Here is a 56,330-nt window from a genome sequence, read left to right on the forward strand (position 1 = left end):
GCTGTCATACCAATTCTCGACACGGAAGCGCGCGCGCAGGGCATCGATGATCGAGCCCCTGGCCGCTTCCGCCGCACCTGGGCGGAAGGTGCCAGACCGCGAAAAATCGCGGGCCAGAATTTGAAGTCCGGGGCGCCAGCTGTGGCAGGCAGGAATCGGTTCGGCTTGGGCCGCGATCGCTACCATCGAGTCGGGGTCGAAGTCCGCCATGGCGGATGTGGCTATCCGCTGACACCGAAACGAGAAACGCACGATTGGACTAGTCTAAATTGCAGGGTAAGGAAGCGCCAATAATGTCCGATTCCAGCGCCGACGTCCGTTTTGGGGACCACTTCATGCTCGCGGCAGCTCTTCTCGGCGGATAGAGGGATCTCCCGAGGGGAGACTATTCGCTTGCCCAACAATTACCCATTTTATTTTTCCGGTCGCACTGCGCCCGTAACCGGCGGGATGGGAGGCATCGGCCTTCGCATCGCGCAATCCAGCGAGGACTGCCGCAGTTCTCCATCGCTAAGATCGGCAACCTCGCTCAACGCATAACGTCATTTCTCCATTTCTTATATGGAATCGATCGAGCCGGCAAAGCTCTGCCATATAGCTGCGTTGAACATCATCCGAACGGAGTGGAAATCGCTGACTTCGGGGTCGGAATCCTCATGGGACGAAAAATGACTGCGGTGTGATCCGTCCTGATGCGCAGCCGGAGCCTGGCGAGGAAGAGTGGCAGTGCCAGAAGTGGTTGGTCGAATATCCCTTAATGCGAGACGGTGAGGAACTCGCTTTCGTCGATCCGAGCCAGGCCGATGCTGTCCCCATTTGGGGACTGAAGAGGCTGAACTAGGCTGTAAAGTGCAGGCACAAGCAAATCAGACAAGGAGGGCAGGTGCATACTCTTACCCATCTCGAGCGCCTTGAAAGCGACAGCATCCAAATCTTCCGCGAGGTCGTGACCAGCGCCGAGAAGCCCGTACTGCTTTACAGCGTCGGCAAGGACAGCGCGGTGATGCTGCATTTGGCGCGCAAGGCCTTCTATCCGTCGCCGCCGCCCTTTCCGATGCTGCATGTCGACACGACCTGGAAGTTCAAGGCGATGTACGAGCTGCGTGATCAGATGGCGCGCGAGAGCGGCATGGAGTTGCTCGTCTACCAGAACCCCGAGGCAAAGGCGCGGGGGATCAATCCGTTTGACCACGGCTCACTGCACACCGACATGTGGAAGACCGAGGGGTTGAAGCAGGCGCTGGATCTCTATGGTTTCGATGCGGCGTTCGGCGGCGCGCGGCGCGACGAGGAGAAGAGCCGGGCGAAGGAGCGGATTTTTTCGTTTCGATCGGCCAATCACCGCTGGGATCCGAAAAATCAGCGCCCCGAGCTTTGGAATCTCTACAATGCCCGCAAGGCCAAGGGCGAGAGCATGCGAGTGTTCCCGATCTCGAACTGGACCGAGCTCGACATCTGGCAATATATCCATCTTGAGAACATCCCGATCGTTCCGCTCTATTTCTCCGCGTCGCGTCCGACGGTAGAGCGCGACGGAATGATCCTGATGGTCGACGACGAACGCTTCCCGCTCAGGCCGGGCGAGACGCCCGTCGAGCGTTCGATCCGCTTCCGCACGCTCGGCTGCTACCCGCTCACTGGCGCGGTCGAGAGCGAGGCGGCCACACTGCCGGAGGTGATCCAGGAGATGTTGCTGACCACCACGTCCGAGCGGCAAGGCCGGGCGATCGACCACGATCAGGCCGCAAGCATGGAAAAGAAAAAGCAGGAGGGGTATTTCTGATGGCCACCTTCACCCCGGCCCCGGACAGCTCGTATAAGGCGCAGGACCTGATCGCCGACGATATCGACGCCTATCTGGTCCAGCATCAACACAAGTCGCTCCTGCGCTTCATTACCTGCGGATCGGTCGACGATGGCAAGTCGACCCTGATCGGGCGGCTGCTCTACGATTCGAAGATGATCTTCGAGGATCAGCTGGCCGCGCTCGAGGCCGACAGCAAGCGTATGGGAACGCAGGGGCAGGAGATAGACTTCGCCCTCCTCGTTGACGGACTCGCCGCAGAGCGTGAACAGGGCATCACCATCGACGTCGCCTATCGCTTCTTTTCGACAGACAAGCGAAAGTTCATCGTCGCCGATTGCCCAGGGCACGAGCAATATACGCGCAACATGGTCACCGGTGCCTCGACGGCGGACCTTGCCGTTATCCTGATCGACGCGCGCAAGGGCGTGCTCATCCAGACGCGGCGGCACAGCTATCTCGCCAAGCTGCTGGGCATCCGCAACATCGTGCTGGCGGTCAACAAGATGGATCTGATCGACTACGATCGCGCGAAATATGATGCCATCGTCGCCGACTATAGTGTGTTCGCTGCGAGCATCGGTATCACCGATTTCGTGCCCATGCCGATTTCCGGCTTCAAGGGCGACAATATCACAGCCAATTCGCCGAACACGCCCTGGTATGAGGGCTTGCCGCTGATGACGCATCTGGAGACCGTCGCCCTCGACAATGAGGCCGACCAGGCAAAGCCGCTGCGGATGCCGGTGCAGTGGGTCAACCGCCCCAATCTCGACTTCCGTGGATTCTCCGGCCTGATCGCAAGCGGAACGGTCAGGCCCGGCGACGCGGTGCGGGTGCTGCCGTCGGGCAAGACCTCCAGCATCACGCGTATCGTGACGCTCGGTGGCGATCTCGACGAAGCCGTCGCGGGCCAGTCGGTCACGCTGACCTTCGCCGACGAAGTCGATTGCTCGCGCGGCGATGTGATTTCGGTGAGCGACGCGCCACCCGAGGTGTCGGATCAGTTCGAGGCGACCATCGTGTGGATGGACGACCAGGAGATGCTGCCCGGCCGCTCTTATTGGCTCAAGCTCGCGACCCAGACCGTCACCGCGACGATCAATGCGCCGAAGTACCAGGTCAACGTCAACACGATGGAGCATCTGGCGGCTAAGACGCTTGATCTTAACGCCATCGGCGTCGTCAATCTGTCGACAGACAAGCCCATCGTGTTCGAGCCCTATGAAGCCAATCGGTCGCTTGGCGGGTTCATTCTGATCGACAAAATGACCAACGCCACCGTTGGCGCAGGCATGATCCATTTTTCGCTTCGCCGTGCACAGAACGTGCATTGGCAGGCGACCGACGTCAGCAGGGAAATCCATGCGCGCCTCAAGAACCAGAAGCCGGCAGTGCTCTGGTTCACGGGTCTGTCGGGTGCCGGCAAATCGACGATCGCCAACCTGGTCGAGAAGAAGCTGGTGCGGATGAACCGCCACACCTTCCTGCTTGATGGCGATAATGTTCGTCATGGCCTGAACAAGGATCTCGGCTTCACCGATGCCGACCGGGTCGAGAACATCCGCCGCGTCGGCGAAGTCGCCAAGTTGATGACCGATGCGGGTCTGATCGTGATCACCGCGTTCATCTCGCCTTTCCGCGCCGAACGACGGCTCGTGCGGGAGATGATCGCCGATGGCGAGTTCATCGAGGTGCACATCGATACCAGTCTCGCCGACGCTGAGGCGCGCGACGTGAAGGGCCTCTACAAGAAGGCCCGTAGCGGACAGCTCAAGAACTTCACCGGTATCGATTCTCCCTATGAACCGCCCGAGAGACCGGAGATTCACATCGATACGGCGACAATGAGCGCCGAAGAGGCCGCTGACTTCATTATCGAAAGGCTTATCCCATGAGCATGGCGGATACCGAGCTCGCCCGTCATATCGCCGATACGGCCGGCAAGATATTGCTGACGCTCCAGCAATCTGGCCTGTTCGAGGGCAAGGCGCTGGGCAAGGCGGGGGACCGGACCGCCAATGCATTCATCATCGAGGCGCTGAAGACCAACCGTCCCGACGATGCGATCCTCTCCGAAGAGGAGAAGGACAACCCCGACCGGCTATCCGCAAGCCGCGTCTGGATTGTCGATCCGCTCGACGGCACCCGCGAATATGGCGAGCAGCGCGATGACTGGGCGGTCCATATCGCGCTTGCGATCGATGGCGAGCCGGTGATCGGCGCCGTCGCGCTGCCGGGCGTGCCGCTGACTCTGTGCTCGGGCCAGCCCCAGCCAATTCCGGACAATCCGGGCAGGCTGCGGATGCTCGTCAGCCGCACCCGTCCTGCCAGCGAAGCGGTAGCCGTCGCCGAAGCACTGGGTGCGGACCTGGTGCCGATGGGCTCGGCAGGCGCGAAGGCGATGGCGGTAGTGCGCGGCGACGCCGACATCTACTTCCACACCGGCGGCCAATATGAGTGGGACAATTGCGCTCCCGCCGCCGTCGCCCTTGCCGCAGGGCTGCATGTCAGCCGCGCCGACGGACGGGCACTCGCCTATAATAGGTCTGATCCATATCTGCCTGACCTGCTAATCTGCCGAAAACAACATGCCGAGAAGGTGTTGGCGTTGATTTCGACGGCCGGCGCTTCTGAGCAGCAGGCGCCAACCTGATGTCCGCAGTCCCAAATGCGTTCTTTTCAGGATCGACCCGCTGATTATCGTCCCGTCAGCTGTTCGCCGATGAACGTCGACATCTCCGCTATCGCCTGTCCCGCAACGCTGTCGAAGAAGACGTCCATCGTCGCGAAGCCGTGGATCATGCCGGCATAGCGGCTYGTGCGGACGTCGACGCCCGCCGCGGCCATGCGGCGCCCGTAATGCTCCGCCTGCTCGGTCAATATGTCGTGTTCGGCCGTGATGATCAGCGCCGGCGGCAGCCCTGCGAGGCGGGACGCGAGCAGGGGCGCGAAGTCGGGGTGGTTGCGCGCGGTGCGAGCCGGATCATATTGATCGTAGAACCAGGCGATCTCCGCACGGTTCAGGAACGGTGGCACGAAACGGCGCAGCGAAGCTGCGTCGCTGTCGTCGGTGCAGGGATAGACCAGCACCTGCGCGGCGAGCGGGCAATTTCCTGCCTCGACCAGCTTGCGCGTGACCACCGCCGCCAGATTGCCGCCGGCGCTGTCGCCCGCCAGGATCAGCGGCACCTCTCGACCGGCCATTGCGGCGCGGCGATTGGCAAGCCAATGGGTTGCGGCCAGGACATCGTTGACCGGCGTCGGAAACGGATGCTCCGGAGCAAGCCGATAGTCGAGCGACACGACCGCGCAGCCGCTTTGGTTGGCAAGGCGGCGGGAAAAGCCGTCGTACCCGTCCGAACTGCCCAGCACGAAGCCCCCGCCATGCACCCACACGACGAGGCCGGGCGCCTTTGTGGACGGGCGGTAGAGCTTGGCGCCGATCTGACTGTCGCCGACCGACACCACCAGTTCCTCGACATGTTCGACCGGCTCAACCTCCAGCGTCAGCGCCAACGCCTGGGCGGCCGCGTCGAGGGCCGCGCGGGTCTGTGCGGCCGGGCGGGTGGTGAGGCCTTGCCACGCCGGGTTCTGAGCGAAAAGGTCCGCAACACGCTCGGCGAGGGGATGAAGCGGGCCGCTCGGCATATGGGGGCCAGGCACATCGTGGTTCATCTCGGTTTCACCCCCGCGTTCGAAACCTCTCCCGTGGCTGCAAACGAGCGGCTCGCCGGCCGCCTTGGAGCCGCCCCGGCCCGATCTCCTTATCTCGTCAGGCGCGATCCTTGGCAACTCTCTCCCGAGTTCCGTCAAGGCGCCACCCGGCCAAGGCGATCGTCCTTCCGTCCGCCCGATAGGGCATGGTTCGCGGCATTGAACGTCGCCGTGCACACAGATGGGATGTGCACTGAAACACGCTCCGTCCTATGTGCCTGAAAACATTTGGCAGTCCCTGTCGTCGCGGCTAGGCAGACGGCGATGATGGCGGTGCGACAGACTTCCGAACGTCAGGCGGAGCGCCGCTTTGCGCGCACCGTCCTGCTGCTCGTCATGCTGGGCTTCGCTGCGGTCATGCTCGCGGGGATGATGGCCACGCTCGCCATGCTCCGCGGGGAGGACCGGGCTGTCTCCATCAATCATGCCCATCGGGTCGAGCGCGAAGTGGACGGCATCCGCTTGTCGCTCGAGCAGATGCGCAGCGCCCGGCGCGGCTTCCTGCTGGAACTGCCCGTCGATCCGAACGCGAGCTATGACAAAGCATCGGCGCGGCTGTTTGGCGCCATCGAACGGGTGGGCCGGCTGACCGTGGATAACCCGGTCCAGCAGGATAATATCGGCCGGCTTTCGGCGATGGCGGGTACGCTCGACCAGCTGTTCCGGCGGTCGATGAGCCCGAGCTCGCTGCGCGCGGCAGCGTCCGAGCAGGAACGCCAGCGGCTCGCCAGCAAGGTGGAGGCGCTGGCGAACCGGATGCTGGCCGAGGAGCAGCGTCTGCTGGCGAAGCGCAACGCGGAACGCGCCCGGGCGGTCGGGAGCTTTTACGCGGTGCTCGCCGTAACGGCCCTGCTGCTTGCGCTGGTCGGCGCCGGCTCGATCTGGGTGATCCGCCGCTATACCGGCGAGCTGCTCGTCTCGCGCGATGCCCTGCAGTCGCTCAACGAAAACCTCGAAGGCGCCGTGGCCGAGCGTACCACCGATCTGCAGCGTGCCAATGAAGAGATCCAGCGCTTTGCCTATATCGTCAGTCATGATCTGCGCGCACCGCTGGTCAACGTGATGGGGTTCACCGCCGAACTCGAGGCGGCGATCGAGCCGCTCGACGCGCTGATCGCAAGGGTCGATGCCGAGGCGCCCGCGCTGGTCGACGACGAGGCCCGCCGCACCGTTCGCGAGGACCTGCCCGAGGCGATCGGTTTCATCCGGGCATCGACCGAGAAGATGGACCGGCTGATCAACGCGATCCTGCGGCTGTCGCGCCAGGGCCGCCGTACCATCGCGCCCGAACCGATCGATCTGGACCAGCTTGTGACGGGCGTTGTCGATACGCTGCGCCATCGCATCGACGAGTTGGGCGTGACCGTCGCCATCGCTGGCGACATGCCGCAACTCGTCAGCGATAGGCTCGCCGTCGAACAGATCCTGTCGAACATGGTCGAGAATGCCGTCAAATATCTCAAGCCAGGTCGCCCCGGCGATATCGCCATCGCCGCCCGCGCTCATCATGGCCGCGTGCTGATCGCCGTCTCCGACAATGGGCGGGGCATCGATCGGCGCGACCATGAGCGCATCTTCGATCTGTTTCGCCGCTCGGGCGCGCAGGACCAGCCCGGCGAGGGCATCGGGCTGGCCCATGTCCGCGCACTGGCCTATCGTTTGGGCGGCACCATCACGGTGGAGTCCGAACTGGACGCGGGCGCGACTTTCACCCTCAACCTGCCCGCCCGGTTCGTCGACGAGAAAAGCGGCACGACGTGAGAAAGGCATTATCATGAACGCCCCGCTGGCGGTGAACATCGTCATGATCGAGGACGACGAGGGCCATGCCCGCCTGATCGAGAAGAATATCCGGCGCGCCGGCATCTCCAACCCGGTCCATCATTTCCTCGACGGCACCAGCGCGCTGCGCTTCCTCTATGAGGATGCGCGCGGCCCCGTCCGCAACGGCCCGGCGCTGATACTGCTCGATCTCAATCTGCCCGACATGAGTGGCATCGACATCCTGGCGAGGATCAAGGGCGAGGGCAGTCCCCTGCGCCGCGCGCCGGTGGTGGTGCTGACCACGACGGATGACAAGCTGGAAATCCAGCGCTGCTATGATCTGGGCTGCAACGTCTACATCACCAAGCCGGTCAACTACGAGAATTTTGCTACGGCTATCCGTCAGCTCGGCCTGTTCCTGTCGGTGATTCAGGTGCCGGACGTCGAAGAATCCTGATGCCCGAAACGCCCGCAATCCTCTATATCGACGACGATGAGGGCATGCGCCGGCTGACGGCGCGGGCGCTGAAGCGGCTCGGCTATCGCGTCGCCCTCGCGGGCAGCGGCGCCGAGGGTGTCGAGATGGCGGCGGCCGAGCATTTCGATCTGGTCGCGGTCGATCATTATATGCCGGGTCAGGACGGGCTCCAGACATTGTCGGCGCTAAAGGCGCTGCCCGAGCCGCCGCCGGTAATCTTCGTAACTGGATCCGACGACAGCCAGCTCGCCGTGGCCGCGTTGAAGGCCGGTGCGATCGACTATGTCGTAAAGACTGTGAACGAAGATTATTTCAACCTGCTCGGCCAGGCGGTTGCGCAGGCGCTCGCAACGGTCAGCCTGAGGCGTGAAAAGGATGAGGCGGAGGCGCAGCTGCGCGAGAGCAATGCGCGGCTGCAGATGCTGCTCAAGGAGGTCAACCACCGCGTCGCCAACAGCCTGCAGCTGGTCTCCGCCTTCGTAAACATGCAGTCCCGCGTCCTGGATCCCCGCGAAACGGCTGCACGCGCCGCGCTCGACGATACGCAGCGGCGCATCGCGGCCATCGCGCAGGTTCACAAGCGGCTCTACACCTCGGCCTCGGTGGAGGCCGTCGACATGGCCGAATATCTCGCGTCGCTAGTGGAGGAACTGGGCGAGACCTGGTCCACGCCCACCGCGCCACGCGATATCCGGCTCGAGGCCGAGCCACTCAAACTGGAGACCGACAAGGCTGTCGCGCTGGGCATCATCGTCACCGAACTGGTGACCAATGCCTGCAAATACGCCTATGCCGATGGCTGCTCCGGTGAGGTCCGCGTAATCCTGTCAGGCGCGGGCCAGGCGGGATTTTGCCTGCGGGTAGAAGATGACGGTGTCGGCATGCCGACATCGGGCACGGCGCAAGGAACCGGCTTGGGCACCAAGCTCATCAACGCCATGGCGCAATCGGTGAAGGCCTCAATCGAATTCGAACCTGCCGAACGCGGCGTCCACGCAGTCGTTATGGGCTCGTAATATCCGGAATATCAACCGGCTGGACGAACGTCGTGGAACATTCTTAACCATCTTCCGGCACAGCCGCTTGACCGACTCGGCAGTGCATGTTTGTTGCGCCGCAGCGTAAATCTGGGGGTTGAGGTGTTTGCTTTCCTTGCTTTGGTCTATGGCTTCCTGGCGTCGTTCATCCTGGCATGCCTGGGGCGTAACCGGCGCGAGCAGCGTCCCGACGCACCGATTCTCGCCTTTGCCAGCCGTGGCCTGATGGCCGCTTCGGCGACCGGAGCCTGCCTCGCGCTGAGCGCTGCGGCTTGGGGTTCGCTGGTCCATTAAAGCAGTTGTCGAGCGGGTCCGCTTTCGGCTATCAGGCCGCCTCCGGCGCGGGCGTAGCATAGTGGTAATGCTCTAGCCTTCCAAGCTAGCTAGGAGGGTTCGATTCCCTTCGCCCGCTCCAAAACAGGATATCTTGCCGCCCCCGCGCATACCGCACCGCCTGTCCGGCTTCCGGAAAGCTGAGGATCGTCGCGACATAACAGCTCATTGCTCTGCCTTCTCGACCCGCACCAGCATTGCGCCTTCCGAGACTTGCCCGCCGACGCTGGCCTTGAGTTCGGCCACGACACCATCGAACGGTGCAAGCATCGCCTGCTCCATCTTCATCGCTTCGAGCACCAGCAGTTTCTGCCCTTTGGTCACGGTTTCGCCCTGGCTGACCTCGATCGCGATGACCTTGCCGGGCATCGGCGCAAGCAGGCTGCCATCGGAGACGGCACCGCCTCCGCCCGCATGATCGGCGCGAGGCGCCTCGAACGGCCATGCCTCGCCGTCGAGGAACAGCAGCCGCTCGCCGCCGACCAGAATGTCTCGTGCGCGGAGCGGGCCATTGTCGATATCGACGAGATAGGCGTGGCCGGCGATCTCGACCTCAACGCGCCGGTCGGGCGCTGCATTGGGCCGGAAGCCGGGCAGTGCGCTCCACACATCGCCCGATGTCGGGAGCAGGGCCCGCGCGGCGGCCTGCTGGACGAGATCGGATGGCTCGGCTGCTGGAACCAGTCGTTCGGCATGACGCTCGATGAAGCCGGTGTCGATGTTGCCCGCCACGAAGTCCGGATCGGAAGCTGCGCGTGCGAGGAAGGCGGCGTTGGTCCGAACCGGCCACACCTCCACGCGCCGCGCCGCCGCCGCCAGCTTGGCAGCGGCAGCGGGACGGCTGGGCGCTGCTACGATCAGCTTGGCGATCATCGGGTCGTAATAGGGCGAAACCGCGCCCCCTTCCTCTACGCCGCTGTCGACGCGGATGCCGCGCGGCAGCTTCAGCCGGTCGAGTTTTCCCGTCGACGGCAGGAATCCGTTCGACGGATTTTCAGCGTAAAGCCGTGCTTCCATGGCCCAGCCGCTGATCGACAGCTGCTCCTGGCGCTTCGGCAGGGGTTCACCGCTCGCGATGCGCAGCTGCCACTCGACCAGGTCCTGCCCGGTGATCGCCTCGGTCACCGGATGTTCGACCTGCAGCCGGGTGTTCATCTCCATGAACCAGATACGGTCGGGGCGCAGGCCTTCGGACGCATCCGCGATGAACTCGATCGTGCCCGCGCCGATATAATCGACCGCCTTCGCCGCCTTAACCGCCGCCTCGCAGACCGCGGCGCGGGTGGTCTCGTCCATGCCGGGGGCCGGGGCTTCCTCGATCACCTTCTGGTGCCGGCGCTGGAGCGAGCAGTCGCGTTCGAACAGGTGGACGACGTTGCCATGGCTGTCGCCGAACACCTGCACCTCGATGTGGCGCGGGCCGAGGATATATTTTTCGATCAGCACGCGATCATCGCCGAACGATGCGGCGGCTTCGCGCCGACATGAGAGCAGCGCGTCGGCAAATTGCTGCTTGGCATCGACCTTGCGCATGCCCTTGCCGCCGCCGCCGGCGACCGCCTTGATGAGCACCGGATAGCCGATGGCGTCGGCCTCCGCCTGGAGGCGTGCCGGATCCTGGTCATCGCCCATATAGCCGGGCGTTACCGGCACGCCCGCGGCGATCATCAGTGTCTTGGCGGCATCCTTCAGCCCCATTGCGCGGATAGAGACCGGGGGCGCGCCGACCCACACAAGACCAGCCCCCTGGGCGGCTTCGGCAAAATCGGCATTTTCGGAGAGAAAGCCATAGCCCGGATGGATCGCCTCGGCGCCGGTGGCGCTGGCGGCTGCGAGGATCTTCTCCTGCACCAGATAGGATTCGCGCGCGGGGGCTGGGCCGATGCAGACCGCTTCGTCCGCTTCGCGCACGAAGGGCATGGCCGCATCCACATCCGAGTGCACCGCGACGGTGCGGATGCCGAGCTTGCGCGCAGTGCGGATGATCCGCCGGGCGATCTCGCCGCGATTGGCGATGAGAAGCGAGCGGATCATGGCCTGCTCCCAATTACCACGTCACCCCGGCGAAGGCTGGGGGCCATGTCTGTTGCCATCGGCGATCCCGTTTCATGTGAAGAGAGACATGGATGCCAGGCTTCGCTGGCATGACGATGATCGGGCTCGTCGTTCATCGTCACATCCTGAATAGGCCGAACGTCGCCCGCTCCGGGATCGGCGCGTTCAGCGTGGCGGCGAAGGCGAGACCAAGGACGTCGCGGGTCTGGGCCGGGTCGATGATCCCGTCATCCCATAGCCGCGCCGTGGCGTAGTAGGGATTGCCTTCATCCTCATATTTTTGGCGGATCGGCGCCTTGAAGGCTTCGGCCTCCTCGGTCGTCCAGCGCTCCGCATCGCGGTGCACCGTCGCCAGCACCGCGGCGGCCTGTTCGCCGCCCATCACGCTGATGCGGCTGTTAGGCCAGCTGAACAGGAAGCGCGGTTGATAGGCGCGCCCGCACATGCCGTAGTTGCCCGCGCCGAAGCTGCCGCCGATCAGCACGGTGATCTTGGGAACCGAGGCGGTCGCCACGGCGGTGACCAGCTTTGCGCCGTTCTTGGCGATCCCCTCGGCTTCATATTTGCCGCCGACCATGAAGCCGGAGATGTTTTGCAGGAACAGCAGCGGCACCCGGCGCTGGCAAGCGAGCTCGATGAAATGCGCGCCCTTGAGCGCGCTCTCGGAAAACAGCACGCCATTATTGGCGAGAATCGCGACCGGCATGCCCCAGATATGCGCGAAGCCGCAGACCAGCGTGGTGCCGTAGAGCGGCTTGAACTCGTGCAGTTCCGATCCGTCGACGAGGCGAGCGATCACCTCATGCACATCATAGGGTGCGCGGACGTCGGACGGCACGATGCCGTACAGCTCGGCTGGGTCATGGCGCGGCGGCCGCGGCTCGGCGCGGTTCACGATGGCGGGCGAGGGCGGCTGCAGCGTCGCGACGATGTCTCGCACGATCAGCAGCGCATGTTCGTCATTCTCGGCGACATGATCGACCACGCCGGACTTGCGCCCGTGGGTGTCCGCGCCGCCGAGTTCCTCCGCCGAAATGATCTCGCCGGTCGCCGCCTTCACCAGCGGTGGGCCGGCGAGGAAGATCGTGCCCTGGTTGCGCACGATAACGGTCTCGTCGGACATCGCCGGCACATAGGCCCCGCCTGCGGTACAGCTGCCCATGACGCAGGCAATCTGCGGGATGCCCTCTGCCGACATCTGCGCCTGGTTGAAGAAGATCCGGCCGAAATGATCGCGATCGGGGAAGACCTCGGCCTGGTGGGGCAGGTTGGCGCCGCCGCTGTCGACCAGATAGATGCAGGGCAGCCGGTTCTCGCGCGCGATCTCCTGCGCGCGAAGGTGCTTCTTCACCGTCATCGGAAAATAGGCGCCGCCCTTCACCGTCGGGTCGTTTGCGACGATCATGCATTCACGGCCGTGGACCCGGCCGATGCCGCCGATCACGCCCGCCCCGGGCGGGCCGCCCTGATCGTCATACATGCCGTTGGCGGCGAGCTGGCCGATCTCGAGAAATGGCGAGCCCGGATCGAGCAGGCGGTGGATGCGATCGCGCGGCAGCAGCTTGCCACGCGCGACGTGCCGCTCGCGATGCTGTGCCGAACCGCCGAGCGCGGCGCTGGCGACGCGGGCGCGCAGCTCATCGGCCAGCGCGCGATTATGCGCTGCGTTTGCAGCGAAGCTTTCGGAGGCGGGATCGACGAGTGTGGTGAGTCTGGTCATTGAAGCAGTCCGTCATGCCAGCGGAGGCTGGCATCTCGTGAAGTAGGAGCGCGCGCTTGCCGACTGAGATCCCGGCCTTCGCCGGCATGACGCTCACGGGGCAAAACAATCACGCTGCACCCCCGATCAGCTCGCGGCCGATCAGCATTCGCCGGATTTCATTGGTTCCGGCGCCGATGTCGAGCAGCTTTGCGTCGCGCATATAGCGTTCGACCGGCCAATCCTTCGTATAGCCCGCGCCGCCCAGCGCCTGCACCGCCTCAAGCGCGACCTTCACCGCATTTTCGCTGGCCAGCAGGATTGCGCCGGCCGCATCGAACCGGGTGGTGCGGCCCGCGTCACACGACCTGGCCACGGCATAGACATAAGCCCGGGCGGAATTGAGCGCGACATACATGTCGGCGATCTTGGCCTGCATAAGCTGGAAGGCGCCGATTGGCTGGCCGAACTGCTTCCGCTCGCGGACATAGGGTAGAACCGTATCCAGGCAGGCCTGCATGATGCCGAGTTGGATGCCGGCGAGCACCGTGCGTTCATAGTCGAGCCCGGACATCAATACGCCGACCCCGCCGCCCGGCGGACCCATGACATTTGCGTCGGAAACTTCGCAATCCTCGAACACCAGCTCGGCGGTCGGCGATCCGCGCATGCCGACCTTGTCGACCTTCTGCCCGATCGAGAAGCCTTTCATACCCTTCTCGATGATGAAGGTCGTGATCGTGCGCGAGGGCTTGTCGCTGTCATCTCCGGTCTTGGCATATACCACCAGCGTGTCGGCATAGGTGGCATTGGTGATCCAGAATTTGGTGCCGTTGAGGATGTAGCGATCGCCCTTCTTCTCGGCCTTCAGCTTCATCGATACGACATCGGACCCGGCGCCCGCTTCGGACATGGCGAGGCTGCCGACATGCTCGCCGGAGATCAGCCGGGGCAGGTAGCGCGCTTTCTGTTCGGGTGTCGCCCAGCGGCGGATCTGGTTCACGCACAGGTTGGAGTGCGCGCCATAGCTGAGGCCGATCGACGCCGAGGCGCGCGCCACCTCCTCCTGGGCCACGACATGCTCGAGATAGCCCAGCCCCAGCCCGCCATCAGCCTCGTCGACGGTGATGCCGTGCAGGCCGAGCGCACCCATCTCCGGCCAGAGCTCGACGGGAAACCAGTCCTCCGCGTCGACCTTTGCGGCGAGCGGCGCAATGCGGTCGGTCGCGAAGCGTGATGTGGTGTCGCGGATGGTGTCTGCCATCTCGCCCAGCGCGAAATCGAATTCTGCCATGCGTGCTCTCCCGAACTTTGCGGACTCGATACGCCAGAAGGCACTATAAGAAAAATTGAAATAAGCGCGGCAACATTATAGAGAGAAACTATGATCGACCGCTACCTGCTGCGTTATTTCCTGGCCATCGTCGATCAGGGCAATTTCTCCAAGGCAGCCATCTATTGCAACGTCTCGCAGCCTAGCCTGTCGGCGGGGATAGCCAAGCTCGAAACCCTGCTCGGCCGGCCGCTGTTCATCCGCACCAACCGCAGGGTCGAGCTGACCGAGGCGGGCGTCCAGCTCGCCGGCCACGCCCGCCGCATCGAAGCGGAGTTCGCCGCCGCCGAGCGCGCCGTGCAGGAAGCGGCGGCGGCGATAACGATTCGGCTCGGCATCCTCTCGTCGATCCCGGCGTCGTGGATAGAAACCTATGCGGCCCGGCTGCGCGACAATGGCAGCGGCGAGCGCGTCGAACTGATCGAAGCGCGCGAACGCGACCTTAGCGAGCGGCTCGCGCGCGGCAGCCTCGATGCGGCGCTGACACTGATACGCGAAGACGCGCGTTTTCCGGCCGAACGCCTGTTCAGCGAAGGCTATGCGCTTGCGATGGCGGCGAGCCATCCGCTCGCCCGCCGGGATGCCATCGAGGGCGCGGAGCTGGCCGGCGAGCCGATGATCGTGCGCCGTCATTGCGAGCTGCTGTCCGATACCAGCCGCTATTTTACCGCGCGAGGGGTGCGGCCTTTCTTCCCGGCCCGGGTCACCAGCGACGATCGTGCGCTCCGGCTCGTGCGCGCCGGGCTGGGCATGACGGTGATGCCCGATTGCTTCACGGCACCTGGCGTCGCCCGCCCGCGGCTGGTCGATTTCCCGTTCAGCCGCGACGTGGGCCTGTTGTTCGGCGGGCATGCCGATCCAGGGTTGCGCGAGCGGCCTGCGATGAAGATCCTGGTAGATACGATCGAAGACCGATCGCACGATGGATTCGCGCGGCAGTCGGCGTAAAATTGTTGGCTTCCCGCCATCCCTGCCACGGAAACGGGCGGAGCCGGCACGATCAAAAGGAGTTATGCGATGCCTTATGTCGACGGATTCCTGCTCGCAGTGCCTACGGACAAGCTCGACGCTTACAAGGCGGTCGCCGAGCTCGCGGGGGCGGTCTGGAAGGAATATGGCGCGCTCAGCTATGTCGAATGCATTGCCGACGACGTGCCCTATGGGGAATTGACCAGCTTTCCGCGTGCGGTTCAAAAGAAGGACGACGAAACGGTGGTCTTCTCTTGGATTACCTATGAGTCGCGCGCGGCGCGCGATGAGATCAACAAGAAGGTGATGGCCGACCCGCGCCTCAAGCAGGATGCCGAGAATATGCCGTTCGACGGCAGCGCCTGATCTATGGCGGATTCACCACGATGGTCGAAATGTGAGGAGGGGCTAGGAAATGGCGTTCGAGGGAAGCTGCCATTGCGGCAAGACCGCGTTCAAGGTCGACGCGGAGCCTCCCGCCGAGGCTATGACCTGCAATTGTTCGCATTGCCGGCGCAAAGGCTTGCTGCTCGCCTTTTTTCCCGACGAGCTGTTCACGCTCCAGCGCGGCGACGACGATCTGAAGAGCTATTTTTTCTACAAACATGTCATCGAGCATCGTTTTTGCACGACATGCGGTACCCAGCCCTTCGCTGTCGGCAAGGGGACTGACGGCAAGGCGATGATAGCGGTCAACCTGCGGTGCGTGCCGGGCATCGATATCGATGCGCTGGAGATCCACGCCGTCGACGGCGCCAGCTTCTGATGGCGGGCGCAATCCATATCGGCGTCGGCGGCTGGACCTACGAACCGTGGCGCGACAATTTCTATCCAAAGGGTCTCCAGCAGGCGCGCGAACTCGAATATGCGAGCCGCCACCTTACCGCGATCGAGATCAACGGCACTTATTATGGAACCCAGAAGCGCGACAGCTGGGTCAAATGGGCCGAGACCGTGCCGGATGATTTCGTCTTCACGGTCAAGGCATCGCGCTTCTGCACCAACCGCAAGATCCTCGCCGAAAGCGCCGATTCCATCGCGAAGTTCGTCGGTCAGGGCATAGCCGAGCTGGGCGCGAAGCTCGGACCCATATTATGGCAGTTCATGGCGACCAAGAAGTTCGATCCGCTGGACTTCGCCGCCTTCCTCGCGCTGCTACCGCGCGAACAGGAGGGCGTGGAGCTCCGCCATGCGCTCGAGGTGCGCCACGACAGTTTCGTCTGTGCCGAATTCGTCGATCTGGCGCGGGCGCATGGCTGCGCGATCGTCTTCGCCGATCATCCCGAATATCCCGCGATAGCGGATCTTAGCGCGCCGTTCGTCTATGCCCGATTGCAGCAAACCCGGGGCGATGTGCCGACCGGCTATAGCGAAGCCGAACTGGCCAAATGGGCAAGCTGCATTGCGGAGTGGGGCTCGGGTAAGGCTCCAGCTGGGCTGCCCTATGCAGCAGCAACCCAACCGATCGACACGGGGCGCGAAACTTTCATATTCGTCATCGGCGGGGCCAAGGAGCGCAACCCTGCCGCGGCCCAGGCGCTGATCGAGCGCGTTGGCTGAGCCATTGTCAGGGGGGAGAATCCTGCAAGTACCAAGCTGAGCGGGAAACCGCACGGCTCGCTTATGACGCGATAGCGAGCGCAAGCAGCGGGATGGCATCGGCGACCCCAATCCCCCCCGATGGTAAGCGCCGCGCGCTGATCAGGCCGCTTCGGCCGTCTGCCGCATCCCGAACGCCTCGGCGACCAGCTCGTAGGAGCGCCGCCGCTTCACATGGTCCGGCATGATGTTGACAAGCATCATCTCCTGCGCGCCATAGAGCGCGGCAACGCTCTCCAGTTCTGCGCGCACTTCGCGGCCATTTCCCAGCAGCATGCGCCGGTCTCGCCGGGCGGCGCCCACATTGTCCCGTGCCCAGTCCCTGGCCGTCTCGACCGAAGGGACGCGGATCGTCTTGCCGGCGATGAGGTGGGCGAACATCATCGCGAACGGCATCGCCAGTTCCTCCGCTTCCCCGCGGTCGGTAGCTGCGATGGTCCATATGCCGACCATCACATGGGGTTCGCCGCACCAGATCGAGGGCTGGAAGGCGCGCCGGTATATCTCCGCGAGCGGCACCGCTTGCGGATTGATGAAGTCGGCGATGCAATAGGGCAGACCCATTTCCCCGGCCCATCTGGCGCTGTCGGGCGAGGAACCGAGCATCCATGGCGCGGGCGATCCGTCGGTGCCGTCCGGCAGCGTCTGGGCCAGGGTCGCGAAAGGATGATCGGCAGGCAGGCTGTCCGACAGATAGGCGAGCAGTTCGGCGACATGATTGGGGAAATCATCCGACGGGATGCGACGCGAACGATCCCGCTGCAGCGCATAGGCGGCGCGCTGGTCCGATCCGGGCGCGCGGCCGAGGCCAAGATCGACGCGACCGGGCGCTATCGCCCCGAGCAGCCGAAACGTCTCGGCGATCTTGAAGGGAGAGAAGTGGGGCAGCATGATCCCGCCCGATCCCACCCTGATCCGCTTTGTGGCCAGTGCCACGGGACCGATCAGCGCTTCCGGAGCAACGCCGACGATGCTCTTCGAGGCATGATGCTCGGCAAGCCAGTAGCGATCATAGCCCAGTGCATCGCAGCTTCGCGCCAGATCGAGGGTGTTGCGCACCGCCTCGGCGGCGCTCGATCCCTCCTCGACGGGAGACTGGTCGAGCACGGACAGACGGAAGGAGGCGGGGTTGGTCATGCGCCCGATGTAGGAAGTTCGCGCGAGTTGTCCAAGCGCATGGGCATGCGCCGCCGCCGAAGTTAATGCGCGGCCTTCCAGGCCTTCACCGCATCCATGGTGCCGGTAACATGTCCGGCCGGGCTCATCGCGGTGTAGGCGAAGATCACCTTGCCGTCGGGGGCGATCACATAGGAGGTGCGATTGGTACGGCCGGGCACCAGCGCCAGCGCGACATCATAGCCCTTGATCATCGCCGGCGTCGCGACGCCGACCGCGAATTTGTTGCGGCATTCCTGGACCGAGAATTTGTTGAGCTTCTCGATCGGGTCCGCCGCCATGCCGATTACCGTGGCGCCCATCTTGTTGAAATCCTCGGTCGCTTCCGCAAACTGATGGGCCTCGACGGTGCAACCCGAGGTGAAGGCGGCGGGGAAGAAATACAGCACCACCGGACCCTTCTTCAGCGCCTTGGCCAGCGAAAAGCCGAAATCCTTGCCGGCCAGCGACGCCTGGGTCTCGAACGCCGGAGCCTTCGTGCCGATGGCGATGGCGGCTTGCGCCGCGCCGAAGGGCAGAGCGAGGATGGCGAACAGGCTTATGGCTTTCGGCAGGGCGCGCATGGCAGTCTCCAATCACAGGCGCGCCAGTCTAGCGACGATATGCGGGGCGTCCAGCGGAAGGATCAACCGCGCTTCGGCGGCAGGTTCTCGGCCATGCGCGGCATCGGCGCCGTCAGCGCATCGCCGTTCAGCAGGAAGCGGACGTTGCGATTGGCGAAATCGATCGAGACGCGGTCGAAAGCATGCAATGCGTCCATGCCCAGCAGGAGCGCCGGCTTGGAATCCAGGCCCAGCCGGTGAAAGATCTGCACGTCCGCAAAGGCGATCGGCATGTCGTTGATGCTCACGCCGCCGATCCGCACATGCCGGATATAGCTATAGTCCGCCATCGTCTGGCCACCGGTGACGCTGGTGATGGTGATCGGCACGAAAGGTCCGAGACGGTGGCGCTTCGCCAGCTTCGCCCGCAACAGCGGGTTGCCGATCGACACGGCCGAGCCGGTGTCGATGATGACGCTGATCTTCTGTCCGTCGGCGTCCGCGTCGACCAGGATGAGCTGGCCGAGCCTGCGGCGCGCGGTCACGACGATCTCATCGCTCGCCACGGGCATCGCGCGGGACGCGTCGCTGATCGACATGCGCATCTTGCGGAAATCCATGATCACCCGCTTGGTCTGCAGGCTGTCGATGCCGAGCATGCCGACGGCGCCGAGATGGTCTTGCGACAATATCGGCGCTTCGAGATCGGACAAATGGCTGCGGCTCGAGGTCAGGCGGAGTTCCGCGACCAGCGCCGTCTGAACCTCGTCCATGCCTGCGATGCTGAGCAGCGTGACCGGCTTTGCCGGTGCCAGTGTCAACCGGTCGGCCAGTTCGCGTGAGATGACCGTGCGTTCGGCGCCGGTGTCGACCACGAAATGATAAGGGCCGCCGCCGTTGATGGTCACGGGCACGGTCAGTCGCGCACTAAGGTCGCGACCGCCCTGGACCTGCTCGCTGTCGGCGACGTCGGGCGTCGCAGCCGGGAGCGCGCAGGCGAGCAGGGCAAGCGCGGCGAAGCCCGCAACGTCGCGGCAGATCGGCGGGATCCTCATCGTCGGCTCCTCTCCAGCTGTTGCGGCAGAATACGCCTTTGCGGGCACGGCCACAATCGGGCGTGCCGATTCGGATACGGAACCGGAGCAGCGACCGCCGGTTTAGCGACGATGCAGTAGTATGCGGAGAGTGAGATCATGAAAAAACTGCTTTATATCGCCCTCGCGGCGGCGAGCCTCTCGGCGCTCGCCGTGCCCGGCGCCGCCATTGCCGGTGACGAGGATGACGCGCGGGTCGCCATCGCAGCGGCCAAGGCCAAGCTCGACGCGGCCGAGAAGGCCGGTGTCGGCGGCAATGCCGGCGATGTCCTCAATCGCAGCCGCAGCGTCCTCGACGAGGCCAATGCCAGGTTCCGCAAGGACGAGGATCGCCACGCGCTGGTGCTGGCGCAGGAAGCGGACGCACTCGCCGATCTCGCGGCGGCAACCGCCGAGCTGCGCGCGCTGGAAAATGAGCGCTCGAAGATCGCTGCGAACTGATCGGTTGAAGAGGAAGATATAATGAACAAGCTCATGCTCAGCCTCGCGGCCGCCACGGCGCTCGCGGGCGTCGCCGGCCCTGCCTTCGCCGACAAGACCGACAAGCTCGTCACCGACGAATATCGCGAGAAGATCGCCGTCGCGCGCGCCGAACCCGGCGTCGCCGAATATGGCGCGGTCTATCTCGATCGTGCGTCGGACCGGATCGCCAAGCTCGACAAGAAGCTCGACAATGACAAGTCCGGCCAGGCCGAAGCCGTCGCCGGGGAAATCAACGCGCTGATCGAGACGGCGCGGACGCGTGCCCGCATCGCCATGCTCAAAGCGGATGTCGAGCGCGCCAAGGCGCAGGCGGCAGCCCAGACCAATGAGAAGGTCGCCGACGCGCAGGCGACTGCCGCCAGCGCCCAGGCCGATGCCGCTGCGGCGCGCGCCGAGGCCGATCGGCTCAAGGCGAAGATGCGCGACTATCAACTCAAGCAGACCCAGTTCGGCGCAACCCTGGTTCTCCAGGATGTCGTGTTCGAGACCGGCAAGGCCGACCTCAAGGCCGGGTCGGCCCAGCGGCTTCAGCCGCTCGCGCAATATCTCCAGGCCAATCCCGCGGTGAAGGTGCGGATCGACGGCCACACCGATTCACAAGGGGCGGACGCCTATAACCAGCAGCTGTCGCAGGCGCGTGCCGAGGCGGTGCGGACGGCGCTGGCCGGCATGGGCGTTGCGTCCGACCGGATTACGGCGGTCGGGCATGGCGAGACCCAGCCGGTGGCCGACAACAAGATCGCCGCGGGCCGCCAGCAGAACCGCCGCGTCGAAGTGACGCTGGTCGGCCAGCAGGCGGACGCTTTCGCTGCGGTAAACTGACGGCAGGCGACCATCAGCGCGCTATTCGCCCGTCCGCCACCTCGGCGGGCGGGCGTTTTGCCGTTCGCCTTGTTGCGGGCTGGCAACGAAGCGGATTAAGTGCCCCTGTCACGGGATTTCAGCGGTGACATCGCGCGACATGAAAAGGACTCTAGAAGCGTCGGCATGAAGACGGACGATCGCCCTGCCCAAGCCGTGCGCCCCGGCCTTGCGCTGGCAGTGTTGCTGCTGTCCGCGTGCAATGCGGGCCCGGATTATCGGCCGCCCACCGCTTCCGCGCTCAAGATTCCCGATCAGTTCCAGTCATCCTCCACGATCACGCCCGAGCAGGACATGGTCGACCTCGCCCGCTGGTGGGAGAGCTTCGAGGATCCGGTGCTTACCCAACTGGTCGATCGCGCCTTTGCCGGCAATCTCGACGTCGCCGCCGCTGGCGCGAGGCTGCGCCAGGCGCGCGCCAACCTGCGCGGTGCGCGGGGCCAGGCGCTGCCCTCGGTCGACGCCAGCGCCTCGGTTTCTCGGAGCATCGGCAATGACGGTTCGTCGATCATCGATCCTGCGACCGGGCAGACGATAAGCCGCGGCGGTGACACCACCGTCTATCGCGGCGGCTTCGATGTGGCGTGGGAGGCCGATCTGTTCGGCGGCATCCGCCGCTCGATCGAAGCGGCCAGGGCATCGGCCGAGGTCGGCGAGGCCGACCTGCGCTTCACTCAGGCGAGCATCGCCTCGGAGGTCGGGCTCAACTATGTCGACGCCAGGCTCGCCCAGATCCGGCTGCGCATCGCCCGCGAAAACCTCTCTTCCCAGGACGATACGCTGGAAATCGTCGGCTGGCGTCGTCAGGCCGGGCTGGTCTCGAGCCTGGACTATGAACAAGCGCGGCAGCTCCGCGCCCAGACCGCGGCGACGATCCCGACGATCGAAAACGACTATAGCACCGCAGTGAACCACATCGCCGTGCTGCTGGGGGAGGCGCCCGGAGCCGTCACGGCGCTGATCGATCCGCCGGCCTCGATACCGCTCGCCCCCGGCGTCGGTGCGCCCATTCCGGCGCAGGTCATCGAGCGTCGGCCCGACGTCGCGAGCGCCGAACGGGCGCTGGCCGCCGAAAGCGCGCGGATCGGTGTCGAAACCGCGCAGCTCTATCCAGCGCTGCGGCTGTCGGGCACCTTCGCCGGCTCGGCGACGTCCGTGGGAAATCTCGTCGGCAACGGCATCGGCAATCTGATTGCCGGCATCACCGCGCCGATTTTCGAAGGGGGGCAGATCCGCGCTGCGATCCTCGGCCAGCGCGCTGCCGCCGATGCGGCCTATGACGCTTATCGCAAGGCCGTCCTGACCGCGCTCGAGGAGGCGGAGAATGCGCTCAAGGGCCGGGAGGTGGCCGAGCGGCGCGAGGGCGATCTGGTGGTGAGCTACGAAGCTGCGAACAATGCGGCGACCTATGCCCGCCTGCAATATCGCTCCGGCCTGATCGATTTCCAGACGCTGCTCGATGCCCAGCGCAGCCTGTTGTCCACGCAGGATGCGACGGCGACCGCCCGCGCAGCCCGCGCCAGTGCTACCATCCAGCTCTACAAGGCGTTGGGTGGCGGCTGGCAGGCCGCCCCGATCCCGGCGCCTGGCCCGTTCGAAGATCGCGGAAATACGGCCGAGCTACCCATGCAGTCCGAAAAGAGACCTTGATGGACGAGACCGACAAGCAACCTTCACCGCCGCCGGCGTCGTCGCAGCAGGATCTGGACGAATTCCTGGGCATCGAGCCGGCATCGCCGCGCGCGGCGCTGTTCCGGCGGATCGGCATAGGGCTTGCGATCCTCGTCGTGCTGGTGATCCTGTGGCGGCTGATCTTCGGCGGCGACGACAAGGCTGGATATGCGACGCGCCCGGTAGAGCGCGGAGACCTCACCGTCGTCGTTTCCGCGACCGGCAACCTCGCACCGACGAACCAGGTCGAGGTCGGTTCGGAGCAGTCGGGCACAGTGGTCGAGGTCTATGTCGATAACAATGATCGTGTCCGCAAGGGCCAGCTCCTCGCCAAGCTCGATCCGTCGCGGCTCGAGGATTCGGTGAACCAGGCGCAGGCGGGCCTCGCGTCCGCCCAGGCCGGAGTCCAGCAGGCCGAGGCCACCGAGCAGCAGGCGCGTGCGACGTTGCGACGACAGGAGAGCGTCTGGCGATTATCGGGCGGAAAGGTTCCGTCCGCGACCGAACTGGACGTCGCGCGGGCCGATGCCGCCCGCGCGGCGGCCGGCGTTGCGACCGCGCGTGCGGCGGTCGACCAGGCGCGAGCAACACTGTCCTCTGCACAGACGGCGTTGTCGAAAGCCTTCATCAAGTCGCCGGTCAACGGCCAGGTGCTCTCGCGATCGATCGAGCCCGGCCAGACCGTCGCCGCTTCGCTCAATGCTCCGGTGCTCTTCACCATCGCCGAGGACCTCCGCCAGATGCGGCTGGAGGTGAAGGTCGACGAAGCCGATGTCGGGCAGGTTCGCAAGGGCCAGCGCGCGACCTTCACGGTCGATGCCTTTCCCGGCCGGACCTTTCCCGCGACGATCGAACGAGTCGACGTCGGCGCCAACGCCACGACCGGCGGCACGTCGAACACCACCGCGACGAGCAGCGCGGCCACCAGCGGGGTCGTCGCCTATACAGCGCGCCTGACGGTTTCCAATGGCGACGGGCTGCTTCGGCCCGGCATGACCGCGACCGCGGACATCATCACCACCGAAAAGAAGAATGTCCTGCTGGTGCCGACCGCTGCGCTGCGGTTCTCGCCCGATCGCCAGCGCGCCGCGAGCGAGAGCGGCGGGCTCGCCAGCGTGCTCGCCCCCCGGCCGATGCGCCGCAACAGCGGCAGCGCCAAGGAGGCTTCGATCGGGCGCGGCAGCAAGCAGACGGTCTATGTCGTGGCGGAGGGCGGCGACACGCCGCAGCCCGTCCAGATCACCGTCGGCGAGAGCAATGGCAGCCAGGCGCAGGTGACCGGCGGCGATCTGACCGAAGGCACCCAGGTCGTCATCGGCCAGTTTGCGGCCGACGGCCAGGGCGCGGGAAGCGGGCAGCGGCGCAATGGCCAATGACATCGCCATCGGCGAGACGCTGATATCGCTGCGCGGGGTAACCAAGGTCTTCGGCGAGGGGGCGACAGCTTTCGCCGCGCTCAAGGGCGTCGACATCGATGTCGCCCGCGGCGACTTCGTCGCGGTGATGGGGCCGTCGGGATCCGGCAAGTCGACGACGATGAACATCCTCGGCTGTCTCGACGTGCCGACCGCCGGCATTTTCCTGTTTCGCGGCCATCATGTCGAACGGCTAGAGCGCGATCAGCGGGCACTGCTGCGCCGACGCTATCTGGGCTTCGTCTTCCAGGGCTTCAACCTGCTGGCGCGCACCACCGCGCTCGAGAATGTCGAATTGCCGCTGGTCTATCGCGGCGAGGACAAGATCACCCGCCGCACCATGGCCATGTCGGCGCTCGACAAGGTCGGCCTCGCGGACTGGTGGGACCACACGCCGGCGGAGTTGTCCGGGGGCCAGCAGCAGCGCGTCGCGATCGCCCGGGCGATCGTCACCCATCCCGATGTGCTGCTCGCGGACGAGCCGACCGGCAATCTCGACAGCGAACGCTCGGTCGAGATCATGGAACTGCTGTCCGACCTCAACCGCAACAGCGGCATCACCGTGCTGATGGTGACGCACGAACCGGACATGGCCGCCTATGCCCACACGATCATCCACTTCCGCGACGGCCTGGTCGAGCGGGCCGAGGCGACCAGCGGCCCAGGGGTGAGGGCGTGACCCTCCTGCGTTCCCTACTCGTCGTTCCAGCGAAAGCTGGAATCTCATGCGTCGTTGGCGCGCATTCATCTCCTGGGATTCCAGCTTCCGCTGGAATGACGATTCGTTTCGCCGGATCGTCCTGATGTACGCCACGACCCTCCTCCTCGCGGTGCGCGAGATCCGGCGGCACCTGTTGCGATCCTTCCTGACGATCCTCGGCATCGTCATCGGGGTGTGGGCGGTGGTCACGATGGTCACGCTCGGCAATGGCGCTACCGCCGCGGTGAAACAGCAGATTTCCAGTCTCGGCTCGAACGTGCTCCAGGTCCGTCCCGGCCAGGGCTTCGGGCGCGGCGGCGGCGGGCCGCAGCCGCCCGACTTCAAGATCGAGGACCTCGACGCGATCCGCAGCCAGATCGTCGGGGTGACCGCGGTCGCGCCGCTGGTCCAATCGACCGGCCCTGCGGTCTACAACGCCGCCAACTGGTCGACGACCGTGAACGGCACCAACAGCGAATATTTCGTCGCCCAGCCGTGGAGGTTCAGCAGCGGGCGATCGTTCAGCCCGGCCGAGGAGCAGGGCGGCAAGGCGGTGTGCATCATCGGCAACACCGTCCGCACCCGGCTGTTCCGCGGCACCGACCCGGTCGGCAAGCGCTTCCGGATCAAGAATATCTCCTGTGAGATCATCGGCACGCTCGCCGCCAAGGGGCAGGGCGGCTTCGGTAACGATCAGGATGATGTCGTGTTGATGCCCTACAAGGCGGTGCAGCGGCGGATGACCGGCAATCGCGACGTGCGGACGATCATGGTATCTGTCGACGCCGCCTATGACAGCCAGCAGATCCAGGCGTCGTTGCGCAAATTGCTGCGCGATCGCCGTCACCTGACCGCCGACACCGAGGACGACTTCAACATCTTCGATACCAAGCAGATTTCCGACACGCTGCAGGGCACCACCCAGATCCTTACCTCGCTGCTCGGCGCGGTGGCTGCGGTCAGCCTGCTGGTCGGTGGCATCGGGATCATGAACATCATGCTGGTGTCGGTCACGGAGCGGACCCGCGAGATCGGCATACGCCTCGCCATCGGCGCCGTGGCGCGCGAGGTGTTGCTCCAGTTCCTGGTGGAGGCGGTGACGCTTGCCTGTCTCGGCGGACTGCTCGGGCTGTTCCTCGCGCTGGTTTCGACGATCCTTCTCGCGCCGATGCTGCAGGTGCCTTTCATCTTCGATCCGCAGATCAACCTGCTCGCCTTTTTCTTTTCGGCGCTCATCGGTGTGGTATTCGGCTATTTCCCGGCACGCCGTGCGGCGTCGCTCAACCCGATCGAGGCTTTGCGGCACGAATGAAACGCGCGTTCCTCCTGCTGGCGGCGATGGCAGCGCCTGTCGCTGCACGGCCGGCCGCGCCGGCGGCGGCTTGCTCCGAGCCCGTGAAGCCGCAGCTGTTCATATCGCCGATGGGCGAACCCTTCCGGCCGAACGGGGACAACGACAACCCGGTCAAGCGCTGGTTCGACGAGGCCGATCGTGATCATGACGGCAAGCTGACGATCGGCGAGATGATGCTCGACGGCGACCGCTTCTTCGCGACGCTCGACAAGGATCATAGCGGCGAGCTGCTGCCCGACGAGGTCTATGCCTATGAGCAGGATGTCGCCCCTGAGATCCGGCTCTACCAGCGCCGGCCCGAACCCGATCGCGTCGCCGGCGGGGAGCGCAGCCAGGAGCGGCCGCGTGCGCAGCGGCGCAGGCCGGGCGGGCTTGGCAGCGACGGTGCAACGGGAGCCGGTCGCTATGGTCTTCTCAATATCCCCAACCCGGTCGCGTCGGCCGACGACGATATCAACCGCGCCGTGTCTGCCAAGGAGTTCCGCGCCGCCGCAGCCGAGCGCTTCCGTGACCTCGATCCCAACCAGAGCAAGGCGCTGAGCCTGGCCCAGTTGCCGAGCACGCCGGCCCAGATCGCCGCCAACGCCGCCTGCATTGCCGGCGTAAGGGACGCGAAGGCGCGGCGATGAGCAGCGCCAATCCCGCGATCCTGGTGGTCGACGATGACGCCGACCTGCGCACGCTGATAACCGATTTCCTGCGTGCCAACGGCCTGCGCGTCGAGAGCGCGGCCGATGGCACCGAGATGGATGCCCGCATCGCCGCGGAGCGGCCCGACCTGATCGTGCTCGACCTCATGATGCCCGGCGAGGACGGGCTGTCGATCCTGCGGCGGCTCCGCAAGCCGGGCGGACCGGCGGTGATCATGCTGTCGGCGATGGGCGAGGATACCGACCGCATCATCGGGCTGGAGGTCGGCGCCGACGACTATCTCGCCAAGCCGTGCAACCCCCGCGAACTGCTCGCCCGCATCCGGGCGGTCCTGCGCCGTCGCGGCGACGAGGCGGCAGGGGCGACTGGTGGTGCGGTGCGGCGCTTTGGTCCCTGGTCGCTCGACATCGTCCAGCGCGAAGTGCGGCGGCTCGACGCTGCGGCGGCGCCGCTTACCGATGCCGAGTTCCGGGTGCTGGCAGCCTTTCTCGACCGTCCCCAGCGGGTGCTCAGCCGCGATCAGTTGATCGAGGCGGGCAAGGGCATCGACAGCGATGTGTTCGACCGCGCGATCGACGTGACGATCAGCCGGCTGCGCAAGAAGCTGGGGCCCGACGATCCGATCCGGACGATCCGCAACGAAGGCTATATGTTCACGCTGCGGGTCGAGGGCGAGTAGAACAGCGGATGAAGCGCGCGCGCGGCCCCGCCCTGTCGATCTTCTGGCAGACGCTGCTGCTGCTGCTCGCCAGCGTTGCCGCAGTGTTCGTCGTCACCGTAAGCTTGTTCCTGTCGTCGCCGCCGCCGCGTCCCGACTTCAACAGCCTCTCGGATATCGCCGAGGCTTTGTCGGGGCGTCGCGTCGCGCGCAGCCCGTCCTGGCAGGCGATCACCATCCCGCGCGATCGCGACGGCCGGCTGGCGGAGCCGCTGGAGCCCCCCCGTTCCGATTATGAGGAGCGCGAGCGCGAGCGGCGGCTGAGCGCCATCCAGACGATATCGGTGCCGCAGCCCGAGCATGAGATGATCGCCATACCCTATTTCACGGCACGCCTCGCGGCCCAGATCGGTGTGCCCATCGATCGCGTGCGCCTCTATTTCGATCCCGACCAGCGCGGTCATATGCCGTTTCGTGCGAATGGCGACCGTCGGGTGATCATGCGCGGCGGCGAACCGATCTTCTTCGATACAGTGGTGGCCGGCCTGCGGACGGAGGCCGGCTGGCGGGTGGTGCGCACCCCGCCGCGCGCCTGGCTGGCGCCATGGCAGATCCGGGTCCTCGCGCTGTTCGGCCTGAGCATCCTGGCGGTGATTCCCTTCGCCTGGGTCTTCGCCCGCGCGCTCGCCAGGCCGATCCGCCGGATCGCCGAGGCCGCAGACCGCATGGGGGCCAATCCGCAAGCCCCGCTGATCGTCGAGGAGGGGCCTGCCGAACTGCGCGTCACCGCCCATGCCCTCAACCGGATGCAGCAGCGGCTGCTTGCCTATCTCACCGAACGCACCAACATGATCGGCGCGATCGCGCACGACTTGCGTACGCCGCTGGCGCGGATCGCTTTCCGTATCGAAGGCGCGCCCGACGAGATGCGCGAGAAGATCCAGGGCGATATCGAGCAGATGCGGGCGATGATTGCCGCGACGATTTCGTTCGTGCGCGACACGGCGCGGATCAGCATCGTCGAACCGGTGCGGCTCGACGCGCTGCTCGCCGATCTGGCAGCGGGCGAGCGCGAGATCGGGAGGCCTGTCACCTTGGGCGAGGTCGAACCGGCGGCGGTCGCGGGCGATCCGATGGCGCTGAGGCGTCTGTTCCAGAACCTCATCGACAATGGCGTCGCCTATGGTGGCGGGGTCGAGATCGGGCTGGCCTGCGACGATGGAGACGCCCTGGTCCGTATCGCCGACCGCGGACCCGGCGTCCCCGCGAAGAATCTGGAAACGATGTTCCGGCCGTTCGAGCGGGGCGAACCTTCGCGTAATCGCTCGACTGGCGGGATCGGCCTGGGCCTGAGCATCGCACGCGCGATCGCGCAGGAACATGGCGGCGGCCTGACGCTGGCGAATCGCGAGGGCGGGGGGCTACAGGCGATTTGCCGGTTGCCGGCCCTTCCTGCGAAGTGACCGGACAACCTTTTGTTTCGCGACCTTCGCTCCACGTCACAGGAAATTTCCCGGCGCATGCCACGCCCGACAGGATCAGGCGTTCGCTAGCTACAAGCGTCAACGGCTTTGTAATTTTATATCGCGATGTTATTATTTCCTGACTAAGCCGCGCGCTCGCCTGGGCCACGGCGTCGAGAGGATCCTGTCGATGACCGGCCGTAACCTGCCGCCCCTGTCGCTCCACGTACCGGAGCCGCCGTTCCGGCCGGGTGAGCCGGCCGATTACAGTAGCTTCGAAATGCCGGTTGCCGGTGCAGTGGCGCGGCCCGCGATCGATGCCCGGCCCGCCGATATCCGCGACCTGAGCTATACGATGGTACGCGTGCTCGACGGCGAAGGGCGGGCGCAGGGGCCGTGGGATCCGCGCCTTAGCCCCGAAACGTTGCTGAAGATGCTTCGTAGCATGGCGCTGACGCGCGCATTCGACGAACGGCTCTACCGCGCCCAGCGGCAGGGCAAGACCAGCTTCTATATGAAATGCACCGGTGAGGAGGCGACGTCGGTCGCGGCGGCGCATGCGCTCGACTATGACGATATGTGCTTTCCCAGCTATCGCCAGCAAGGGTTGCTGATCGCGCGCGACTGGTCGATCGTCGACATGATCAACCAGATCTATTCGAATCGCGCGGATCGACTGAAAGGCCGGCAGCTGCCGATCATGTATTCGGTGCGCGAGGCCAACTTCTTCTCGATCTCCGGCAACCTGACCACCCAATATCCGCAGGCTGTCGGCTGGGCGATGGCCAGCGCGGCGCGCGGCGATACGCGGATCGCTGCGGCCTGGTGCGGCGAAGGTTCGACCGCGGAAGGCGACTTCCACTCGGCGATGACCTTCGCCTCGGTCTATCGCGCGCCGGTCATCCTCAACGTGATCAACAATCAGTGGGCGATTTCATCCTATTCGGGCTTTGCCGGCGCGGAAGCTACCACCTTCGCAGCGCGTGCGATCGGCTATGGCATCGCGGGGCTGCGGGTCGACGGCAATGACGCTTTGGCCGTATATGCCGCGACCCAGTGGGCAGCCGATCGTGCGCGCGGCAACCATGGCCCAACCCTGATCGAGCATTTCACCTACCGCGCCGAGGGACATTCGACATCGGACGATCCGAGCAAATACCGCTCGGCCGAGGAGAGCAGCAAATGGCCGCTGGGCGATCCGATCGTGCGGCTCAAGCAGCACGTCATCGCGCTCGGCCTCTGGGACGAGGAACGCCACGCCGCGATGGACCGCGAAGTGGCCGAGCTGGTTCGGACGGCCCAGAAAGAAGCCGAGAAGAACGGCGTCCTGCAGGACGGCCTGAAGCAGTCGTTCGACAGCATGTTCGAGGATGTGTTCGAGGAGATGCCCTGGCATCTCAAGGAGCAGTCGCAGCAGATGCACGACGAACGCAAGGCAGCGGGAATATGAGGGCAGCATCCTTCGTTCTCCCAGCCGTCATTCCAGCGAAAGCTGGAATCTCCCTGTTCTTCATCTCCGAAGGCAAAGAGATCCCAGCCTTCGCTGAAATGACGCGGTCCAGGGATCGGGCAGCATGACCGGCGAGACCCGCACCATGAACATGATCCAGGCGATCAACTCCGCATTGGAGGTCGCCATGGCCCGCGACGACAGGATCGTCGTGCTCGGCGAGGATGTCGGCTATTTCGGCGGCGTCTTCAAGGCGACCGAAGGCCTGCAGAAGAAGTACGGCAAGACCCGCGTGTTCGATACGCCGATCAGCGAGAACGGCATCATCGGCGTCGCGGTCGGCATGGCAACCTATGGGCTGCGGCCGGTGCCGGAGATCCAGTTCGCCGACTATATCTATCCCGGGCTCGACCAGCTCGTCTCGGAGGCGGCGCGGCTGCGCTACCGCTCGGCGGGCGAGTTCACCGCGCCGATTACGCTGCGCACGCCGTTCGGCGGCGGCATCTTCGGCGGCCAGACCCACAGCCAGAGCCCCGAGGGCATCTTCACCCATGTCGCGGGCGTGAAGACGGTGATCCCGTCGAATCCCTATGACGCCAAGGGCCTGCTGATCGCGGCGATCGAGGACAATGATCCCGTCATCTTCTTCGAGCCGAAACGCATCTATAACGGTCCGTTCGACGGCCATTATGACCGGCCGGTTTCACCTTGGGCGAAGTTCGCCGAGAGTGCCGTGCCCGAAGGCCATTATACCGTGCCGCTGGGCAAGGCGAAGATCGTCCGGCCCGGCGAGGACGTCACCATCCTGAGCTACGGCACGATGGTGCATGTCGCGCTCGGCGCGATCATGGAGAGCGGGATCGATGCCGAACTGATCGACCTTCGCACGCTGTTGCCCCTCGATATGGAGACCATCGCCGCCTCGGTGAGGAAGACCGGGCGTTGCGTCGTCGTGCATGAGGCGACCAAGACCAGCGGTTTCGGTGCCGAGCTGTCGGCGCTTGTCCAGGAACATTGCTTCCATTCGCTGGAGGCGCCGATCCAGCGGGTCACCGGCTGGGACACGCCCTATCCCCATAGCCTCGAATGGGCTTATTTCCCCGGCCCGGTGCGGCTGACCGAAGCGCTCAAGCGCGTCATGCAGGATTGATCCGATGGCCATCTATAGCTTCAGGCTCCCCGACATCGGCGAAGGCATTGCGGAGGCGGAGGTCGTCGCATGGCATGTCGCGGTGGGCGACATGGTCGAGGAAGACGCGCCGCTCGCGGATATGATGACCGACAAGGCGACGATCGAGATGACCGCACCGGTAGCGGGCAAGGTCGTCCGGATCGCCGGCGCGATCGGTGACATGGTGGCGACCGGATCGGTTCTCGCCGAGTTTGAGGTCGAGGATGAGGCCGAGGCGACACCGACCATCGAGGTCGCCCCGAACGAGGCGGCGCAGGTGGTGAAGCCGGATCCGATACCTTCTCCCCCCCGCCTCCGGGGAGAGGACGGGGAGGGGAGGAGTGTTGGAGGGTCCGGCGTTGCGCCAGTCTCTGGCTCGGCCCGTCTTCCTGTCCAGCAAGGCAGCTCTTTGGTCCATTCGGGGGATGGATCTGCTGCCTTGCTCCCCGATGGGGAGAAGGGGAAAAAAGTCCTTGCCTCCCCCGCCGTCCGCCAGCGCGCGAAGGATCTTGGCGTCGATCTCGCGCAGGTGAAGACCGCCGAACCCGGCCGCATCCGCCATGCCGACCTCGACGCCTTCCTCAGCTACAATGCCGGCGGCGGTTATCGTCCGGCGGGCGGCGGGCGTGCCGACGAGCAGGTCAAGGTGATCGGCCTGCGCCGGCGCATCGCCGAGAATATGGCCGCGTCGAAGCGCGCGATCCCGCACTTCACTTATGTCGAGGAGATCGACGTCACCAAGCTGGAGGAACTGCGTGCGGATCTCAACGCAACGCGCGGAGAAAAGCCAAGGCTCACCCTGCTGCCGCTGTTGATCAGCGCAATCTGCAAGGCGCTGCCCGATTACCCGATGATCAACGCGCGCTATGACGACGAGGCGGGCATCGTCACGCGCTCGGGCGCGGTTCACCTCGGCATGGCGACGCAGACCGAGGCGGGCCTGATGGTGCCGGTGATCCGCAACGCCGAGAGCCGCAACATATGGCAGCTGGCGGGCGAGATCGTCCGCCTCGCCGAGGCCGCGCGCAGCGGCAAGGCGAGGTCTGAGGAACTGTCGGGCTCGACGCTCACCATCACCTCGCTCGGCCCGCTCGGTGGCATCGCCACCACCCCGGTGATCAACCGCCCCGAAGTGGCGATCATCGGCCCGAACAAGGTGGTCGAGCGCCCCGTGTTTCGCGACGGGCAGGTCGTCGCCGCCAAGCTGATGAACCTGTCGATCAGCTGCGACCACCGCGTCGTCGACGGCTGGGACGCGGCGAGCTTCGTCCAGGCGATCAAGCGGCTGATCGAGACGCCGGCGCTGCTGTTGGTGGACTGACCCATTGTCCCCCGCAATTGGGGAGGGCATGTTTATCGCTACTGCGGGTGCGGCGGACGGTTGTCGACGCCCCTCAGGAAGTCCGATCCCAGCGATGTCCGCGGTGCCGGTGGCGGAGCGACCCGCACTGGCGGTGGTGGAGCGGCTCGCACTGGCGGCGGCGGCGGGGTGACGCGCACCGGCGGTGCCTGCGGCTCGAAACCGTCCTCCGGCTCCGCGGCCGGCTCCGTGCCATCCTGCAGCGGCATCCCGTCGGCATCGACCAGGCCATCGTCGGGTGCGCCCATATAGGTTTCATCGTCCGGCTCGAGCTGGAACTCGGGCAGCGTGATCTCGGTCTCGAACTGTTCGACCGGCCGCCTGGCCACCGCAACCTTCATGAAATCGGCGAAGGCCCGGGCCGGAGCGCGGCCGCCCTGCAGCCCGGCAACGGTGCGGGCATCGTCGCGGCCCATCCACACGCCGGCGGTGATGCCGGAGGAGAAGCCGAGGAACCAGCCATCCTTGTTCGACGAGGTGGTACCGGTCTTGCCCGCCACCGGCCGGCCGATCTGGGCGGCGCGGGCGGTGCCGGTGTTGACGGCAGTCTGCAGCAGGTCGGTCATCTCGGCGGCGACCCACGGTGCGACCAGCACGCGATTGTCGTCGACCGGGTGCTGGTACAGCAGGTCGCCCTTCGCGGTGGTCACCTTGACGATACCATAGGGCACCACCGCCACGCCCTTGCGGGCGACGGCGGCGAAGGCGCGGGTCATGTCGATCAGGCGGACGTCGGAGGTGCCGAGCACCATTGAAGGATGGGTGTTGAGCTTGCTGCTGATGCCGAAGCGGTGGGCCATGTCGGCGACGGTGTCGAAGCCGACCTGCGAGCCCACCTTCGCGGCGACGGTGTTGATCGAAAAGGCGAAGGCTGTGCGGATGTCGATCGCGCCGGCATATTCGCGGTTGCTGTTGCGCGGGCTCCAGCCTTCGATCTCGACCGGCTCGTCGGTCACCGGCGTATCCGGCTTCATGCCGGATTCCATCGCCGCCAGATAGACGAACAGCTTGAAGGCGGAGCCGGGCTGGCGCTCCGCCTGGGTGGCGCGGTTGTAGATCGACGAGACATAGTCCCGGCCGCCGACCATCGCGCGAACCGCGCCATCGCGGTCGAGCGCCACCAGCGCACCCTGCGTGCCTGGCGGAGCATTGGCGCGGATCGCCGCATCGGCGGCGCGCTGCATCGCCGGATCGATCGTCGTCCAGACGTCGATTGGCTCGACCTGCTCGTCGACCAGCTGATCGAGCTGGGCCAATGCCCAATCGGTGAAATAGCGCACCGCATTCTGGTCGCGTCCGGCGGCGAGGCTGATCTTGGAGAGGTCGACCGCCTCGGCCTCGGACGGAGTGATCACGCCGGCGTCCTGCATCACGTCGAGCACGACCTTGGCGCGGCCGATCGCCGCGTCACGGTCTGCGGTCGGCGAATAATGCGACGGCGCCTTGACCAGGCCGGCGATGATCGCGCTTTCGCCGAGGTTCAGCGTGTTGGCCGAATGATCGAAGAATTTGCGGCTCGCGGCGTCGATGCCATAGGCGCCGCCACCGAAATAGACCCGGTTGAGATACAGCTCGAGGATCTGCTCCTTGGAGAATTTCCGCTCCATCGCCAGCGCCAGGATGACTTCCCTGAATTTGCGGCCGAAGCTGTAGGCGTTGGTGAGGAAGATGTTGCGCGCGAGCTGCTGCGTGATCGTCGACGCGCCCTGGAGCCGCCGGCCTTCGCCCTTGCGCTGCCAGGCCAGCCAACCCGCCCGGGCCATGCCGATCGGGTCGATGCCGGGATGCATGTAGAAGCGGCGGTCCTCGACCGCGACCATCGCCTTCTTCATCGTCGAGGGGATGCGGTTCGACGGCAGCCAGTCGCCATAGCTCGGCCCTAGCGAGACGATCACCGAACCGTCGGCGGCGCGGACGCGGACCATCTGGCCGTTCGGGCTCGATTTCAATTCTTCGAAACCGGGCAGCGAGGCCATTGCGATCAGCACTGCGATCACCAGCGCGCCAAGCCCGGCCAGCGTGGCGAACAGCGTGAATTTGAACAGGGTCCTCAGCCAATTCATGCGGCTAGTCCTGTCGCTGGATTTTTGCGGGGGTTTTGGAGCGGTGGGCATCGGCGGTTGCCGACTTATCGCCTATCCCTGTCGCTGCCAAGCGCATCACCCTCATATTCGGCCAATCCGCGGCCGCTATCGATCAACGACCCTTGCCGCTCGCTGAATGGCGGGCCGCCGTACCCTATGGCATGGCCTGTGCTGGACGGCTTGCCTAGAGGGCGCCCCGGGCGCTAGAGAGCGCGCCATTCAACGACAGCTCGGGATAGGGCGGCAATGGCCGGTCATAGCAAATTCAAGAACATCATGCACCGCAAGGGTGCGCAGGATAAGAAGCGCTCGTCGCTCTTTTCCAAGCTCAGCCGCGAGATTACCGTCGCGGCGCGAATGGGCCTGCCCGATCCGGCGATGAACGCCCGGCTGCGCTCGGCGGTCATCACCGCGCGCAAGGAAGGCCTGCCCAAGGACAATATCGAGCGCTCGATCAACAAGGCGTCGGGCGGCGATGCGACCAACTACGAAGAGATCCGCTATGAGGGCTTCGGCCCCGGCGGCGTCTCGCTGATCATCGAGAGCCTGACCGACAACCGCAACCGCACCGCGACCAATGTCCGGACGATCGTGTCGAAGAATGGCGGCAATCTCGGCGCGGGCGGCTCGGTCAGCCACGCGTTCGATCGGCTCGGTCTGATCAGCTACGGCCCGACGGCGGGCGATGCCGAGAAGGTGTTCGAGGCCGCGCTCGAGGCCGGTGCCGAGGATGTCAGCTCGAGCGAGGACGGCCACGAGATCTGGACCGCGATCGAGGCGCTCCACGAAGTCTCCAAGGCGCTCGAGCCCGTACTCGGCGAGCCCGAAGGCGCGAAGCTCGCCTGGCGGCCGCAGACGATGGTGACGGTGGGCGAAGAGGATGCGGCCAAGCTCCTCAAGCTGATCGACCAGCTCGACGATGACGACGACGTCCAGACCGTGTGGGGCAATTATGACGTGCCCGAGGACGTGATGGAGAAGCTGGGGTAACACTCCGCGAATGACATCATCCAGTCCGTCATGCTGAACTTGTTTCAGCATCCACCAGGCGGCGCGGGTAGACGCATGGTTGGGGCGCACTCGCTTCCGCTAGCATTCCGAGCCTCGCCGTGGATGCTGAAACAAGTTCAGCATGACAGTTGGAAGGGGCGCGCAACTCCCCTCCACCGTTTTTAGCTTCACAAATCTCTTCGTCTGCGCAAAAGAGAACATGTGATGAACATGACGTCCGCACGCGCATGATCCTGATCGGCTTCGATCCGGGCCTCGGCACTACCGGCTGGGGGGTCATCGCCGCCGATGGCAACCGGCTGTCGCATGTCGCCAATGGCCAGATAAAGACAGAGCCCTCGATGGAATTAGCGCGTAGACTGTCGCTGCTCTACGGCGCGCTGACCGACGTGATCCATCAGCACCAGCCCGATGGTGCGGCGGTCGAGGAGGTGCTCGGCAATTCGAACGCGCAGTCGACTCTCAAGCTCGGCCAGGCGCGGGGCGTGGTGCTGCTGTCCGCCGCCAATGCCGGGCTCCATGTCGGCGAATATCATCCTTCGGTGCTCAAGAAGGCGGTGGTCGGCACCGGCGGCGCCGAAAAAAGGCAGGTGCAGGCAATGGTGCAGGTGCTTCTTCCGGGCGTGAAGCTCGCGGGGCCCGATGCGGCGGACGCGCTCGCGGTGGCGATTACCCATGCCCACCATCTCGCGACCGCGCGGGCGATGCGACGGGTGGTCGCATGATCGCACGGCTCCGGGGCGTCCTCGCCGAGAGCATGGCGGACCATGCCGTGCTCGATGTCGGCGGGGTTGGCTATCTGGTCTGGTGTTCCGGCCGGACCTTGTCCGCGATCGGCGAGGTCGGCGGCGATGTGCTGCTGTTTACCGAAATGCAGGTCCGCGAGGACGCGATCACCCTCTATGGCTTCGGCTCGGCGGGCGAACGCGACGCCTTTCGACTGCTCACCGGCGTCCAGGGTGTCGGCGGCCGGGTCGCGCTGGCGATCCTGTCGGTGCTGGACGCAGGCGAACTGGCGAAGGCGATCGCGAGCGGCGACAAGGCGATGGTCGCGCGCGCCAATGGCGTCGGTCCCAAGCTGGCGATGCGGATCGTCAACGAACTCAAGGACAAGATGGGCGCTTTGCCGATCGGGCCCGGCCTGGCGGCTGCGACTGTGGCCAAGGGCGGGACGGCCAGCGACGCCCTGTCGGCGCTTGCCAATCTCGGTTTCCGCCCCGCCGAGGCGAGCGCGGCCGTCGGCGCTGCGGTCGAGGAACTGGGCGAAGGCGCGACGCTCGATGCCGTGGTGCGGCTGGCACTGCGCAAGGCTGCGAAATAGCGTCATGGCGGAATCTGCCCTCACCGCGCGCTGCTTCTGCGGGCAGCTGTCGGTCGAGTGCCGTGGCGATCCGGCGCGGATTTCGGTCTGTCATTGCCATGACTGCCAGCGCCGCAGCGGCAGCGCCTTTGCCGCGCAGATCCGCTTCGCAACCGACGCTGTGCGAGTGATCGGCGACAGCCGGAGCTGGACGCGGATCGGCGATAATGGCGGGCGTTGCACCTTTCATTTCTGCCCCGATTGCGGTTCGACCCTGTTCTATGATCTCGAGAGCATGCCGGGCCTCCGCGCGATAGCGATGGGGGCCTTCGCCGGCACCGAACTGCCCTGGCCGCAATATTCGGTCTATGAGGCGCGGCGGCTGCCCTGGGTCGAGATCGTCGGTGCGGACATCGAACGTCATGACTGAGATCGACAGCGCGGCACTGCGACGGTTAGGGGAACATGGCATAGCATGACCGACACCGATCGCCTTCTCGCGGGCAACCGCCGGCCCGAGGACATGGACGCCGCCTTGCGTCCCAAGTCGCTCGAGGAATTCGTCGGGCAACAGGCGGCGCGCGACAATCTGCGGGTGTTCATCGAAGCGGCGCGCAAGCGCGGCGAGCCGCTCGACCATGTCCTGTTCTTCGGCCCGCCGGGGCTCGGCAAGACGACGCTCGCCCAGATCATCGCCAAGGAGATGGGGGCGGGGTTCCGCGCGACATCGGGGCCGGTGATCGCCAAGTCGGGCGACCTGGCGGCGCTGCTCACCAATCTCGAGGATGGCGACGTGCTGTTCATCGACGAGATCCACCGGCTCCAGCCCGCGGTCGAGGAGGTGCTCTATCCGGCGATGGAGGATCGGGCGCTCGATCTGATGATCGGCGAGGGGCCATCAGCGCGCAGCGTGCGGATCGATCTGCCGCGCTTCACGCTGGTGGGCGCCACGACCCGGCAGGGGCTGATCACCACGCCGCTGCGCGATCGCTTCGGCATCCCGATCCGCCTGCAATTCTATACGGTCGACGAACTCGAACGGGTGGTCAGCCGGGCGGCCCGGCTGCTCGATCTCGCCATCTCGCCCGATGGCGCGATCGAGATCGCCCGGCGCGCGCGGGGAACGCCGCGCATCGCCGGACGGCTGCTGCGCCGGGTGCGCGACTTCGCCCATGTGCTGGGCGCGGCGGTGGTGGATGCCAAGGTGGCCGATCAGTCGCTCAACCGGCTGGAGGTCGATGCGCTCGGCCTCGACGCGATGGACCGGCGCTATCTCCACATGATCGCCGACATCTATCGCGGCGGACCGGTAGGCGTGGAGACGCTCGCCGCCGGCCTGTCCGAACCGCGCGACACGATCGAGGACGTCATCGAACCCTATATGATCCAGCTCGGACTGATCGCGAGGACGGCGCGGGGGCGGTGCCTCAACGGGCGGGGCTGGAAACATCTTGGGCTGAACCCGCCGCCCGAGGCCGGGCAGGATGGATTGTTCGACGAGGTCTGATCCGCCGGGGCGACGCTGGTGTGGGACGAGCCGTCCGCGCCCGGCCGAGAAAATGGATTCATTTCGCCCGCCGATGGCCTAAACAGCGTGGGAATGCATGAACCGCCCTATTCCGGCCGCTTCGAAGCGGGTGCGCACCTGTTCGCGCTGCGCGTCTATTTCGAGGATACCGATGCCGGTGGCGTCGTCTACCACGCCAATTATCTGCGCTTCATGGAACGCGCGCGCAGCGACATGATGCGCGTCGCCGGGATCGACCAGCGGGAGGCGATGGAAAGCGGTGTGGGAACCTATGTCGTGGTCGAGGTCGGAATGCGGTACAAGATGCCTGCGCGGCTCGACGACGATCTTCTGGTGGTCAGCCGGGTGGGAAATATGCACGGGGCCTTGTGCGCTGTTCATCAGAGAGTCATGCGCGGGCAGGAAACGGTGGTGGAGGCCGATATATCGGTCGCGCTGATCGGCCCGAGCGGCCGGCCGACGCGTCAGCCCCGCCACTGGCTCGAGACGTTTGAACGATTGAAAGGGACGAAATAAGTTGATGATGCAGGATCTGGCGGTCGCCGCATCGACATCGGCCTTGTCGCCGATCGCGCTCTTCCTCCAGGCGGATGTCGTCGTGAAGACGGTGATGATCGGGCTGCTGCTCGCCAGCATCTGGACCTGGACGATCATCGTCGCGGGCAGCATGGCGCTGGGCAAGGCGCTGAAGGACAGCCAGGCGGTCGAGGCCGAGTTCTGGAAATCCGAGGATATCGACAAATTCTACGACGGGCCGGGGCGGAAGGAAGTCCCGGCGGCGAAGATCTTCACCGCGGGCGTTGCCGAATGGCGGCGCTCGGTACGCGCCGGCAAGCCGGTCGATCGCGATGGGACGCGCACGCGGCTCGCCAATGCGATGGCCTCGGCGACCGGGGCGGAGATCGACCGGCTCTCGGATCGGCTCAACATCCTCGCGACGGTAGGCTCGGTCGCGCCGTTCGTCGGGCTGTTCGGCACCGTCTGGGGCATCATGCGCAGCTTCACCGACATTGCCGCCTCGCAGAACACATCGCTCGGCGTGGTGGCGCCGGGCATCGCCGAGGCGCTGTTCGCGACCGCGCTGGGCCTGTTCGCCGCGATCCCGGCCGTGATCGCCTATAATCGGCTGCTGCATAAGGTTTCCAAGATCGAAGGCCAGCTCAACCGCTTCGGCGATGCCATCCATATGACGCTCAGCCGCGAGCTGGAACGCGCCTGATGGGCATGGGCCCCGTCTCAGGCCGCGGCGCCCGGCGCGCGCCGATGGCGGAGATCAACGTCACGCCGTTGGTCGACGTCATGTTGGTGCTGCTGATCATCTTCATGATCACTGCGCCGCTGCTGCTGGCGGGCGTGCCGGTTGACCTGCCCGAAAGCGCCGCCGGTGCGCTCGACCAGGACCAGAAGCCGGTGCAGCTATCGATCGACAAGGCGGGCGCCGTGTTCATCGACGACCGCGAGGTGCAGATGTCGGCGCTGCCCGATCAGCTCGCTGCGATCGCCGCGAAGTCGGGCAAGGGCAAGGACAGCCCACAGGTCTTCCTCCGCGCCGACAAGGCGCTCGATTATGGCCGGGTGATGGCGGTGATGGGCGCGCTCAATCATGCCGGGCTCAACCGCGTCGCACTGGTGACGATGGGCGAAAGCGAAGCCGGCGGTGAGAGCGGCGGCCGGGTCGACGGTGATTCGGTTCCCGAACCCGCGGTGCCGTGATGGAACGCGCGGAGCGCACGGGACTGGGGCTGTCGGTCGTCGGCCATGTCGGCCTGCTGGTGATCCTGTCGCTCAACCTGATGAGCGTGCGCAAGATGCCCAAGCTGAGCGAGCCGATGGACGTGATGCTGGTCGACAAGGCCGGCCTGGTGTCGGCCGCACCCCAGATGTCGAAGGAAGCCCCGCAGGCCGCCGAAGCGCCCGATGTCGCGCCCACCGTCGAGGAAGCGCCTCCGCCAGAGCCCGCGCCCACGCCGCCGAAGCCCGCTCCGACCCAGCCCGCACCTTCGCCCAAGGTGGCGGAGAAGCCGTTGCCCAAGGCGCCCGGCAAGGAGCCGCCCGCCAAGGCCGCACCGCCAGCGCCTGCCAAAGCGGCGCCGGCCAAGCCGAAGGCCACCTCGCTCGGCACCGATTTCCTCAAGGGCATTCCGGTCGAGAAGTCCGCCGGCAAGGGCGCAGCCCCGCGCGTCGCGGCGATCAGCCCGATCGCGATGAACGGGCTGGTGGCGCTGATCGCGTCGCAGGTGAAGCCCTGTTACACCATTCCCGCGGGTGGCACCGACACTTCCAGCATCATCAGCCGGGTGCGTTTGCGACTGAAAAAGGACGGCTCGATCGCGGTCGCTCCCGAAATCATCGGCAATGTCGGCGTCAATTCGGCGAACCAGCCCTATGTTCGCCAAATGAACGAGGCTGCTACGCGGGCGCTCCAGCGCTGCGCGCCTTATAAGCTGCCGGCCGATCTCTACGAAGGCGGCTGGGAGGATTTGATCTTCACCTTCAGACCGAGCCAGATGGATTAACCCGCGATATTTGACTTACACCCCCGCTTTCGGGTCTATACCGGGGCGGGGTAGAGGAGACGAGAATGCGCCTTCCCCTTGCCCTGACGTTGCTGAGCGCGGCGCTTGCACTCGCTTCGCCTGCCGAGGCGCAGCTCGAGGTTGATATCACCGGCGGCATCGCCCAGCCGATGCCGATCGCGATACCGGGCATGCCGACGCCATCGGTGGCCAATACGCCGGCCGGCGATACCGCGTCGCTTGGCCAGCGCGTCGCCGATGTCGTGACCAACGACCTCAAGAATAGCGGGCTGTTCAGCCCGTTGCCCAAGAGCGCGCTGCAAACCGTAAGCCATCCACAGGTCACCGCGCCCGACTATATGTTCTGGACACAGAGCGGCGCGCAGGCGCTGGTACAGGGCTTCGTGCAGGCCAATGGCGACGGATCGCTGACGGTCGGCTGCTATCTGTACGATGTGCTCGCCAAGGCCGAACTGACCCGCCAGGGCTTCGTGGTGCAGCCCGGCCAGTGGCGCCGCGCGGCGCATAAATGCGCGGACACAGTCTATACCCGCCTCACCGGCGAAGGCCCGTATTTCGACAGCCGCGTGGTCTATGTCTCGGAAACGGGGCCGAAGACCAACCGCACCAAGCGCCTTGCGATCATGGACCAGGATGGCGCGAACCACCGCTTCCTGACCAACGGCCAATCGATCGTGCTGACCCCGCGCTTCGCGCCCGGCCAGCAGACGATCACCTACATGTCTTATGCCGGCAATCGCGCGCGGGTCTATGTGTACGACATCGGCTCGGGAAGCCAGCGCCTCGTCGTCGACCAGCCGAACATGACCTTCTCGCCGCGCTTCTCGCCCGATGGCCGCTATATCGTCTTCTCGATGGCGGTCGGCGGCAACACCGACATCTACCGGGTCCCCGTGGCGGGCGGACGGCCCGAGCGGCTGACCACCTCGCCGGGCATCGACACCGGCGCCAGCTATTCGCCCGATGGTTCGAAGATCGTGTTCGAAAGCGATCGGTCGGGTACCCAGCAGCTCTATGTGATGGGCGCCGACGGATCGAACCAGAACCGGATCAGCTTCGGCTCGGGCCGTTATGGCAGCGCCGCCTGGAGCCCGCGCGGCGACCTGATCGCCTTCACCAGGATCGGCGGCGGCTTCGCCGTCGGAGTCATGGGAGTCGACGGTTCGGGCGAGAAGATCCTGACCAATGGCTGGCAGGACGAGGGGCCGAGCTGGTCCCCCAACGGCCGCGTGATCATGTTCTTCCGGACCGGCCAAGGTTCGGGCAAGGCGGACCTGTGGTCTGTCGACTTGACCGGCGTCAACGAACGTCCGGTGCCGACACCGCTGGACGGATCGGACCCGGCATGGGGCCCACTCTTGCCATGATGCAGGAATTTCCGCGCATTTCCGCGCAAAACACGTTAAGTATCCGTAACCAGTTTTACTCGAGGAGAAACATGATGGCGCGTCTGACGATGAAAATCGCCCTTGTGTCCGCGCTGGCGCTGAGCGTCGCGGGATGCACCAAGAAGAAGCCGGAGGAACTGCCGCCGGCGCCCGCCGCGACCGCACCGGCCCCAGAGGCGGAAGCGCCGCAGCCCGCCCCGCAGACCGGCCCGATTCCCGGGTCGCGCGCGGACTTCCTCCAGCAGGCCGGCACCGACACGATCCATTTCGGAACGGACCTGTACGACATCGACGCGGAGAGCCAGGCGATCCTCAGCCGCCAGGCACAGTGGCTCGCGAAGAACCCGAACGTCTCGGTGACGATCGAGGGGCATTGCGATGAGCGCGGCACCCGCGAGTATAACCTCGCGCTCGGCGACCGCCGCGCCAATGCCGCCAAGAATTATCTGGTCAACGCCGGCGTCTCTGCTTCGCGCCTGTCGGTGATCAGCTACGGCAAGGAGCGCCCGGTCGCGACCGGCTCCGACGAAGGCAGCTGGGCGCAGAACCGCCGTGCCGTCACGGTGGTGCCGCAGTAAATCTCTTCCCCTCCCCTTCGGGGGAGGGGCTGTCCAGGCCTACTCCACCTCGGCCAGATGGTCGCGCAGCGCTCGCGCATCGTGAAGCGCGTTGTGCGGCACCTTGCTGTTGCGCGCGGTCGAGAAGCCGGGGGTGCGGCGGAACTCGAAGCGCATCTGCTTCACGTCCACGATCTCGGTCTCGCTGACCAGCAGCAGCCGGCAGAACAGCGCGATATCCTCTGGCCAGTCGGCGACGATAGTGACATCGCGATCAGCGGCAAGATAGGCCGCGACATCATGCGCCGCCGCGATCCGGTCGAGCCGATTGTACAGCATCGGCGGCACGCTTTCGAGGTAGGGGACGACGTGCTTCTCGACCCATGGGTGGTAGGCATCCGCGATCGGGATTACGACATAATAGTCCTGGTCGCCATATTCGGGCACCAGCGCGAGGCTCATCAGCTCGCCGCCGAAGCCGTTGAATTCGGTATCGAGAAAGTAGCGCATCCGTTCTCCTTGCCGTTCGCCCCGAGCGAAGTCGAGGGACGTGTCCCCTCGCCGGTGTCTCGACTTCGCTCGACACGAACGGAGCGCGACCGTGCGCCAACAGGCGTAGCACTTATTCGTCGCCGTACAGCGCCACGATGCGCGGCTGGTCGGCGCGAGCCAGCCCACGGTACATGCCCTGGCTGTTGAAGCACCAGCCGCCCCGGCCTTCGCCATCGACGCTGATCAACCCGCCGATGCCGCCCAGCGCTCCAATCTCGCCGATCACGCCTTCGCCCGCCTGCTCCAGTGGCTGGCGCGCGAGCCGCACCCGCGCCGACAGCTCGTGCCCGGCGCCGACGCGGATGAAATGTTCGCCCGATCCGGTGCAGGAGGTCGCGGCGCCCCGGTCGTCGGCCCACGTGCCGGCGCCGATCACCGGCGAATCGCCGATCCGGTTCCAGCGCTTGCCGGTCAGCCCGCCGGTCGAGGTCGCGGCGGCGAGGTGGCCGGCGGCATCGCGCGCCACCGCCCCGACCGTCCCATATTTCAGGTCGGCATCGAATGCTCCGCCCGCGCGCAGCTCCTCATATTGGCGCCAGCGCTCGTCGGTGTGAAACCAGGCGGGAGCGGCCTGCTCCAGGCCATGCTCCGCACCGAAGCGGTCGGCGCCGGCCGCCGTGAGCATCACGTGCGGGCTCTGCTCCATCACCGCGCGCGCCAGCGAGACCGGATGCTTGCTCCTGGTGACCGCACTGATCGCTCCGGCTTGGCGATTGCGGCCGTCCATGATCGCCGCGTCGAGCTCATTGACGCCCTCGGCACTGAACACCGCGCCGCGCCCGGCATTGAAGTGCGGATCGTCCTCGAGCACCCGCACCGCCGCTTCCACCGCGTCGACGGCGCCGCCGCCCGCGGCGAGGACCGTGCTGCCAGCATCGAGCGCCGCTGCCAGCGCCGCGCGGGCATGCGCATCGTCCTCCGGCGCAAGCAGCAGGTTCCTGAGCTGGCCGGCGCCGCCATGGACGACGATCGTCCAGCCATCGGCCGGGCCGGTCCATTGCGACGTGATCTGGCGGTGGTCAGCCACTTTTCACCTGACGTTGGGGAGCGTCTTCATATCGACGCTCGGAAGGCCTATACGGGTCCACGATATTTTCAAAGAACGGAAATCCATGTCCATTCGCCCGTGGCGCGACATCCAGCGCAGGAAATCGCGTCAGATCATGGTCGGCAACGTCGCCGTCGGCGGCGACGCGCCGGTCACCGTCCAGACCATGACCAATACGCCGACCGACGACATCAAGGCGACGATCGACCAGATCCGCCGCTGCGAGGACGCGGGGGCCGATATCATCCGGGTGTCCTGCCCCGACGAGGCCTCGACCGCCGCGCTCCGGCAGATCGTCCGAGCGGCGCGGGTGCCGATCGTCGCCGACATCCACTTTCATTATAAGCGCGCCCTCGAAGCCGCCGATGCGGGCGCGGCCTGCCTCAGGATCAATCCCGGCAATATCGGGTCGGAGGCGCGCGTCGCCGAGGTCGTCCGCGCGGCCAAGGCCAATGGCTGCTCGATCCGGATCGGAGTCAACGGCGGCAGTCTCGAGAAGGATCTGCTCGAGAAATATGGCGAGCCCTGTCCCGAGGCACTGGTCGAAAGCGCGCTCGATCATATCAAGCTGCTGCAGGATCAGGATTTCCACGAATATAAGGTCGCGGTGAAGGCGTCGGACGTGTTCCTCGCCGTCTCGGCCTATATGGGCCTGGCAGAAGCGGTCGATTGCCCGCTGCATCTGGGCATCACCGAAGCGGGCGGGCTCGTCGGCGGCACCGTCAAATCGGCGATCGGCATCGGCAACCTGCTGTGGGCGGGCATTGGCGACACGATCCGCGTGTCGCTGTCGGCCGAGCCCGAGGAAGAAGTCCGCGTCGGGTTCGAGATTCTGAAGAGCCTCGGCATCCGCAATCGCGGCGTTCGCGTCGTCTCCTGCCCCAGCTGCGCGCGCCAGGGCTTCGACGTGATCCGGACCGTCCAGACGCTCGAGGAGCGGCTCCAGCATATCCGGGTGCCGCTGTCGCTGTCGGTGCTCGGCTGCGTCGTCAACGGACCGGGCGAAGCGCGCGAGACCGACATCGGTCTGACCGGCGGCGGCGCCGGCAAGCATATGGTCTATCTGTCGGGCGTCACCGACCACACCGTGCAGGATGCCGACATGGTCGAACATATCGTCCGGTTGGTTGAGACCAAGGCCGCTGAGATCGAGGCCGCCGAAGCCGAGCAGGCGCAAGCGGCGGAATAGGATTTCGGGGGGGCGCGATGATAAGCGATGAAGCAGAATATCAATTTGTGTGTTCTCAAGTCCGACTCTTCGTCGAGCGCATCGACGCTGCCTTCCAGTTCTTCGTGAAGCTATATTCTGCAATACTGGCGGGCACCATATGGCTAAGCATTCAACCCAATATACCAAATTATAAAGGGTATTGGATTATGCCAGATGCTTTAGTTTTGGGTATAGCTTTGTTGTCGTGTGTTAAGGTTTGGGACAATGTTCGAGCATGGCGCGGCTACAGGCGTGCACAGGTGCGGCTCCGAGGTTACGACGAAGACGGAGAACCCCGCACACCTCATCCCAAGTTTTGGCCGACTCACTTGGAGGAAGCCGCGGGAACTCTAGCTATAGTTGCATCCGCAACGCTGTATTGCATCTTTAACCCTTTAGGCTAATCAATCTCGTGACGAAGCACAACGTGCTGATCGCCTTCGCGGTCGCCTGTCTCGGCATCGCGGTCTTTTCGTCGATGGATGCGGTGATCAAGGCGCTCGCCCTGGCGATCGGCACCTATAATACGCTGCTCTGGCGCAGCTTCGCCGGCATCGCGGTGAGCGGCGTGCCATGGCTGTGGAGCCGTCCGGTCAAGCCTTCGCAGTCGGCTATGCGGCTCCATATCGAACGTGGCGCGGTTTCTGCGGTGATGGCGATGCTGTTCTTCTGGGGGCTCGCCCGGACGCCGATGGCACAGGCGATCGCGCTCAGCTTCATTGCGCCGCTGATCGCGCAGGGCCTGGCGGTGCTGCTGCTCAAGGAACAGATGAAGCGCCGCGCGCTGCTCGGATCGCTGCTGGCGTTCGCCGGCGTGTTGATGATCATGTGGGGGCAGGCGCGTGCGGCGATGGGGCCGGAGGCCTTGCTGGGCGCGATCGCCGTGCTGCTGTCGGCGGTGTGCTACGCCTATAACATCATCCTGATGCGGCGGCAGGCGCAGGTCGCGGACCCTTATGAAGTCGCCTTTTTCCAGAGCCTCTTCGTCACCATCTGCCTCGCCGTCGCGATGCCGTGGTTCGCGGTGCTGCCGCCGGCCCAGCATTGGCCGATGATCCTGTTGGGCGCGGTGCTCGCCACGATCTCGCTGGCGCTGCTGAGCTGGGCCTATGCCCGCGCCGAGGCGAGCTATCTGGCTCCGGTCGAGTTCACCGCCTTCATCTGGGCCAGCCTGTGGGGCTGGGTGGTGTTCGGCGAGAAGGTCGGGCCGACGACGCTGATCGGCGCGGCGGCGATCGTCGGAGGCTGCTGGATCACCGCGCGCACACCCGATCTGGAGAGGGACGTGATACCATGAAGGCTAGCATCCGCCGCGCTGTGCCGGGCGACGAGCATGACATAGTGCGGCTGGTCCACGCGCTTGCGACCTATGAGCGCGAGCCGGACGCCGTAGAAACGACGCCCGATGGGCTGGCGGCGCTTCTGTTCGGAGAGGCGCCCAAGGTCTTCGCGCATGTTGCCGAGATAGACGGCAAGGTGGTCGGCATCTCGGTATGGTTCTTCAATTTCTCGACCTGGACCGGTCGTCACGGCATCTATCTGGAGGACCTGTTCGTCGATCCGGATGTGCGCGGCGGCGGCGTTGCGCGCGCCCTGTTCGAGGCGCTCGCCGACGAAGCGAAGGCGCATGACTGCGCCCGGCTCGACTGGGGCGTGCTCGACTGGAACGATCTGGCAAAGGGTTTCTACCGCCGCATCGGCGGGCGGCACCAAGTCGGGTGGGAGCCGTGGCGGCTCGATGGCGAGGCGCTGAAGAGGCTTCAGCGGGACTGAGCGCCGCTCAGGATCCGCCGCCCAGCACGTTGATCGTGAAAGCCAGCACGCCGATGTTGAAGACGAAGGCGGCGAGGCAGTGGAGGATGGCGACCCGGCGGATGCCGCGACTGTCGATTTCGATGTCCGAGGTCTGGAAAGTCATACCCAGGGTGAAGGCGAAATAGATGAAATCCCAATAATCCGGCTCCTCGTCGCCGGGGAAGCTGATGCCGCCATGGTCGCCGCCGGTCTTCGGCTCGGCGCTGTAGAACAGATGTCCATAGTGGAGCGCATAGACCATGTTGCTGAACAGCCAGGCGACCAGCAGTGTGCCGATGATCAGCACGATGCTGCCGGCATGCATCTCCTGCTTCTGTGAAAGCTCGACGGTGATCGCCACCAGCACCACCGCGCTGACGATGCCGGTGATCACCAGCAGCATCGCTCGATTGGCGTCGTTGCGCTGGGCCGCGGCGCGCATGTCGTCCGGTGCGTGGCCCAGCAGCGGGATGCAGGACAGCAGGAACAGCAGCGCGCCGGCATCGAAGCCGATCAGAGCCGCGCGGGCCCAGCCTGCCCAATGCATCGCGACGGCGAAGCCGGCGACCGCGACGACGATGAAGCCGACGAAGCGCGGCGGCGCGATATGGTGGCCGAGGCCGAGCGGGGATGATGTTGCCATGGCTCTGTCCTAGCTTGCCCGTGCCCGCTTCGCTACCGCCGGAGTTGCGCGCGCTGATGGCGGGGCGCGGGGGTGTGTGTATTCGCCCGCAGCCATGCTATGCTAGGATCAGGGCAATAGGAGACGTCCCTGTGATGGCGCTCACAGCGCGAGGGGACGAGTGTTCATAAGGTCGTGCGTCGACGAATTCGTCTTTGCCATGGGGCAACCTGGCCGCGCTTTGCACCGTAGTGTGAAGTGCAGTCATGAGAAGGATGGAATATGACCGGTCGCACTATGCGTTTCGCGATCATGAGCGGGCTGGTGCTCGCCATCCTCACGCCGCTCGCCGCGCATGCGGCCGACGCGCCTGCAATCAAGGCATATAAGCGCGACCCGCTGCCCATCTATGACGACGCGGGCGCGAAGGTGCGCGACGTGCCGGTCGCCTCGATGCCGGCGGCGGGCAGCCCCGGCGCGCGCGTGATCCGCGCGAAGACCGGATTCGTCGGCGTGCAGCTTGACGGTAAGCTGGCGTGGCTGCGGCTGTCGACGGTCGACTATGTCGGCGACATCGCGGCCGTGAAATGCGACGCGAATGCGATGAGCTTCGCAAAGATGGAGGAAGACGGGCTGCAACAGTCGCTGGGGCTGGGCTGCGGCGGGGGCAAATAGGTAGAAGGAGTCGGGGGGACAGCAGGAGGGATTTTTGAGATGCGGAACCGGTTGATCTTCGTCGCCCTGGCGGCGTCCCTCGGCGTCAGCCCGACACTCGATGCGGCCCCGCGGAAAAAGGCCGGTGCTGCGCCGGCAAAGGCCGCCGCCGAGCAGCCGATGGCGGCGGCGTTGCCCGATGCGCCCTATGTGGCGCTGAACGGTTGCCCCGCTCCGGCGAGCGGCACGCTGGTGGCGGCGAAGAAGATCGACAAGAAGGCGCGCGGCAAATTCTCGATCGACAAGGCGCCCTACATATCGACGCTCGATCCCGCCGACCTGTGCGCCACCAACCAGAAGATGCGATCGGGCGCGGGCGACGCCGCCGGTGCGATGGGCCTGTCGGGCCAGGTGATGAATACCCGTTCGGCGCGCATGGACCTGATGGCGATCCCGGCGCTCGAACTGGAGCTGAGGCCGGTGCTGGAGGCGTTCGCCAGGGCCTGGCCCTATGCGCCGCTGGAGCGCACCCCGAAGATCCTGTTTCGCGCCGACGAAGCCTATCAGGCGCAGGCGCTGCCGGACAATACGATCATCGTCTCGATGGGGTTGCTCGAGGCGGCGCAGTCGGATTCCGAAGTGCTGTTCGTGCTCGCGCATGAATATGCGCACCTCCTGCTCGGGCACTTCACCAAGGCGGAAACCATTGCGGGGGCAAAGGGCGCTACCCAAGCCGTGTCGATCGCCTGGCAGGCGGGCAGCACCGTCAACGCCCTGAAGCACAGCAATGGCAGCAACATGCTGGCCAGCGCGCAGAGCGGCATGGCGGCCGGCGCACGCCGCGCTGCGCCGATCGCCGAGGCGTTGCGCTTTGCCGTCGACGACATTTTCGCGCCGTCGTGGAACCGCGACCAGGAGAATCAGGCGGATGCGCTGGCGGTCGATCTGCTGATCCGCGGCAACATGACGATCGACAGTTATGCCAATGTGTTCGCCCGGCTGCAGAAGGCGTTCGAAACCGAGAAGGCGTCACGCGACAGGCGCAAGGCGGCGGCCGATGCCGTTCAGGCGAGCATGGGCGAGGCGATGAAGAGCTTTGCGACCAGCAGCGTCACCACCACGGGCCTGCTGGGCGGCGGCGCCGGCATGCGGGGCTTCGGCTCGGGCTTGCTCAAGAGCGCGGGTGGCGCGCTTCTGAACAATATGGGCAACATCACCAAATCGCTCGGCGGCGACACCCATTTGCCGCCGGAGGAGCGGCGCAACGGCCTCGCCGCCTATTTCCAGGCCGGCTATCCGACGGCCGATCCGCCAATCGACAGCGGCGCGCTGATCGGCCGGATCAAGGCGAAGCCCGATTATGCCCGCGCGATCTCGACCCGGAACGCCTATCTGAAGGCGCGCGGCAGCTATTTTGCGCAGGACTATGCCGGCGCGACGGCGCAGTTGCGCAGCCTTGGCGCGGGCAGCCGCTCGGCGCCGACCTTCGTCAACTATGTCGCGGCGCTGGCCGCCCGCGACCAGGGCAATATCCCGGCGGCAGCGAGCTTCTTCGACGCAGGCCGTGGCGGCAACGTGCCGAACCTGCAGCTTTACGAGACCTACACCGAGATGGAGCTCAATGCCGGTGACGTGAAGGACAGCGATGCGCTGATCGCGGAGGGCAAGGCCCGCTTCAAGGATCCCGATCACTTCAAGAGCATCGAAATCCGCCGCGATCTGGCCGCTGGTGATGCCGCCGCCGCCCAGTCGGTCTATACCGCCTGCATGGGCGTGAAAGGGCGCGATTACATCACCGAGCGCTGCAAGGCGGCGATGCCCGAGGCGCAGCAACAGCAGGCCAATCCGCTGGGATTCAAATTGCCGTTCGGCGGCTGAGGACGGATCTTTGCGACCGCACATCATGACGAGCTGGCTGCTTGCAGCCGCGTTCACAGCCGCTCCCGCGCTGGCCGCGCCTGATCCGCAGGCGGCGCTGTCCCGGATCGAGGACCGGCTGCAGTCCGCCACCGCCGAGCGGCGTTGGGCCGATGCGGTCGCGCTCGGCCGGCAGGCATTGGCCATCGAGGAGCGGACCAAGGGCGCGGATCATCCCGAAGTCGGCGGCACCCTGTCGCTGATTGCCGGCTGGCTCGTCGAGCAGGGCAAGCCGGTGGAGGCGACGCCGCTCTATCGTCGCGCCTTCGGCATATTCGAGCGCAGGCTGGGTGCGGGCCATGCGCTGACCGAGCAGGCGGCGTCGAACCTCGCCGCCAATCTGCAGTCGCTGGGGCAATATGACGAGGCCGAGCAACTCTATCGAGGCGCGCTCGCCCGCGCGCTGGTCAAGGGCGCGACGAGTCGCGCTGCCGCGCTCGCCTATAGCAATCTCGGTTTCGCGCTCGGGCGCCAGGGTCGCTTCACCGAGGCGCGCGATCTGTACGCGAAGGCCTTGGCGATTGCTCTTGGCTGGGAGCCCGAAGATCTCGACCTGGCGCTGATCGAGAGCAATGTCGCCGCCAATCTCGATGCGCTCGGTCGCCCACTCGAGGCCGAGCCGCTCTACCGTCAGGCGCTGGCGGTGCGCATCTCCGAGCTTGGTCCGGACGATCCGGCGGTGGCGACGAGCTATAATAATCTCGGCTTCAATCTCGATGGGCAGGGCCGCTATGCCGATGCCGCGCCGGCCTATGCCCGTGCGCTCCGGATTCGCAGCCGGATAGATCCCGCAGGGCTTGCCGTCGCGACCAGCTACAACAACGCCGCGCATAACCTGAACCGGCAGGGGGATTTTGCGGCAGCCGCGCCGCTCTATGCCAAGGCGCTCGCGATCTGGCGGGCGGTCTATGGTCCGCGGCATCCGACCACGGCGATCGGTCTGTCCAATGTCGCCGTCAATCTCGAACGGCAGGGCAAGGCGGTGGAGGCCGAGTCTCTGTTCGAGCAGGCGCTGGCGATCCGGGTCGGCGCGCTGCGCGCCGGCCATCCCGACATCGCGACCGCGCAGCTGCGGCTTGGCCATGCGCTCGCCGCGCAGGGCAAATTCGATCGCGCGCTGCCGCTCTATGAGCAGGCGGTGGCGGCCCGGCGGGCGGCGTTCGGCCCGGATCACCCCGCGCTGGCTGAGGCGCTGATCGACCAGGCCGAGCTGTTCCTGGCGGTCGGACGCACCGCCGATGCGGTGGCGGCGGCGCGCGAGGCGGCCGACATCGTTCGCCGCCGCCGGCTCGGCCGGATCGGGGATGCGCGCGACAGCGATGGTGCTCAGCAGGCGGTGAGCCGTGCCGAAGCGACCGATGCCAGCCGCTTCGATCCGTTGGCGGGCGCCTTTGCGATCCTGATCCGCGCCGCCTGGGAGCGCGCCGCCGTGGCGCCGCAACAGGGCCCCGCCCTCCGCGCCGAAGCCTTTCTCGCCGCACAGGATCTTTCCGTATCCGCGGCAGCGCGCAGCATGGCGCGTACCGCCGCGCGCACCGCAGCCGGCGAGGGGCCGCTGGGCGATCTGGTGCGCCGTCAGCAGGACCTGTCCGATCGCGCCGCGGAACTCGACGCGGGCCTGCTCCGGCAACTGGTGCGCGGCGATACCGCGCGGATCGCTGATATCCGCGCGCAGCTCGACACGACCTCCAGATTGTTGGCGGAGGTCGACCGCCAGCTGCGCGAGGCGTTCCCCGATTATGCGAGGCTGATCGGGTCGGAGAGCCTGCCGCTGGATGCAGCACAGGCGCGGCTCGATCGTGGCACCGGGCTATTGATGATCGTTCCTGCCGGCGACGATCTCTACAGCTTCGCGATTGGTTCCAGGACAATCGCGTGGTCGCGGTTGGCAGGGGGGGCGGCCCCGGTCGCGGCTCGCGTGCAGGCGCTGCGCTGCCAGGTCGACTCCAAGCGCTGCGGCGATCAATCGGACAATTGGCCCAGTTTCGACCGGCGGGCGGCCTTCGCGCTCTATCGCGATCTGGTTCGCCCTGTTGAACCCGTGCTCGAGGGCGCCAGGGCATTGTTCGTGGTGACGGGCGGTGCGCTCGCCGAATTGCCGCTTAGCCTGCTGCCGACAGACGACGCCGACGATGCTTCGGCCGGCTGGTTCGGCGACCGTTATGCGATCACCGTCCTTCCCGCGGTCTCGGTGCTGCGGGCGACGACAGCGAAGCCCAGTGTCACCCGCCCAGCGGGGACTCCGGTGCAGTTCGTCGGCTATGGTGCCCCGGCTTTTCTCGGCCCGCTGACTGGCGATCGCATGCTCGACGATTTCCTCAAGATCCCGCAGCCGGTCGATCGCGCGGGGCAAGGGCTGACCGACCCGATGGCGTTGCGCGAGCTGAGCCCGCTACCGGGCACCGAGGTTGAGCTGAAGGCGATGGCGGCGTCGCTGCGTGCGCGGCCGGACCTGCTCCACCTCGGCAGCGCCGCGACGGAGGCCTCGATCCGCACCGATCCGGCAGTCGGTGAAGCGCGGATCATCGCCTTTGCTACCCATGGCATCCTGCCGGGCGAGATTGGCGGCCTGCGCGAACCCGGCCTTGCCTTTACGCCGCCCGAGAGCAGTTCGCGTGAGGACGACGGCCTGCTCGCCGCGTCGGAAGTGGCCGGTATGCGGCTGACGGCGGACTTGGTGATCCTGTCGGCCTGCAACACCGCCTCGGCCGACGGCACGCCAGGGGCGGACAGCCTGTCGAGTCTGGGCCGCGCCTTTCTCTATGCCGGCGCGGGATCGCTGCTCGCGAGCCGATGGCGGGTAAGCGACGATTCGACCGCAGCGCTGACGGTGGAGACGCTGATCGGCCGCAACGCCGGGCTGAGCCGCGCTGCGGCGCTGCAGCGGGCGATGCGCGCGATCCGTACCGGCCGTCGTGCCGACGGCTCGCCGCTGCCAGGATGGCAGGCGCGCTGGGCGCATCCTGCGGCTTGGGCGCCGTTCACGGTCATCGGGAGCGACGCGGGGTAACAGCGGGGCGTCGCCGCCTCACCGGAGCGGAGCAGATCATCTCTTCCGTAACTGGAGGTCAGCCCCTGCTCTTTGTCGCATGGTTGATGCGGGTCGGATGGTTCAAGGCATCCACCGAAGTCGGCCGAGGCACATTGCAGCGGCCCTTCTCCTTGCGTGGCGGCGGCTTATCAATATGCGGCGAGACTTCGCGCCCGGTCAGATGGACACGGAGGCCTTGGCGTTGCTCAGAATTCCGCTCATTCCTCGCCGTGGCTGGCGAGGGCGAGATTTCCGCTTGTCAGCCTCGCGTGTGTCCGTCTTGGCGCGGATGCTGCGGGAGCCAAGGCGGTGCGGACTGGACGCGGGGACGTGTCAGAGAGCTTGAAATTGACGATGAGCGATGAAAGATGCCGAGCCTCGTTGGTGAGGCTGCTCGCGGCTGCCGTCGATTGTTCGACCATTGCCGCATTCCTTTGAGTCATCTGATCCATTTCGCTCACGGCAGTGTTGACCTGGTGCAGGCTGCCTGCCTGAGCCTGGGCAGCGATTGAGATCGCATCCACGAGCGTACTGATCACCGAGACGTTGTCGACAATCCTTGCCAGCGATTCGCCGGTCTTCTTGACGAGAGTGACCCCGTTTTCGACCTGCTGCGAACTCGCCGAAATAAGGGACTTGATGTCCTTCGCGGCATCAGCAGACCGTTGCGCCAATGCACGTACCTCGTTGGCAACCACGGCAAAACCCTTGCCGGCGTCGCCGGCCCTTGCGGCCTCGACACCCGCATTGAGAGCGAGCAAGTTGGTCTGGAACGCAATTCCGTCCATCAGATTGACGATCTGCGAGATCGCCTGTGACGATTTCTCGATGTCCGCCATGGCTTCAACGGCTTTGCGCACGACATCGCCGCCTTCGTTGGCGTCATGCTGCGCAGATTTGACCGAGGCGGTGACATGTTCTGCCTTTCCGGCTGTGTCCTTTACGCCCGAGGTGACCGAACTCATGGCCACAGCGGTTTCCTGCAGAGATGAGGCCTGATGCTCCGTTCGGCGCGCGAGATCAGCGGCAGCCGAGCCGACCTCGGAAGAGCCGGTATCGATGCCCTGCGCGACGTTTGAGACCTGGGTCAATGTCGAGCAGAGCGATTGCTTGGCGGTGTTAAAGTCCTGCCGGAGCTGTTCATATTGCGTTGGAAAGCGGTCGTCGATGGTATGGGCAATGTCGCCGTCGGCTAGACGCTTCAGCGCCTTGGCGAGTATGTTCACCACAATGCTCTGTTCTTCGGCAGCGCGCTCGGACTTAACGGACAATTCCTTTTGCGCAATTGCCGCGTCGCGGAAGGTTACCATGGCCTTGCTTAATCTGCCGACACAATCATTGTAACTTGCGCGCAGGATTGGACGGTCGATCTCGCCAGCCGCGAGTGCTTCCATATCGACCACCGTCTCGACATAGGGGTTGGCAATCAGCCTCCGCATTATCACCCCCGCAACGAGGCCGAAGAGCGCGACGCCCACGGCGACGAGCTTCAATGTCCCAAACTGCTCAGAAGCGGAACGGACGAGGCTGAGGTCGCCTTTGGCGACAGTGTCATTCATCGAGCCATCGAGCAGGACAAATGCCGCGAGCATGATCAGCAAGAGCGAATACAAGCCAAACGCGACAGCAAGCTTCTGCCGTATAGGCGCATCCTGTTCGAACCAACGAAGCATAATTGTCCCCTCCACGTCCCCCGGTGCGTGACCGAAGCTCAACCGGGGCTTAACGCAGAATCCTTTGCTATTCGTGAACAGCCGGCGATTCGGGGGGACGGCGAGCATCACCGCGAATGTCGCTGCGACGTCTGGACTTTGTGCCCGCTGTCAAAGAACTGTCACTGAACGGAGCGGCCGCTATCGCTCGCTCGCGCAAGAGTGAGGGCGGACCGGGCGCCGAACGCGCCGTCCGACCAGCCGCGAGACGATCGTCACCACCGACAGATCAGCAGCGACATTGGCGCTGGTATCGAGAATGTCAGGCAGCGCGAAGACCGCGATCAGCAGGGTGAGTAGCTCGAACGGGGCACCGAGCACCGCGAAGATCGGGCCATAGGCGGCGAACAGGACCGCCGAGCCCGGCAAGCCGACTATGCCGATATTGGTCAGCACCCCGATCAGGCTGGCGAAGACGATGTGCGCGGCATCGGGATGCACCCCGCACAGCCGCGCGCCGATCAGTCCGGCCGCGACCCCGCCGAAGACATTGCCGAAACGGAAGGTACTGACAGCCAGCGGAATCACCGTTTCCACGACCGCCGCCG

General features: G+C 65.6%; 53 protein-coding genes, 1 tRNA gene and 1 pseudogene (1 of these 55 running past the window's edge). 41 read left to right on the plus strand and 14 right to left on the minus strand.

Going from position 1 to position 56,330, the window contains the following annotated elements; translation table 11 throughout:
* On the minus strand, positions 1-210 hold a 210-nt coding region (locus AC1DPF_RS04100; RefSeq protein ID WP_477959845.1), incomplete at its 3' end, for a hypothetical protein.
* A 673-nt stretch (positions 211-883) separates the two neighbouring features.
* Here AC1DPF_RS04100 and cysD point away from each other — a divergent pair.
* Genes cysD through AC1DPF_RS04115 form a run of 3 tightly spaced genes read left to right on the plus strand, consistent with a single transcriptional unit; the run spans position 884 to position 4,460 of the window.
* Complete coding sequence (gene cysD, locus AC1DPF_RS04105; protein ID WP_477959847.1) at positions 884-1,783, plus strand: sulfate adenylyltransferase subunit CysD; 900 nt, start codon at positions 884-886, stop codon at positions 1,781-1,783.
* Positions 1,783-3,702 carry a sulfate adenylyltransferase subunit CysN gene (gene cysN, locus AC1DPF_RS04110; RefSeq protein ID WP_477959850.1) on the plus strand — a complete coding sequence of 640 codons (1,920 nt, stop codon included), beginning with the start codon at positions 1,783-1,785 and terminating at the stop codon, positions 3,700-3,702. Before cysD ends, cysN begins: the two co-directional genes overlap by 1 nt.
* Positions 3,699-4,460 (plus strand): 3'(2'),5'-bisphosphate nucleotidase CysQ, encoded by a 762-nt coding sequence (locus AC1DPF_RS04115; protein ID WP_477959852.1) that lies wholly within the window; start codon positions 3,699-3,701, stop codon positions 4,458-4,460. Before cysN ends, AC1DPF_RS04115 begins: the two co-directional genes overlap by 4 nt.
* Positions 4,461-4,504: 44 nt before the next feature.
* On the opposite strand, the gene AC1DPF_RS04120 is transcribed toward AC1DPF_RS04115, so the two are convergent.
* Positions 4,505-5,482 (minus strand): alpha/beta hydrolase, encoded by a 978-nt coding sequence (locus tag AC1DPF_RS04120; RefSeq protein WP_477959854.1) that lies wholly within the window; start codon positions 5,480-5,482, stop codon positions 4,505-4,507.
* Between the two features lie 303 nt (positions 5,483-5,785).
* Between AC1DPF_RS04120 and AC1DPF_RS04125 the strand changes: the two genes are divergently transcribed.
* The 5 genes from AC1DPF_RS04125 (at position 5,786) to AC1DPF_RS04145 (ending at position 9,215) form a co-directional block, all read left to right on the plus strand.
* Positions 5,786-7,282 (plus strand): sensor histidine kinase, encoded by a 1,497-nt coding sequence (locus tag AC1DPF_RS04125; RefSeq protein WP_477959856.1) that lies wholly within the window; start codon positions 5,786-5,788, stop codon positions 7,280-7,282.
* A gap of 13 nt (positions 7,283-7,295) precedes the next feature.
* A complete protein-coding gene (locus AC1DPF_RS04130) occupies positions 7,296-7,742 on the plus strand; it encodes a response regulator (protein ID WP_477959858.1) in 447 nt (148 codons plus the stop codon).
* Positions 7,742-8,779, plus strand: coding sequence for a sensor histidine kinase (locus AC1DPF_RS04135; RefSeq protein ID WP_477871382.1), 1,038 nt, complete (start codon positions 7,742-7,744; stop codon positions 8,777-8,779). Before AC1DPF_RS04130 ends, AC1DPF_RS04135 begins: the two co-directional genes overlap by 1 nt.
* Positions 8,780-8,872: 93 nt before the next feature.
* On the plus strand, positions 8,873-9,094 hold the full coding sequence (locus AC1DPF_RS04140; protein ID WP_477871380.1) for a hypothetical protein: 222 nt from the start codon (positions 8,873-8,875) through the stop codon (positions 9,092-9,094).
* A gap of 47 nt (positions 9,095-9,141) precedes the next feature.
* Positions 9,142-9,215 (plus strand) — tRNA-Gly (locus tag AC1DPF_RS04145).
* An 83-nt stretch (positions 9,216-9,298) separates the two neighbouring features.
* On the opposite strand, the gene AC1DPF_RS04150 is transcribed toward AC1DPF_RS04145, so the two are convergent.
* From AC1DPF_RS04150 to AC1DPF_RS04160, 3 genes are all read right to left on the minus strand, one after another.
* Positions 9,299-11,167 carry an acetyl/propionyl/methylcrotonyl-CoA carboxylase subunit alpha gene (locus tag AC1DPF_RS04150; protein WP_477959860.1) on the minus strand — a complete coding sequence of 623 codons (1,869 nt, stop codon included), beginning with the start codon at positions 11,165-11,167 and terminating at the stop codon, positions 9,299-9,301.
* A 139-nt stretch (positions 11,168-11,306) separates the two neighbouring features.
* Positions 11,307-12,908 (minus strand): carboxyl transferase domain-containing protein, encoded by a 1,602-nt coding sequence (locus AC1DPF_RS04155; RefSeq protein ID WP_477959862.1) that lies wholly within the window; start codon positions 12,906-12,908, stop codon positions 11,307-11,309.
* A 109-nt stretch (positions 12,909-13,017) separates the two neighbouring features.
* Positions 13,018-14,181 carry an acyl-CoA dehydrogenase family protein gene (locus tag AC1DPF_RS04160; RefSeq protein WP_477959864.1) on the minus strand — a complete coding sequence of 388 codons (1,164 nt, stop codon included), beginning with the start codon at positions 14,179-14,181 and terminating at the stop codon, positions 13,018-13,020.
* Positions 14,182-14,271: 90 nt separating this feature from the next.
* On the opposite strand from AC1DPF_RS04160, the gene AC1DPF_RS04165 reads away from it, so the two are divergent.
* From AC1DPF_RS04165 to AC1DPF_RS04180, 4 genes are all read left to right on the plus strand, one after another.
* Entirely contained in the window at positions 14,272-15,168 is an 897-nt protein-coding gene (locus AC1DPF_RS04165) for a LysR family transcriptional regulator (RefSeq protein ID WP_477959866.1), read from the plus strand.
* 69 nt (positions 15,169-15,237) lie between these two features.
* On the plus strand, positions 15,238-15,555 hold the full coding sequence (locus AC1DPF_RS04170; protein ID WP_477959869.1) for a DUF1428 domain-containing protein: 318 nt from the start codon (positions 15,238-15,240) through the stop codon (positions 15,553-15,555).
* Positions 15,556-15,604: 49 nt separating this feature from the next.
* A complete protein-coding gene (locus tag AC1DPF_RS04175) occupies positions 15,605-15,955 on the plus strand; it encodes a GFA family protein (protein ID WP_477871368.1) in 351 nt (116 codons plus the stop codon).
* Positions 15,955-16,749: a DUF72 domain-containing protein gene (locus tag AC1DPF_RS04180; RefSeq protein ID WP_477959871.1), complete on the plus strand. Its 795-nt coding sequence runs from the start codon at positions 15,955-15,957 to the stop codon at positions 16,747-16,749. The genes AC1DPF_RS04175 and AC1DPF_RS04180 overlap by 1 nt, the downstream gene beginning before the upstream one ends.
* Positions 16,750-16,890: 141 nt before the next feature.
* On the opposite strand, the gene AC1DPF_RS04185 is transcribed toward AC1DPF_RS04180, so the two are convergent.
* The 3 genes from AC1DPF_RS04185 to AC1DPF_RS04195 form a co-directional block, all read right to left on the minus strand.
* The gene (locus AC1DPF_RS04185; RefSeq protein ID WP_477871364.1) at positions 16,891-17,925 is read right to left on the minus strand and encodes an LLM class flavin-dependent oxidoreductase; all 1,035 of its coding nucleotides are present in this window, start codon (positions 17,923-17,925) and stop codon (positions 16,891-16,893) included.
* 62 nt (positions 17,926-17,987) lie between these two features.
* Positions 17,988-18,527 carry a peroxiredoxin gene (locus AC1DPF_RS04190; protein ID WP_477871362.1) on the minus strand — a complete coding sequence of 180 codons (540 nt, stop codon included), beginning with the start codon at positions 18,525-18,527 and terminating at the stop codon, positions 17,988-17,990.
* A gap of 62 nt (positions 18,528-18,589) precedes the next feature.
* A complete protein-coding gene (locus AC1DPF_RS04195) occupies positions 18,590-19,561 on the minus strand; it encodes a retroviral-like aspartic protease family protein (protein WP_477871360.1) in 972 nt (323 codons plus the stop codon).
* 138 nt (positions 19,562-19,699) lie between these two features.
* Between AC1DPF_RS04195 and AC1DPF_RS04200 the strand changes: the two genes are divergently transcribed.
* The 12 genes from AC1DPF_RS04200 to AC1DPF_RS04255 all read left to right on the plus strand — a co-directional run bounded on the left by AC1DPF_RS04200 (position 19,700) and on the right by AC1DPF_RS04255 (position 32,798).
* Entirely contained in the window at positions 19,700-20,041 is a 342-nt protein-coding gene (locus AC1DPF_RS04200) for a hypothetical protein (protein ID WP_477871358.1), read from the plus strand.
* 21 nt (positions 20,042-20,062) lie between these two features.
* Positions 20,063-20,905, plus strand: a complete 843-nt coding sequence (locus AC1DPF_RS04205; protein WP_477959873.1) for an OmpA family protein — start codon at positions 20,063-20,065, stop codon at positions 20,903-20,905.
* A 165-nt stretch (positions 20,906-21,070) separates the two neighbouring features.
* Positions 21,071-22,594, plus strand: coding sequence for an efflux transporter outer membrane subunit (locus AC1DPF_RS04210; protein WP_477959875.1), 1,524 nt, complete (start codon positions 21,071-21,073; stop codon positions 22,592-22,594).
* Positions 22,594-23,991: an efflux RND transporter periplasmic adaptor subunit gene (locus tag AC1DPF_RS04215; protein WP_477871352.1), complete on the plus strand. Its 1,398-nt coding sequence runs from the start codon at positions 22,594-22,596 to the stop codon at positions 23,989-23,991. Before AC1DPF_RS04210 ends, AC1DPF_RS04215 begins: the two co-directional genes overlap by 1 nt.
* Positions 23,981-24,709 (plus strand): ABC transporter ATP-binding protein, encoded by a 729-nt coding sequence (locus AC1DPF_RS04220; RefSeq protein ID WP_477871350.1) that lies wholly within the window; start codon positions 23,981-23,983, stop codon positions 24,707-24,709. Before AC1DPF_RS04215 ends, AC1DPF_RS04220 begins: the two co-directional genes overlap by 11 nt.
* Before the next feature lie 124 nt (positions 24,710-24,833).
* A complete protein-coding gene (locus tag AC1DPF_RS04225) occupies positions 24,834-26,042 on the plus strand; it encodes an ABC transporter permease (RefSeq protein ID WP_477871348.1) in 1,209 nt (402 codons plus the stop codon).
* Positions 26,039-26,713 carry an EF-hand domain-containing protein gene (locus tag AC1DPF_RS04230; protein ID WP_477959877.1) on the plus strand — a complete coding sequence of 225 codons (675 nt, stop codon included), beginning with the start codon at positions 26,039-26,041 and terminating at the stop codon, positions 26,711-26,713. Before AC1DPF_RS04225 ends, AC1DPF_RS04230 begins: the two co-directional genes overlap by 4 nt.
* The gene (locus AC1DPF_RS04235; protein WP_477959879.1) at positions 26,710-27,414 is read left to right on the plus strand and encodes a response regulator; all 705 of its coding nucleotides are present in this window, start codon (positions 26,710-26,712) and stop codon (positions 27,412-27,414) included. The genes AC1DPF_RS04230 and AC1DPF_RS04235 overlap by 4 nt, the downstream gene beginning before the upstream one ends.
* 8 nt (positions 27,415-27,422) lie before the next feature.
* Positions 27,423-28,856 (plus strand): sensor histidine kinase, encoded by a 1,434-nt coding sequence (locus AC1DPF_RS04240; RefSeq protein WP_477959882.1) that lies wholly within the window; start codon positions 27,423-27,425, stop codon positions 28,854-28,856.
* Between the two features lie 190 nt (positions 28,857-29,046).
* Positions 29,047-30,306: a thiamine pyrophosphate-dependent enzyme gene (locus AC1DPF_RS04245; protein ID WP_477959884.1), complete on the plus strand. Its 1,260-nt coding sequence runs from the start codon at positions 29,047-29,049 to the stop codon at positions 30,304-30,306.
* 145 nt (positions 30,307-30,451) lie between these two features.
* The gene (locus AC1DPF_RS04250; RefSeq protein ID WP_477960170.1) at positions 30,452-31,456 is read left to right on the plus strand and encodes an alpha-ketoacid dehydrogenase subunit beta; all 1,005 of its coding nucleotides are present in this window, start codon (positions 30,452-30,454) and stop codon (positions 31,454-31,456) included.
* A gap of 4 nt (positions 31,457-31,460) precedes the next feature.
* Entirely contained in the window at positions 31,461-32,798 is a 1,338-nt protein-coding gene (locus AC1DPF_RS04255; protein WP_477959886.1) for a dihydrolipoamide acetyltransferase family protein, read from the plus strand.
* Positions 32,799-32,836: 38 nt separating this feature from the next.
* On the opposite strand, the gene AC1DPF_RS04260 is transcribed toward AC1DPF_RS04255, so the two are convergent.
* On the minus strand, positions 32,837-34,900 hold the full coding sequence (locus AC1DPF_RS04260) for a transglycosylase domain-containing protein (RefSeq protein ID WP_477959888.1): 2,064 nt from the start codon (positions 34,898-34,900) through the stop codon (positions 32,837-32,839).
* 267 nt (positions 34,901-35,167) lie between these two features.
* Between AC1DPF_RS04260 and AC1DPF_RS04265 the strand changes: the two genes are divergently transcribed.
* From AC1DPF_RS04265 to pal, 11 genes and pseudogenes are all read left to right on the plus strand, one after another.
* Positions 35,168-35,911, plus strand: a complete 744-nt coding sequence (locus AC1DPF_RS04265; RefSeq protein WP_477871334.1) for a YebC/PmpR family DNA-binding transcriptional regulator — start codon at positions 35,168-35,170, stop codon at positions 35,909-35,911.
* 248 nt (positions 35,912-36,159) lie between these two features.
* Positions 36,160-36,657, plus strand: a complete 498-nt coding sequence (gene ruvC, locus AC1DPF_RS04270) for a crossover junction endodeoxyribonuclease RuvC (RefSeq protein ID WP_477871332.1) — start codon at positions 36,160-36,162, stop codon at positions 36,655-36,657.
* Complete coding sequence (gene ruvA, locus AC1DPF_RS04275) at positions 36,654-37,253, plus strand: Holliday junction branch migration protein RuvA (protein WP_477959890.1); 600 nt, start codon at positions 36,654-36,656, stop codon at positions 37,251-37,253. Before ruvC ends, ruvA begins: the two co-directional genes overlap by 4 nt.
* A 4-nt stretch (positions 37,254-37,257) precedes the next feature.
* Complete coding sequence (locus AC1DPF_RS04280) at positions 37,258-37,662, plus strand: GFA family protein (RefSeq protein ID WP_477959892.1); 405 nt, start codon at positions 37,258-37,260, stop codon at positions 37,660-37,662.
* A gap of 45 nt (positions 37,663-37,707) precedes the next feature.
* Positions 37,708-38,739, plus strand: a complete 1,032-nt coding sequence (gene ruvB / locus AC1DPF_RS04285) for a Holliday junction branch migration DNA helicase RuvB (protein ID WP_477871326.1) — start codon at positions 37,708-37,710, stop codon at positions 38,737-38,739.
* Between the two features lie 93 nt (positions 38,740-38,832).
* The gene (locus AC1DPF_RS04290) at positions 38,833-39,276 is read left to right on the plus strand and encodes a YbgC/FadM family acyl-CoA thioesterase (protein WP_477871324.1); all 444 of its coding nucleotides are present in this window, start codon (positions 38,833-38,835) and stop codon (positions 39,274-39,276) included.
* Between the two features lie 4 nt (positions 39,277-39,280).
* Complete coding sequence (gene tolQ, locus AC1DPF_RS04295) at positions 39,281-39,979, plus strand: protein TolQ (protein ID WP_477871322.1); 699 nt, start codon at positions 39,281-39,283, stop codon at positions 39,977-39,979.
* On the plus strand, positions 39,979-40,473 hold the full coding sequence (gene tolR, locus AC1DPF_RS04300; protein ID WP_477871320.1) for a protein TolR: 495 nt from the start codon (positions 39,979-39,981) through the stop codon (positions 40,471-40,473). Before tolQ ends, tolR begins: the two co-directional genes overlap by 1 nt.
* The gene (locus tag AC1DPF_RS04305; RefSeq protein ID WP_477871428.1) at positions 40,473-41,276 is read left to right on the plus strand and encodes a hypothetical protein; all 804 of its coding nucleotides are present in this window, start codon (positions 40,473-40,475) and stop codon (positions 41,274-41,276) included. The genes tolR and AC1DPF_RS04305 overlap by 1 nt, the downstream gene beginning before the upstream one ends.
* 116 nt (positions 41,277-41,392) lie before the next feature.
* Positions 41,393-42,664: pseudogene (gene tolB, locus AC1DPF_RS04310) on the plus strand (Tol-Pal system beta propeller repeat protein TolB); the annotation flags it as partial.
* Positions 42,665-42,735: 71 nt separating this feature from the next.
* Entirely contained in the window at positions 42,736-43,263 is a 528-nt protein-coding gene (gene pal, locus AC1DPF_RS04315; RefSeq protein WP_477959894.1) for a peptidoglycan-associated lipoprotein Pal, read from the plus strand.
* Positions 43,264-43,302: 39 nt separating this feature from the next.
* Here pal and AC1DPF_RS04320 read toward each other — a convergent pair whose 3' ends face one another.
* Positions 43,303-43,752, minus strand: a complete 450-nt coding sequence (locus tag AC1DPF_RS04320) for a hypothetical protein (RefSeq protein ID WP_477871314.1) — start codon at positions 43,750-43,752, stop codon at positions 43,303-43,305.
* Between the two features lie 112 nt (positions 43,753-43,864).
* Positions 43,865-44,821, minus strand: a complete 957-nt coding sequence (locus tag AC1DPF_RS04325; RefSeq protein ID WP_477959896.1) for an isoaspartyl peptidase/L-asparaginase family protein — start codon at positions 44,819-44,821, stop codon at positions 43,865-43,867.
* 85 nt (positions 44,822-44,906) lie between these two features.
* Here AC1DPF_RS04325 and ispG point away from each other — a divergent pair, with 85 nt between their 5' ends.
* From ispG to AC1DPF_RS04340, 3 genes are all read left to right on the plus strand, one after another.
* Positions 44,907-46,031, plus strand: a complete 1,125-nt coding sequence (ispG, locus tag AC1DPF_RS04330; RefSeq protein ID WP_477959898.1) for a flavodoxin-dependent (E)-4-hydroxy-3-methylbut-2-enyl-diphosphate synthase — start codon at positions 44,907-44,909, stop codon at positions 46,029-46,031.
* 433 nt (positions 46,032-46,464) lie between these two features.
* Positions 46,465-47,349, plus strand: coding sequence for a DMT family transporter (locus AC1DPF_RS04335; RefSeq protein WP_477959900.1), 885 nt, complete (start codon positions 46,465-46,467; stop codon positions 47,347-47,349).
* Positions 47,346-47,825, plus strand: coding sequence for an N-acetyltransferase family protein (locus AC1DPF_RS04340; RefSeq protein ID WP_477959902.1), 480 nt, complete (start codon positions 47,346-47,348; stop codon positions 47,823-47,825). The genes AC1DPF_RS04335 and AC1DPF_RS04340 overlap by 4 nt, the downstream gene beginning before the upstream one ends.
* Positions 47,826-47,832: 7 nt before the next feature.
* On the opposite strand, the gene AC1DPF_RS04345 is transcribed toward AC1DPF_RS04340, so the two are convergent.
* Positions 47,833-48,489: a DUF1345 domain-containing protein gene (locus AC1DPF_RS04345; protein WP_477871304.1), complete on the minus strand. Its 657-nt coding sequence runs from the start codon at positions 48,487-48,489 to the stop codon at positions 47,833-47,835.
* Between the two features lie 291 nt (positions 48,490-48,780).
* Here AC1DPF_RS04345 and AC1DPF_RS04350 point away from each other — a divergent pair, with 291 nt between their 5' ends.
* Genes AC1DPF_RS04350 through AC1DPF_RS04360 form a run of 3 tightly spaced genes read left to right on the plus strand, consistent with a single transcriptional unit; the run spans position 48,781 to position 54,049 of the window.
* Complete coding sequence (locus AC1DPF_RS04350; protein WP_477959904.1) at positions 48,781-49,143, plus strand: hypothetical protein; 363 nt, start codon at positions 48,781-48,783, stop codon at positions 49,141-49,143.
* A 39-nt stretch (positions 49,144-49,182) separates the two neighbouring features.
* Positions 49,183-51,000, plus strand: a complete 1,818-nt coding sequence (locus AC1DPF_RS04355) for a M48 family metalloprotease (protein WP_477871300.1) — start codon at positions 49,183-49,185, stop codon at positions 50,998-51,000.
* Between the two features lie 25 nt (positions 51,001-51,025).
* Complete coding sequence (locus AC1DPF_RS04360) at positions 51,026-54,049, plus strand: CHAT domain-containing tetratricopeptide repeat protein (RefSeq protein WP_477959906.1); 3,024 nt, start codon at positions 51,026-51,028, stop codon at positions 54,047-54,049.
* A gap of 239 nt (positions 54,050-54,288) precedes the next feature.
* Here the strand turns inward: AC1DPF_RS04360 and AC1DPF_RS04365 are convergent, their stop codons facing one another.
* Both AC1DPF_RS04365 and AC1DPF_RS04370 read right to left on the minus strand, forming a co-directional pair.
* A complete protein-coding gene (locus AC1DPF_RS04365) occupies positions 54,289-55,743 on the minus strand; it encodes a methyl-accepting chemotaxis protein (protein WP_477959908.1) in 1,455 nt (484 codons plus the stop codon).
* Between the two features lie 180 nt (positions 55,744-55,923).
* On the minus strand, positions 55,924-56,330 hold the final stretch of the coding sequence (locus AC1DPF_RS04370) for a dicarboxylate/amino acid:cation symporter (RefSeq protein WP_477959910.1). 856 nt of this gene lie beyond the right edge of the window; 407 of the gene's 1,263 nt are visible here — the last part of the coding sequence; its start codon lies beyond the right edge, outside the window; the stop codon is at positions 55,924-55,926.

The sequence above is a fragment of the Rhizorhabdus sp. P4_G6 genome (genome assembly GCF_056401045.1).

Coding starts and splice junctions, on each gene's coding strand:
- AC1DPF_RS04175 (WP_477871368.1), top strand. CDS start 15,605: ATGGCGTTCGAGGGAAGCTGCCATTGCGGCAAGACCGCGTTCAAGGTC.
- AC1DPF_RS04245 (WP_477959884.1), top strand. CDS start 29,047: ATGACCGGCCGTAACCTGCCGCCCCTGTCGCTCCACGTACCGGAGCCG.
- AC1DPF_RS04225 (WP_477871348.1), top strand. CDS start 24,834: ATGTACGCCACGACCCTCCTCCTCGCGGTGCGCGAGATCCGGCGGCAC.
- AC1DPF_RS04155 (WP_477959862.1), bottom strand. CDS start 12,908: ATGACCAGACTCACCACACTCGTCGATCCCGCCTCCGAAAGCTTCGCT.
- ispG (WP_477959898.1), top strand. CDS start 44,907: ATGTCCATTCGCCCGTGGCGCGACATCCAGCGCAGGAAATCGCGTCAG.
- AC1DPF_RS04290 (WP_477871324.1), top strand. CDS start 38,833: ATGCATGAACCGCCCTATTCCGGCCGCTTCGAAGCGGGTGCGCACCTG.
- AC1DPF_RS04180 (WP_477959871.1), top strand. CDS start 15,955: ATGGCGGGCGCAATCCATATCGGCGTCGGCGGCTGGACCTACGAACCG.
- AC1DPF_RS04150 (WP_477959860.1), bottom strand. CDS start 11,167: ATGATCCGCTCGCTTCTCATCGCCAATCGCGGCGAGATCGCCCGGCGG.
- AC1DPF_RS04160 (WP_477959864.1), bottom strand. CDS start 14,181: ATGGCAGAATTCGATTTCGCGCTGGGCGAGATGGCAGACACCATCCGC.
- AC1DPF_RS04200 (WP_477871358.1), top strand. CDS start 19,700: ATGAAAAAACTGCTTTATATCGCCCTCGCGGCGGCGAGCCTCTCGGCG.
- AC1DPF_RS04345 (WP_477871304.1), bottom strand. CDS start 48,489: ATGGCAACATCATCCCCGCTCGGCCTCGGCCACCATATCGCGCCGCCG.
- cysN (WP_477959850.1), top strand. CDS start 1,783: ATGGCCACCTTCACCCCGGCCCCGGACAGCTCGTATAAGGCGCAGGAC.
- AC1DPF_RS04320 (WP_477871314.1), bottom strand. CDS start 43,752: ATGCGCTACTTTCTCGATACCGAATTCAACGGCTTCGGCGGCGAGCTG.
- AC1DPF_RS04135 (WP_477871382.1), top strand. CDS start 7,742: ATGCCCGAAACGCCCGCAATCCTCTATATCGACGACGATGAGGGCATG.
- AC1DPF_RS04255 (WP_477959886.1), top strand. CDS start 31,461: ATGGCCATCTATAGCTTCAGGCTCCCCGACATCGGCGAAGGCATTGCG.
- AC1DPF_RS04250 (WP_477960170.1), top strand. CDS start 30,452: ATGAACATGATCCAGGCGATCAACTCCGCATTGGAGGTCGCCATGGCC.
- AC1DPF_RS04265 (WP_477871334.1), top strand. CDS start 35,168: ATGGCCGGTCATAGCAAATTCAAGAACATCATGCACCGCAAGGGTGCG.
- AC1DPF_RS04355 (WP_477871300.1), top strand. CDS start 49,183: ATGCGGAACCGGTTGATCTTCGTCGCCCTGGCGGCGTCCCTCGGCGTC.
- pal (WP_477959894.1), top strand. CDS start 42,736: ATGATGGCGCGTCTGACGATGAAAATCGCCCTTGTGTCCGCGCTGGCG.
- ruvC (WP_477871332.1), top strand. CDS start 36,160: ATGATCCTGATCGGCTTCGATCCGGGCCTCGGCACTACCGGCTGGGGG.
- AC1DPF_RS04190 (WP_477871362.1), bottom strand. CDS start 18,527: ATGCGCGCCCTGCCGAAAGCCATAAGCCTGTTCGCCATCCTCGCTCTG.
- AC1DPF_RS04260 (WP_477959888.1), bottom strand. CDS start 34,900: ATGAATTGGCTGAGGACCCTGTTCAAATTCACGCTGTTCGCCACGCTG.
- AC1DPF_RS04125 (WP_477959856.1), top strand. CDS start 5,786: ATGATGGCGGTGCGACAGACTTCCGAACGTCAGGCGGAGCGCCGCTTT.
- tolQ (WP_477871322.1), top strand. CDS start 39,281: ATGATGCAGGATCTGGCGGTCGCCGCATCGACATCGGCCTTGTCGCCG.
- AC1DPF_RS04210 (WP_477959875.1), top strand. CDS start 21,071: ATGAAGACGGACGATCGCCCTGCCCAAGCCGTGCGCCCCGGCCTTGCG.
- AC1DPF_RS04240 (WP_477959882.1), top strand. CDS start 27,423: ATGAAGCGCGCGCGCGGCCCCGCCCTGTCGATCTTCTGGCAGACGCTG.
- ruvB (WP_477871326.1), top strand. CDS start 37,708: ATGACCGACACCGATCGCCTTCTCGCGGGCAACCGCCGGCCCGAGGAC.
- AC1DPF_RS04115 (WP_477959852.1), top strand. CDS start 3,699: ATGAGCATGGCGGATACCGAGCTCGCCCGTCATATCGCCGATACGGCC.
- AC1DPF_RS04195 (WP_477871360.1), bottom strand. CDS start 19,561: ATGAGGATCCCGCCGATCTGCCGCGACGTTGCGGGCTTCGCCGCGCTT.
- tolR (WP_477871320.1), top strand. CDS start 39,979: ATGGGCATGGGCCCCGTCTCAGGCCGCGGCGCCCGGCGCGCGCCGATG.
- AC1DPF_RS04305 (WP_477871428.1), top strand. CDS start 40,473: ATGGAACGCGCGGAGCGCACGGGACTGGGGCTGTCGGTCGTCGGCCAT.
- AC1DPF_RS04230 (WP_477959877.1), top strand. CDS start 26,039: ATGAAACGCGCGTTCCTCCTGCTGGCGGCGATGGCAGCGCCTGTCGCT.
- AC1DPF_RS04170 (WP_477959869.1), top strand. CDS start 15,238: ATGCCTTATGTCGACGGATTCCTGCTCGCAGTGCCTACGGACAAGCTC.
- AC1DPF_RS04165 (WP_477959866.1), top strand. CDS start 14,272: ATGATCGACCGCTACCTGCTGCGTTATTTCCTGGCCATCGTCGATCAG.
- ruvA (WP_477959890.1), top strand. CDS start 36,654: ATGATCGCACGGCTCCGGGGCGTCCTCGCCGAGAGCATGGCGGACCAT.
- AC1DPF_RS04360 (WP_477959906.1), top strand. CDS start 51,026: ATGACGAGCTGGCTGCTTGCAGCCGCGTTCACAGCCGCTCCCGCGCTG.
- AC1DPF_RS04215 (WP_477871352.1), top strand. CDS start 22,594: ATGGACGAGACCGACAAGCAACCTTCACCGCCGCCGGCGTCGTCGCAG.
- AC1DPF_RS04340 (WP_477959902.1), top strand. CDS start 47,346: ATGAAGGCTAGCATCCGCCGCGCTGTGCCGGGCGACGAGCATGACATA.
- AC1DPF_RS04130 (WP_477959858.1), top strand. CDS start 7,296: ATGAACGCCCCGCTGGCGGTGAACATCGTCATGATCGAGGACGACGAG.
- AC1DPF_RS04365 (WP_477959908.1), bottom strand. CDS start 55,743: ATGCTTCGTTGGTTCGAACAGGATGCGCCTATACGGCAGAAGCTTGCT.
- AC1DPF_RS04185 (WP_477871364.1), bottom strand. CDS start 17,925: ATGACCAACCCCGCCTCCTTCCGTCTGTCCGTGCTCGACCAGTCTCCC.
- AC1DPF_RS04220 (WP_477871350.1), top strand. CDS start 23,981: ATGGCCAATGACATCGCCATCGGCGAGACGCTGATATCGCTGCGCGGG.
- AC1DPF_RS04235 (WP_477959879.1), top strand. CDS start 26,710: ATGAGCAGCGCCAATCCCGCGATCCTGGTGGTCGACGATGACGCCGAC.
- AC1DPF_RS04205 (WP_477959873.1), top strand. CDS start 20,063: ATGAACAAGCTCATGCTCAGCCTCGCGGCCGCCACGGCGCTCGCGGGC.
- AC1DPF_RS04350 (WP_477959904.1), top strand. CDS start 48,781: ATGAGCGGGCTGGTGCTCGCCATCCTCACGCCGCTCGCCGCGCATGCG.
- AC1DPF_RS04280 (WP_477959892.1), top strand. CDS start 37,258: ATGGCGGAATCTGCCCTCACCGCGCGCTGCTTCTGCGGGCAGCTGTCG.